33 protein-coding genes are annotated in these 40,843 nt (G+C 42.1%); 25 read left to right on the top strand and 8 right to left on the bottom strand.

The window, feature by feature from the left end; all coding sequences use genetic code 11:
- The first annotated feature begins 192 nt into the window (after positions 1-192).
- The 6 genes from AAHJ11_RS22255 to leuB all read left to right on the top strand — a co-directional run bounded on the left by AAHJ11_RS22255 (position 193) and on the right by leuB (position 7,197).
- Positions 193-426, top strand: coding sequence for a hypothetical protein (locus AAHJ11_RS22255; RefSeq protein WP_148364591.1), 234 nt, complete (start codon positions 193-195; stop codon positions 424-426).
- Between the two features lie 402 nt (positions 427-828).
- Positions 829-2,325: a 2-isopropylmalate synthase gene (locus AAHJ11_RS22250; protein ID WP_004301125.1), complete on the top strand. Its 1,497-nt coding sequence runs from the start codon at positions 829-831 to the stop codon at positions 2,323-2,325.
- An 81-nt stretch (positions 2,326-2,406) separates the two neighbouring features.
- The gene (gene leuC, locus AAHJ11_RS22245; RefSeq protein WP_413580103.1) at positions 2,407-3,801 is read left to right on the top strand and encodes a 3-isopropylmalate dehydratase large subunit; all 1,395 of its coding nucleotides are present in this window, start codon (positions 2,407-2,409) and stop codon (positions 3,799-3,801) included.
- A gap of 148 nt (positions 3,802-3,949) precedes the next feature.
- A complete protein-coding gene (gene leuD, locus AAHJ11_RS22240) occupies positions 3,950-4,546 on the top strand; it encodes a 3-isopropylmalate dehydratase small subunit (RefSeq protein ID WP_148364593.1) in 597 nt (198 codons plus the stop codon).
- Positions 4,528-6,075 carry an alpha-isopropylmalate synthase regulatory domain-containing protein gene (locus tag AAHJ11_RS22235; RefSeq protein WP_167511741.1) on the top strand — a complete coding sequence of 516 codons (1,548 nt, stop codon included), beginning with the start codon at positions 4,528-4,530 and terminating at the stop codon, positions 6,073-6,075. The genes leuD and AAHJ11_RS22235 overlap by 19 nt, the downstream gene beginning before the upstream one ends.
- 60 nt (positions 6,076-6,135) lie before the next feature.
- Complete coding sequence (leuB, locus tag AAHJ11_RS22230) at positions 6,136-7,197, top strand: 3-isopropylmalate dehydrogenase (protein ID WP_148364594.1); 1,062 nt, start codon at positions 6,136-6,138, stop codon at positions 7,195-7,197.
- A gap of 85 nt (positions 7,198-7,282) precedes the next feature.
- On the opposite strand, the gene AAHJ11_RS22225 is transcribed toward leuB, so the two are convergent.
- A complete protein-coding gene (locus AAHJ11_RS22225) occupies positions 7,283-7,972 on the bottom strand; it encodes a phosphatase PAP2 family protein (protein WP_148364595.1) in 690 nt (229 codons plus the stop codon).
- Between the two features lie 51 nt (positions 7,973-8,023).
- Positions 8,024-9,859 carry an LTA synthase family protein gene (locus AAHJ11_RS22220; RefSeq protein WP_195650255.1) on the bottom strand — a complete coding sequence of 612 codons (1,836 nt, stop codon included), beginning with the start codon at positions 9,857-9,859 and terminating at the stop codon, positions 8,024-8,026.
- A 131-nt stretch (positions 9,860-9,990) separates the two neighbouring features.
- Between AAHJ11_RS22220 and cysK the strand changes: the two genes are divergently transcribed.
- Positions 9,991-10,941: a cysteine synthase A gene (cysK, locus tag AAHJ11_RS22215; protein WP_413580102.1), complete on the top strand. Its 951-nt coding sequence runs from the start codon at positions 9,991-9,993 to the stop codon at positions 10,939-10,941.
- Positions 10,942-10,967: 26 nt separating this feature from the next.
- Positions 10,968-11,786: a tetratricopeptide repeat protein gene (locus AAHJ11_RS22210; RefSeq protein WP_413580101.1), complete on the top strand. Its 819-nt coding sequence runs from the start codon at positions 10,968-10,970 to the stop codon at positions 11,784-11,786.
- 184 nt (positions 11,787-11,970) lie between these two features.
- Here the strand turns inward: AAHJ11_RS22210 and recQ are convergent, their stop codons facing one another.
- On the bottom strand, positions 11,971-13,797 hold the full coding sequence (gene recQ, locus AAHJ11_RS22205) for a DNA helicase RecQ (protein ID WP_195650257.1): 1,827 nt from the start codon (positions 13,795-13,797) through the stop codon (positions 11,971-11,973).
- Between the two features lie 251 nt (positions 13,798-14,048).
- Between recQ and AAHJ11_RS22200 the strand changes: the two genes are divergently transcribed.
- The 8 genes from AAHJ11_RS22200 to hisS all read left to right on the top strand — a co-directional run bounded on the left by AAHJ11_RS22200 (position 14,049) and on the right by hisS (position 22,949).
- Positions 14,049-14,513 (top strand): helix-turn-helix domain-containing protein, encoded by a 465-nt coding sequence (locus tag AAHJ11_RS22200; protein WP_004301101.1) that lies wholly within the window; start codon positions 14,049-14,051, stop codon positions 14,511-14,513.
- Between the two features lie 95 nt (positions 14,514-14,608).
- Positions 14,609-16,657, top strand: coding sequence for a dipeptidyl-peptidase 3 family protein (locus AAHJ11_RS22195; protein ID WP_167511743.1), 2,049 nt, complete (start codon positions 14,609-14,611; stop codon positions 16,655-16,657).
- 6 nt (positions 16,658-16,663) lie between these two features.
- Entirely contained in the window at positions 16,664-17,326 is a 663-nt protein-coding gene (locus AAHJ11_RS22190; RefSeq protein WP_004307185.1) for a DNA alkylation repair protein, read from the top strand.
- A gap of 82 nt (positions 17,327-17,408) precedes the next feature.
- Positions 17,409-17,897 (top strand): Fur family transcriptional regulator, encoded by a 489-nt coding sequence (locus AAHJ11_RS22185; RefSeq protein WP_148364981.1) that lies wholly within the window; start codon positions 17,409-17,411, stop codon positions 17,895-17,897.
- Positions 17,894-19,165 carry an adenylosuccinate synthase gene (locus tag AAHJ11_RS22180; protein ID WP_195650258.1) on the top strand — a complete coding sequence of 424 codons (1,272 nt, stop codon included), beginning with the start codon at positions 17,894-17,896 and terminating at the stop codon, positions 19,163-19,165. The genes AAHJ11_RS22185 and AAHJ11_RS22180 overlap by 4 nt, the downstream gene beginning before the upstream one ends.
- Positions 19,166-19,314: 149 nt before the next feature.
- Positions 19,315-20,619 carry an alpha-L-fucosidase gene (locus AAHJ11_RS22175; protein ID WP_320974912.1) on the top strand — a complete coding sequence of 435 codons (1,305 nt, stop codon included), beginning with the start codon at positions 19,315-19,317 and terminating at the stop codon, positions 20,617-20,619.
- 119 nt (positions 20,620-20,738) lie between these two features.
- Positions 20,739-21,419: a zinc metallopeptidase gene (locus tag AAHJ11_RS22170; RefSeq protein WP_148364608.1), complete on the top strand. Its 681-nt coding sequence runs from the start codon at positions 20,739-20,741 to the stop codon at positions 21,417-21,419.
- Between the two features lie 165 nt (positions 21,420-21,584).
- Positions 21,585-22,949, top strand: a complete 1,365-nt coding sequence (gene hisS / locus AAHJ11_RS22165; protein WP_320974967.1) for a histidine--tRNA ligase — start codon at positions 21,585-21,587, stop codon at positions 22,947-22,949.
- A 67-nt stretch (positions 22,950-23,016) separates the two neighbouring features.
- Here the strand turns inward: hisS and hydF are convergent, their stop codons facing one another.
- From hydF to AAHJ11_RS22145, 4 genes are all read right to left on the bottom strand, one after another.
- Positions 23,017-24,207 (bottom strand): [FeFe] hydrogenase H-cluster maturation GTPase HydF, encoded by a 1,191-nt coding sequence (gene hydF, locus AAHJ11_RS22160; protein ID WP_217723103.1) that lies wholly within the window; start codon positions 24,205-24,207, stop codon positions 23,017-23,019.
- Between the two features lie 92 nt (positions 24,208-24,299).
- Positions 24,300-25,721, bottom strand: a complete 1,422-nt coding sequence (hydG, locus tag AAHJ11_RS22155) for a [FeFe] hydrogenase H-cluster radical SAM maturase HydG (RefSeq protein WP_320974913.1) — start codon at positions 25,719-25,721, stop codon at positions 24,300-24,302.
- 50 nt (positions 25,722-25,771) lie between these two features.
- Positions 25,772-26,848 (bottom strand): [FeFe] hydrogenase H-cluster radical SAM maturase HydE, encoded by a 1,077-nt coding sequence (gene hydE / locus AAHJ11_RS22150; RefSeq protein WP_320974914.1) that lies wholly within the window; start codon positions 26,846-26,848, stop codon positions 25,772-25,774.
- Positions 26,829-28,298: a 4Fe-4S dicluster domain-containing protein gene (locus AAHJ11_RS22145; protein ID WP_148364611.1), complete on the bottom strand. Its 1,470-nt coding sequence runs from the start codon at positions 28,296-28,298 to the stop codon at positions 26,829-26,831. Before AAHJ11_RS22145 ends, hydE begins: the two co-directional genes overlap by 20 nt.
- Before the next feature lie 140 nt (positions 28,299-28,438).
- Here AAHJ11_RS22145 and AAHJ11_RS22140 point away from each other — a divergent pair, with 140 nt between their 5' ends.
- The 3 genes from AAHJ11_RS22140 (at position 28,439) to AAHJ11_RS22130 (ending at position 29,999) form a co-directional block, all read left to right on the top strand.
- Complete coding sequence (locus AAHJ11_RS22140) at positions 28,439-28,612, top strand: hypothetical protein (RefSeq protein ID WP_004301069.1); 174 nt, start codon at positions 28,439-28,441, stop codon at positions 28,610-28,612.
- A 71-nt stretch (positions 28,613-28,683) separates the two neighbouring features.
- Complete coding sequence (locus AAHJ11_RS22135; protein ID WP_148364612.1) at positions 28,684-29,232, top strand: NUDIX hydrolase; 549 nt, start codon at positions 28,684-28,686, stop codon at positions 29,230-29,232.
- Positions 29,233-29,291: 59 nt separating this feature from the next.
- Positions 29,292-29,999 (top strand): DUF5039 family protein, encoded by a 708-nt coding sequence (locus AAHJ11_RS22130; protein ID WP_148364613.1) that lies wholly within the window; start codon positions 29,292-29,294, stop codon positions 29,997-29,999.
- Positions 30,000-30,399: 400 nt separating this feature from the next.
- On the opposite strand, the gene AAHJ11_RS22125 is transcribed toward AAHJ11_RS22130, so the two are convergent.
- Complete coding sequence (locus AAHJ11_RS22125) at positions 30,400-31,446, bottom strand: L,D-transpeptidase (protein WP_148364614.1); 1,047 nt, start codon at positions 31,444-31,446, stop codon at positions 30,400-30,402.
- A gap of 244 nt (positions 31,447-31,690) precedes the next feature.
- On the opposite strand from AAHJ11_RS22125, the gene AAHJ11_RS22120 reads away from it, so the two are divergent.
- The 6 genes from AAHJ11_RS22120 to AAHJ11_RS22095 form a co-directional block, all read left to right on the top strand.
- Positions 31,691-31,963 carry a co-chaperone GroES gene (locus tag AAHJ11_RS22120; RefSeq protein ID WP_004314007.1) on the top strand — a complete coding sequence of 91 codons (273 nt, stop codon included), beginning with the start codon at positions 31,691-31,693 and terminating at the stop codon, positions 31,961-31,963.
- A 40-nt stretch (positions 31,964-32,003) separates the two neighbouring features.
- Positions 32,004-33,641: a chaperonin GroEL gene (groL, locus tag AAHJ11_RS22115; protein WP_148364615.1), complete on the top strand. Its 1,638-nt coding sequence runs from the start codon at positions 32,004-32,006 to the stop codon at positions 33,639-33,641.
- A 162-nt stretch (positions 33,642-33,803) separates the two neighbouring features.
- Positions 33,804-34,742: a tyrosine-type recombinase/integrase gene (locus tag AAHJ11_RS22110; protein WP_148364616.1), complete on the top strand. Its 939-nt coding sequence runs from the start codon at positions 33,804-33,806 to the stop codon at positions 34,740-34,742.
- A 373-nt stretch (positions 34,743-35,115) separates the two neighbouring features.
- Positions 35,116-37,677 carry a collagen-like protein gene (locus AAHJ11_RS22105; RefSeq protein ID WP_320982710.1) on the top strand — a complete coding sequence of 854 codons (2,562 nt, stop codon included), beginning with the start codon at positions 35,116-35,118 and terminating at the stop codon, positions 37,675-37,677.
- A 397-nt stretch (positions 37,678-38,074) separates the two neighbouring features.
- Positions 38,075-39,013, top strand: a complete 939-nt coding sequence (locus AAHJ11_RS22100; RefSeq protein ID WP_217723089.1) for a tyrosine-type recombinase/integrase — start codon at positions 38,075-38,077, stop codon at positions 39,011-39,013.
- Between the two features lie 375 nt (positions 39,014-39,388).
- The coding region (locus tag AAHJ11_RS22095; RefSeq protein WP_413580100.1) for a PL29 family lyase N-terminal domain-containing protein at positions 39,389-40,843 on the top strand (1,455 nt) is incomplete at its 3' end.

Raw genomic sequence — 40,843 nt, 5'->3', positions numbered from 1 at the left:
GAACAGAGAAGTTAAGCCTCGTCACGCCGATGGTACTGCGTAACAGTGGGAGAGTAGGTAGCCGCCGTTTTTAAAGAAGCCCCTTGATTCATTTTGAGTCAAGGGGCTTTCTGTTTTGGTACTTTGCGAAAAAAGTGCTATATTTGCGACTGACAATTATTTTATTAAACGTTTAAAGCAAATTTAAAAGGTATGAAAACTAAATTATTTTTGGCTGCTGTAGCAGTAACATTTTCTTTTGCAATGATGTCTTGTACTGGTAACAAAACTACTAACGCTGCTTCTGAAGGTGAAGAAACAACTGTAGAAACAGTGGAAGCTGTTGTTGAATCTGATTCTTGCTGCCAGGCTAAGGACTCTTGTGCTACTGCTTGCGATAAAAAAGCTGATTGCGCAGAAAAGAAAGAATGTTGCGATAAGAAGTAATCTATTGATTTAGAACAATAAAGAAGGAGAGGGAGAGAATGGTTTAAACATTCTACTCCCTCTTTTCGTTTAATGAATATATCGCTTTATTCGTGATATATTTTTGCTAATAATCGGCTTTAACTTATGAAATGATATTTTTTTCGATAAAAAAGTAACGTATTATTTGGTGGTAAAGAAATAATCCATACCTTTGCACCGTCAAACTAATAAAAGAGACAAGAAATGAATCAGATGTTTATACATATTCTACTATGCGGTATTATTATTCTACTATCAAAGGTTAGTGGAAGTGAGTGCTGCGCGTAAATGTGTATAAATGAAAATATACGAAAGCCTTTCTCACTTCCAAGTGTGAAAGGCTTTTTTTAATGCTAATAATTATATAATATACATAAGAATATGGACAATAGGTTATTTATTTTTGATACCACTCTTAGAGATGGTGAACAGGTTCCGGGATGCCAGTTGAATACAGTAGAAAAGATTCAGGTAGCAAAGGCATTGGAAGCGTTGGGAGTAGACGTGATTGAAGCCGGATTCCCCATTTCGAGCCCGGGAGATTTTAATTCAGTAATTGAGATTTCAAAAGCGGTGACTTGGCCTACTATCTGTGCTTTGACTCGCGCAGTTCAAAAAGATATTGATGTAGCCGTAGATGCACTGAAATTTGCTAAACATAAACGTATTCACACTGGTATCGGTACTTCTGATTCGCACATTAAATATAAATTCAATTCGAATCGTGAAGAGATTATCGAACGTGCAGTAGCTGCTGTGAAATATGCCCGCCGTTTTGTAGACGATGTGGAATTTTATGCAGAAGACGCAGGCCGTACGGATAACGAATATCTGGCACGTGTGGTGGAAGCTGTCATCAAGGCTGGAGCTACCGTAGTGAATATCCCTGATACAACAGGTTACTGCTTGCCTTCAGAATATGGCGCCAAGATAAAATACCTGGTTGACCATGTAGACGGCATTGATAATGCCATACTTTCTACTCACTGTCACAATGACTTGGGTATGGCTACTGCCAATACGATAGCCGGTGTCTTGAACGGTGCGCGTCAGGTGGAAGTTACCATCAACGGTATTGGCGAACGTGCAGGAAATACTGCTCTCGAAGAAATCGCCATGATTATCAAGAGCCATCACGAAATTGATATCCAGACCAATATCAATACGCAGAAGATTTATCCGACCAGCCGTATGGTATCCAGCCTGATGAATATGCCGGTACAGCCTAATAAAGCAATCGTTGGACGTAACGCTTTCGCACACTCTTCAGGTATCCATCAGGATGGCGTGTTGAAAAATGTACAGACATATGAGATTATCGATCCGCATGATGTGGGTATTGATGACAACTCTATCGTATTGACTGCCCGCAGCGGACGTGCAGCATTGAAAAATCGTCTTTCTATATTGGGAGTGAATCTGGATCAGGAAAAACTGGATAAGGTATATGATGAGTTCCTGAAGTTGGCTGATAAGAAGAAAGATATTAATGATGATGATATTTTAGTATTGGCAGGTGCAGACCGTAGCCAGAACCATCGCATCAAACTGGATTACTTGCAGGTGACGAGTGGTGTAGGTGTGCGTTCGGTAGCCAGTTTGGGATTGAATATTGCCGGTGAGAAGTTTGAAGCTTGTGCCAGTGGTAATGGTCCGGTAGATGCTGCTATCAAAGCATTGAAAAAGATTGTAGAACGGCACATGACTCTGAAAGAGTTTACTATTCAGGCTATCAGTAAGGGAAGTGATGATGTAGGTAAAGTGCACATGCAGGTAGAATATGATAACCAGATTTATTATGGTTTTGGTGCCAACACAGATATTATTGCTGCTTCGGTAGAAGCCTACATCGACTGTATCAACAAATTCAAATCGTAAAAAAGAGATTGACAGTCGGTTTGGTATTACAGAGATTGATTGAAAGAGTAAATAGTAATTAGTAAAATAGTAAATAAACAGATGAATACATTATTTGATAAGATATGGGATGCCCACGTGGTGACTACTGTGGAAGATGGCCCTACACAGCTTTATATTGATCGGTTATATTGTCACGAAGTGACTAGTCCGCAGGCTTTTGCGGGATTGCGTGAACGTGGAATCGGAGTGTTGCGTCCGGAAAAGGTGTTTTGTATGCCTGACCATAATACACCGACACACGATCAGGATAAGGAGATTGAAGATCCGGTCTCTAAAACGCAGGTGGATACTCTGACAAAAAACGCGAAGGATTTCGGTCTGACGCACTACGGCATGATGCATCCGAAGAATGGTATTATCCATGTGGTAGGCCCCGAACGTGGTTTGACCTTGCCGGGAATGACGATTGTTTGCGGTGACTCTCACACTTCTACTCATGGTGCAATGGGAGCGATTGCTTTCGGTATCGGAACGAGCGAGGTGGAAATGGTGCTGGCTTCACAATGTATTCTCCAGTCGAGACCGAAAACAATGCGTATCACTGTAGACGGTGAACTGGGCAAAGGGGTGACTGCAAAGGATGTGGCTCTGTATATGATGTCTAAGATGACTACCAGTGGTGCTACAGGTTACTTCGTGGAATATGCAGGTTCGACTATCCGCAATCTGACAATGGAGGGACGTCTTACCCTTTGCAACCTTTCGATTGAAATGGGTGCACGTGGTGGGATGGTTGCTCCGGATGAAGTGACTTTTGAATATATCAAAGGACGTGAAAATGCTCCGCAAGGCGAAGCATGGGACAAGGCTTTGGCTTATTGGAAGACATTGAAGAGTGATGATGATGCCGTGTTTGATAAAGAAGTCCGTTTCGAAGCGGCTGATATTGAACCGATGATTACTTATGGAACGAATCCGGGTATGGGTATGGGAATCACACAACACATTCCTACCATGGAAGGAATGAGTGAAGCTGCACAGGTTTCGTTCAAGAAATCAATGGAGTATATGGGATTCCAACCGGGTGAATCTTTGTTGGGTAAGAAGATTGATTATGTATTCCTTGGGGCTTGTACAAACGGTCGTATTGAGGATTTCCGTGCATTTGCTTCCATCGTGAAAGGTCGTAAGAAAGCGGAGAATGTTATTGCATGGCTGGTTCCGGGTTCATGGATGGTAGACGCACAGATCCGTAAGGAAGGAATCGACAAGATATTGACGGAAGCCGGATTTGCTATCCGTCAGCCGGGATGTTCTGCTTGTCTGGCAATGAACGATGATAAGATTCCTGCCGGAAAGTATTCGGTATCTACCAGTAACCGTAATTTTGAAGGACGTCAGGGACCCGGTGCACGCACTTTGCTGGCTAGTCCGCTGGTAGCTGCTGCTGCGGCGGTGACTGGTGTGATTACCGATCCGAGAAAACTGATTTGATTTTACGATTAGACAATTTACGATTTACGATTGAAAAATGGTCGTGAATCAGATTGTCTGTCGTAAGAGAATGAGTCAATAGTAATTTCAATCGTTAAATAGTAAACGTTAATAGTAAATCGTAAATCGTTAAATCGTAAATAAAAAGATGGCTAAGACAAAATTTAATATAATAACAAGTACTTGTGTACCTCTTCCTTTAGAAAACGTAGATACCGACCAGATTATTCCGGCACGTTTCCTGAAAGCAACCACTCGTGAAGAAAAATTCTTCGGTGATAATCTTTTCCGTGACTGGCGTTATAATGCTGACGGTTCCCTGAACAAGGATTTTGTGTTGAACAATCCTACTTATAGCGGACAGGTATTGGTGGCAGGAAAAAACTTCGGTTCGGGTTCCAGCCGTGAACACGCTGCCTGGGCCATTGCAGGTTACGGTTTCCGCGTGGTGGTATCCAGTTTCTTTGCCGATATTCATAAGAATAATGAGTTGAACAACTTCGTGCTGCCGGTGGTTGTTACCGAGGAGTTTCTGCAGGAGCTGTTCGATTCGATAGAAGCAGACCCGAAGATGGAAGTGGAAGTGAATCTTCCCGAACAGACCATCACCAACAAGGCGACAGGTAAAAGTGAACATTTCGAAATCAATGCTTACAAGAAACTTTGTTTGATGAACGGATTGGACGATATCGATTTCTTGTTGAGCAATAAAGATAAAATAGAAGAATGGGAAAAGAAGGCGTGAAAATAGAAATCATGGACACAACGCTTCGTGATGGTGAACAAACCAGCGGAGTGTCTTTCGTGCCTCATGAGAAACTAATGATCGCCCGTTTACTGTTAGAAGATTTAAAGGTAGACCGGGTGGAAGTTGCTTCGGCGCGTGTGTCGGACGGTGAGTTTGAAGCCGTGAAGATGATTTGCGACTGGGCTGCCCGTCGTAATCTGCTCCATAAAGTGGAAGTGCTCGGCTTTGTCGACGGGCATACTTCTGTCGATTGGATTCAGCGTACCGGTTGCCGTGTGATTAATCTTCTTTGTAAAGGTTCATTGAAGCATTGTACGCAACAACTGAAAAAGACACCGGAAGAACATCTGGCGGATATCATAAGTGTGGTGCATTATGCCGACGAACAGGATATAACCGTCAATGTTTATCTGGAAGATTGGAGCAACGGTATCAAGGATTCTCCCGAATACGTGTTTCAGTTGATGGATGGATTGAAAGAAACGAGCGTCAAGCGTTTTATGTTGCCTGATACGTTGGGTATCTTGAATCCTTTGCAAGTGATAGAGTATATGCGGAAGATGAAGAAACGTTATCCGAATACTCATCTCGATTTCCATGCGCACAATGATTATGATTTGGCTGTGAGTAATGTCCTTGCCGCGGTATTAAGTGGTGTCAAAGGATTGCATACAACCATCAACGGACTGGGCGAACGGGCAGGAAATGCTCCTCTCGCAAGTGTGCAGGCTATCCTGAAAGACCATTTCAATGCGGTGACCAATATCGACGAAAGCCGTTTGAATGATGTCAGCCGGGTAGTGGAGTCTTATTCGGGAATTGTGATACCTGCCAATAAACCGATTGTAGGTGAGAATGTCTTTACGCAAGTGGCAGGGGTGCATGCCGACGGGGATAACAAGAATAATCTCTACTGTAATGATTTGCTTCCCGAACGTTTTGGCCGCAAGCGGGAATATGCATTGGGTAAGACAAGCGGTAAAGCGAATATTCGCAAGAACCTCGAAGATCTCGGACTGGAGCTGGACGAAGATGCTATGCGCAAGGTAACGGAACGCATCATCGAGTTGGGTGACAAGAAAGAGCTGGTCACACAGGAAGATTTGCCGTACATTGTTTCGGATGTGTTGAAACACGGAGCAGTGGGTGAGAAGGTTAAACTGAAGAGCTATTTTGTGAATCTGGCTCATGGGCTGAAACCGATGGCAACGTTGAAGATAGAAATCAACGGAAAAGAGTACGAAGAGAGTTCAGGCGGCGATGGTCAGTATGATGCTTTTGTTCGTGCGTTGCGTAAGATATATAAGGTGACATTAGGACGTAAATTCCCGATGTTGACCAATTATGCGGTAACCATCCCTCCCGGTGGACGTACGGATGCATTTGTGCAGACAGTTATCACGTGGAGTTATGATGAGCAGGTGTTCCGTACCCGCGGGCTCGATGCCGACCAGACAGAGGCTGCCATCAAGGCTACTATGAAGATGTTGAACCTCATCGAAGATGAATACGAGAAGAGCAAGTGAGAAACAACTTGCCCGAAGAATGTTTTTTATACGAATATATAAATAGAAGAATAAACGATTATGGATTTTAAAATTGCTGTATTAGCAGGCGACGGCATCGGACCGGAGATCTCTGTGCAAGGTGTAGATGTGATGAGTGCCGTTTGCGAGAAGTTTGGTCACAAAGTAAGTTACGAATATGCAATCTGTGGAGCTGATGCGATTGATAAAGTAGGCGATCCGTTTCCGGAAGCAACTTATCAGGTTTGTAAAGAGGCGGACGCTGTTTTGTTCTCTGCCGTAGGTGATCCGAAATTTGACAATGATCCTACTGCCAAGGTACGTCCGGAACAAGGTTTGCTGGCTATGCGTAAGAAACTGGGTCTTTTCGCTAATATCCGTCCGGTACAGACATTCAAATGTCTGATCCACAAATCTCCGTTGCGTGCGGAGTTGGTAGAAAATGCCGATTTTATCTGTATCCGTGAGCTGACTGGAGGTATGTATTTCGGTGAAAAGTATCAGGATAATGACAAGGCGTATGATACGAACTATTATACTCGTCCGGAAATCGAACGTATTTTGAAGGTGGCTTTCGAATATGCGATGAAGCGCAGAAAACATCTGACTGTGGTAGATAAGGCAAATGTGTTGGCTTCTTCCCGTCTGTGGCGTCAGATCGCACAGGAAATGGCTCCGAACTATCCGGAAGTGACAACTGATTATATGTTTGTGGATAATGCTGCAATGAAGATGATTCAGGAACCTGCTTTCTTCGATGTGATGGTAACGGAAAATACATTCGGTGACATCCTGACTGACGAAGGTTCTGTAATCAGTGGTTCTATGGGCTTGCTTCCTTCTGCTTCTACAGGTGAAAGTACTCCGGTATTTGAACCGATTCACGGTTCATGGCCGCAGGCTAAGGGATTGAATATTGCTAATCCATTAGCACAGATTCTTTCTGTAGCTATGTTGTTCGAGTATTTCGACCTTAAAGAAGAGGGTGCATTGATTCGTAAAGCCGTAGATGCTTCTTTGGATGAGAATGTACGCACACCGGAAATACAAGTGGCTGAAGGTGCTAAGTACGGAACAAAAGAAGTAGGACAGTGGATTGTTGATTATATCAAGAAAGCTTGATAAACCCGGATAAAAAAGTAAAAGCCTGGCATCGGATAACGGTGTCAGGCTTTTACTTTTTAGTTCGAAATAGTGTTGTTGTGTTCTACCAACTTTTAATAGTGGAATATAGAACGATACCGAGCACGGTCAGTAATCCTACATAAATAGTGACTGACCATTGTTTTATTTCTTTTCTCTTCGTGCGGGTGGAAGGTTCCAGATAGATGGCTGCTTTGTGGGCGATGGTGCAGAACAACCAACCGCCGAATCCTCCGATAATACCTCCTACGAGTAAATCACCGGGGTAATGTACACCCAGATATATACGTGTGTAGCAGTTGAGTATTGCCCAGGTCAGGATGAAAATGCTTAGCCAACGTTTACGGAACAGGAATATGACAAACATGGCAAGACCTAATGAATTGGCTGCATGGCACGATGGGAAACCGTAGCTTCCCCCGCGGTAACCATTTACGATATATACCAGATCTACAATCGGGTTCTCCGGATTGGCGGGACGCAGACGTGCTACTACCGGACGAATGATGCTGCTGCACATTTGGTCGGCAAAGGTGATAGTCAGTGCAATGGCAGCCACGTAACACAGTACTACTTTCCAGTGGAAGTTTTTTAATAAAATATACAATATAGTGGCATACATGGGAATCCAGATGAATTTACCCGTGAAAGAACTCATGAAATAATCCCAGAAAGGGGAATGTATACCATTGAAAGACAAGAAGATATTTGTATCTATCTCCGAAAGATATTGGACAATTCCGGTGTGTATCATCAGGCTTTATTGTTCTATATTACTTTATAAATATTCAATATAATTCATTTCCTAGCGTTTTGCCAGGTCATCGTAGAGCTTCTGCAGGAACGCTTTTCCCTTTTCCAGATTGGTTCCTTTGGCGGTACCTTCGTCTAGTTGCACAGTATTTGCGTCCAGATTGTACACTAATTGGTTATCGGCGGTAATCATTCCGAAATAGTTCGGTCGGGTGAAGTATGCGAAATGAGGAGAGGCCGGATTCATGATATTCTTGCTGAAAGTAAATTCATCATGCGGTAATCCTAATTGGGCAAGCAAGGTGGCGGCAATGTCAATTTGTGAAGCATAAGTATCTACCACAAGAGGTTGTTTGATTGCACCTCCGATTAAAATCAGCGGAATGGTTTGGCCGTCCAGCGGATTTTCTATGGGATATGGGTATGCACCCTGATGATCGGGAACGAGTACAAACAGTGTGTTTTTCCATAGCGGTGTCTCTTGATACTGTTTCACGAAATCTCCTACACAACTATCGGCATACGCAAAGGAGTTGAGGATTTTATCATCCAGCCTGTGGAACGGGACTTCGAACGGTTCGTGGCTGCTTGATGTCTGAACAAGTTTCAGGAACGGTTCTTTTTGTTTTTCTTCTTTCAGGTCTTTCATCAGGCGTTGGAATAAGACGTGATCCTGTGCTCCCCATTTTCCTGTACGTTCGGACAGAGGAAAATCTTTATCGGAAATAATCTTCTCGATGCCGGAAGATACCAGATAAGAGCGCATATTTGTGAAATCGGCATCTCCGCCATAGTAATATTCCAAGTTGTATCCGGCATTTTTCAGGCTGCGCGGTATAGAAGGAAGTTTGTCCGTCTTTTCGGGATATTTCATGATGCTGGTGCTTGGCTGGCCGGGATATCCGCTGATGATGGATGCCAGTCCGCGGTCTGTGCGGAAACTGCTGCCGTAGAAGTTGCTGAATAATACGCCTTCTTTAGCGAATTTATCCATATTGACAGCCACATTGGGTTGTCCTCCGAAAGTTTCCATCAAGTGTGTGGAGAAACTCTCAAGGATAATAAAAATAATGTTCGGACGTTGTGTATTCAATAATTGGGGGATGCTGTCTGTTGCTGAGACAGGTTTGTCTACCATCTCTGCAAATAATTCGTCGGCTATTTTCGGGTCCATGAAGCGATATTGCTTATCGAAATTATTCTGGTGGGTGGCGGAATACATGAAACTGAATGCCGGGTTGATGGCTGCATGATTCATGCGTTGGTCCTGGCTGAAATATACCTTGCTCAAATTCATGGTGGATACGCTGAATCCGCCCCGGATGGGGATGAAGAGTGCCGCTGTCAGCAAAAGGAGCGCAAGCGAGACATTCTGACGTCGATAAGGTATTTTCAGGGGCTTTTTCTCCCGGATAAGGACGTAATAGAAAATAAAGTATAAAATTGCTGCATAGATCAGCATAGATAAGATTCCCAATAATACAAACCAAAAGCTGACACTTGCCATAGCATCTTTGGGGGAAGAGAAGAAATAGAAAACGGGGGTGGCATCCAGACGGAATCCCCAAAAGCCGTATAATCCCAGGTCGATGATAAAAATGCAGGCCATGACAAAGGCGATTGCTCCGAAATAGCCTTGCCGGATGCGGCGGAGTATGGATGAACTCGTCCAGGCGGAGGCGATGAGCAGTAAGCCTGGGATGGCGGTCAGGTAACCTGCAAGAGATAAATCCAGAGGCAATCCGTGCCACATGATGCGGAAGTAGTCACCTAAAGATGCGTCGGTATATAAATCATGGTAGTAAACCATGAAGATTGGTTTCTGAAGAACGAATAAAAGAACAAATAAAAAATAGGTCGTGAGAAATTGTATGATTCTCTTTTTCATATCTGTAAACTTAAAAAGATTGAACGGATACAAAGTTACTATACTTTTCCTTATCTTTCTCATGAAGTGATATAAAACATATCTTTTTTTCCATATCTTTGTCGTGTCTGTGACAAAAATAAAGTAATAAGATGGCAAAGATTGCAAGGAAACTAACCGATTTAGTGGGGAATACCCCTTTGATGGAACTTTCCGGTTATAGTGGAAAGTACGGTCTGGAACAAAATATTATTGCCAAACTGGAGGCTTTTAATCCGGCGGGAAGTGTAAAAGACAGAGTGGCTCTTTCGATGATTGAAGATGCGGAAGCTCGTGGAGCACTGAAACCCGGTGCAACGATTATTGAGCCGACAAGTGGAAATACAGGTGTCGGGTTGGCAATGGTAGCCACTATTAAAGGGTATCACCTGATATTGACCATGCCCGAAACAATGAGCCTGGAACGGCGGAACCTGTTGAAAGCATTGGGTGCGCAGATTGTATTGACGGACGGGTTAGGAGGAATGGCAGCTTCTATTGCCAAGGCGCAGGAGTTGCGTGATAGTATTCCCGGTTCGGTGATCTTGCAACAATTTGAGAATCCGGCTAATGCGGCTGTTCATGAACGGACGACAGGTGAAGAGATCTGGCGCGATACCGATGGTGAAGTGGCTGTTTTTGTAGCCGGAGTGGGTACTGGAGGAACAGTGTGCGGTGTAGCCCGTGCTTTAAAGAAACATAATCCGGATATTTATATTGTGGCGGTGGAACCGTCGTCGTCTCCTGTATTGGCGGGAAGAGAGGCAGCTCCGCATCGTATTCAGGGTATCGGAGCGAATTTTATTCCCAAGCTTTATGACGCTCCTGTGGTAGATGAGGTGATGGGTGTGCCTGATGACGAAGCGATTCGTGCGGGACGTGAGTTAGCGGCAACAGAAGGTCTGCTGGCGGGAATTTCTTCGGGAGCAGCCGTGTATGCTGCCCGTCAACTGTCACTGCGTCCGGAATTTAAGAACAAAAAAATAGTAGCGTTGTTACCTGATACGGGAGAGCGTTATTTGTCGACCGAACTGTTTGCTTTTGACGCATATCCATTGGATTAATTTATTCACTAAAAAAGACCTGAACCATGGTAAGAATAATGATAGCTTTGTTTTTTTGTTTTCCGGCTGTTGCCTTTGCGCAAACTTATCAGCAATTGTCCGAAAGAGCCATTGAATGTATCGAGAAAGACAGCCTTCCCAAAGCAGAGGAACTTTTGCTTCAGGCTTTGAAGCTGGAACCTAAGAACGCCAAGAATGCGTTGCTTTTTTCTAACTTGGGATTGGTGCAGCGTCGTTTGGGTGAGTTTGACAAAGCGCTGGAGTCTTATTCTTTTGCACTGAATTTTGCTCCTTTGGCAGTTCCTATTTTACTCGACCGTGCCGCCATTTATATGGAAATGGGAAAAACAGACCGTGCTTATACCGATTATTGTCAGGTGCTTGATGAGGATAAGCAGAACAAGGAAGCTTTGTTGATGCGTGCCTATATTTATGTGCTCCGCCGGGATTATCCGGCTGCGAGAATCGATTATAATCGTTTGCTGGAACTGGATCCGCAGAGTTATAGCGGTCGTCTGGGATTGGCTACTCTGGAGCAGAAAGAAGGAAAATTCCGGGAATCTCTTGAAGTTCTGAATAAGATGATTACGGCCACTCCTGACGATGCGACGCTTTATATTGCCCGTGCCGACGTGGAACGCGAGATGAAGCATGAAGATCTGGCATTGGTTGATTTGGAGGAAGCGATCCGGTTGGATGCTGCCTCGGCTGATGCTTATCTGCTGCGTGGAAATATCTATCTGGCACAGAAAAAGAAAGGACTTGCCAAAGCTGACTTTGAGAAAGCCATTTCATTGGGAGTGCCTCCGGCTGATCTGCACGAACAATTGCGGCAATGCAAATGAAGTTATCAATAAGGCAACTATATCTTTCCGGTTTACATAAGTTAGAGCTTTTTGTTATAGGCATTAGTTCGTTCCACAACTGTTTTCCTTTAGTTCTACCTATGTGGAACGAAAGGGAAACAGTTGTGGAACGAATAATAATTAGTCAGATGGCTCGTTAATATATACTATTAAAGAATTTCTTTTATTCTACGAACTGTCTAATCAGATTTACGAAATCCTTTCCATATTTCTTTTTCTTGTATTCTCCGATACCGCTGATTTCACCAAATTCTTCAATAGTAGTAGGGCGGGAAATACTAAGCAGGTGTAATACTTTGTCTGACAAGACGATGTAGGCGGGTAGTGCCTCCTGATCGGCCAGTTGTTTCCTCAATCCGCGTAAGGCTTCGAATAAATCCTCGTTTTCTCCCCCTTCCAGGCCGAAAGGAAGTACCTTTGCAACCACCACTTTCTTCTTTTTTCCTTTTTGAGTGGCTATTTCTTCGTGCCGGATGACTGCTAATGTCGCCTTGGCTCTTCCGAAGAGAATATCACTTCCGCTTGCCGTAATTTTAAGATGATTGTTTTCATTATAGGCTATTTCAAAGTAGCCGAGTTGCAACATTTGAAGCAAATAGTCTTGCCAGTCACGAGGAGGAATGTCGCGTCCGGCACCAAACGTTTTAAGTTCCTGATAACCTTTTCCAGTTACTTCCGCAGAATAGCTTCCACGAAGAATATCGATCAACAAGCCTGTACTGATTTGTTGTTCTGTGCGGGCGATGGCACTTAATGCCTTTTGCACAATGACTGTACCGTCAAATCGTTGAGGAGGATTTTTACAAACATCACAGTTACCGCAATCCTCTGTGGTTGTTTCTCCGAAATAGCTTAACAGAATCCTTCTCCGGCAAATATCGGATTCAGCATATTGTTGCATCCGTTGTAGTTTTTCCAGATTGATGTTCTGCTGATTGCTTTCCGAAGCAAATTTAGTGAGTAATATGAGATCTCCGAGTGAATAAAACAGGACAGTACTGCTGGGGAGGCCGTCACGTCCGGCACGGCCTATTTCCTGATAAAAACTTTCTATACTTTTGGGAAGATTATAATGTATGACCCAGCGGACATTTGATTTATCGATCCCCATTCCGAATGCAATGGTGGCACATACCACCTGTATGCGGTCATTGATAAAGTCATCCTGTGTTTCGTCCCGGTGTTGGGCGGATAATCCGGCATGATAGACACCGCAGCGGATACCCTGCTTTTGCAACATCTGTGCAACGGTTTCTGTCTTACTCCGGCTCATACAGTAAATAATCCCACTTTCTTTCCCGTGACGGTGAATAAATTCTAAGATAGCCTTGTTCTTTTCCTTCGCTTGAAACCCACGTTTCACAGTCAGACTGATGTTGGGGCGGTCGAAGGATGAGATGAAGACACGTGGATGGTTGAGGTGTAATTGCCGTGCGATGTCTTCGCGCGTGATTTTATCCGCAGTGGCAGTTAGGGCGACAATCGGTATTTGCGGAAATTGTTGGTGGAGCACTCCCATTTGTGTGTATTCCGGACGGAAGTCATGTCCCCATTGTGAAATGCAATGCGCTTCATCAATAGCAAACAGAGAGATGTTCATATCCCGCAATAAATAATCCTTTTCTGCTAAAAGTTTTTCCGGTGAAATGTAAAGCAGCTTCAGTCGCCCCTCAATGCAGGCACGTCGCAGATGAACGTTTTCCGTTTCGTTATTACTGCTGTTCAGTGCCCCGGCTGCGATGCCGTTTGCCAGCAATGCTTCTACCTGATCTTTCATCAATGAGATGAGTGGAGAAACGACAACAGCGGTACCTTTGCAAAGCAGTGCAGGAAGTTGGTAGCAGATCGATTTCCCCCCGCCAGTAGGCATTAATACCAGTGCATCCTGCTTATTCAGGACATGGCGGATGATTTCTTCTTGCAGCGGACGGAAACTATCGTATCCGAAATATGTCTTTAGAGTTTCTCTTATTGATGCTAATTTATCCATGCCGCAAAGGTACATTTTTCTTCGGCAATTTTCATCATGTGTAGATTTCTGTTTCTGATATGAATTATAAATAAGTTAAAGTTTCTTATTATTCGAGGCTATTCCTTCTTTTTCAAGGTTTTTGATTGTTTATTTAGAAAAAAAATGCACAAAATAATTGTGTGTTTAAAAAAAAAGTAAGACATTTGTAACATGTTATGTTGCAAATGAGCAATTATTAACAAATGAACAAACCCTAACCAGTTAATTCAATGAGTGATTTAGAGAACAAAAAAACGGAAGAAACTCCGAAAAAACGTCCCTACAATTTGAGGGAAAAGAAAGAAAAGAAGGCTGCATACAGGTCTTTAATTAGACCGGAATTGGCAGACGAGTTGTATGACAAAATCTTGAATATCATCGTTGTACAGAAGAAGTACAAGGATCCTGATTATTCAGCTAAGGACTTGGCGAAAGAATTGAAGACGAATACTCGTTACCTTTCTGCAGTAGTGAACTCACGCTTTGGTATGAACTATTCTTGCCTGTTGAATGAATACAGAGTAAAAGATGCTTTGCATTTATTGACGGACAAACGTTATGCCGACAAAAATGTGGAAGAAATTAGTGCTATGGTTGGCTTTGCAAATCGTCAATCTTTTTACGCTGCATTTTACAAAAACGTAGGTGAAACTCCTAACGGATATCGCAAAAAACATTTGGAAAATAAGAAATAATTGCGCGTTCCGAAACTGATCAAAAGGAATTACCTCTGAAAGATAAATTTTGGGGATAATTCCTTTTCTCATTTTAATTAATCAATGCTAGCATTATGAGAAAACATCTGATTTTAATGACAGTGGCCGCCACGCTTTTAACGTCGTGCGGAGGAAGTAAAACAACAACTGCTGAAGCAGGAAAATTTGATTATACAGTGGAACAATTTGCTGATTTACAGATATTGCGTTATAAGGTTCCCGGATTTGAGGAACTGACGCTGAAACAGAAGGAACTGATTTATTACCTGACAGAGGCTGCTCTGGAAGGAAGGGATATTCTGTTTGACCAGAATGGAAAATATAATTTGAGAATCCGTAGGATGCTCGAAGCAGTATATACAAACTATCAGGGAGATAAAACGACGCCTGATTTTAAAAACATGGAGGTGTATCTGAAAAGGGTATGGTTCTCCAATGGTATTCATCACCACTATGGTATGGAGAAATTTGTGCCGAACTTCTCACAGGAATTTTTGAAACAGGCCGTGCTCGGTCTGGATGCCAAGTTGCTTCCATTGGAGAAAGGGCAGACTGCCGAACAGCTTTGTGCCGAACTGTTTCCGGTGATTTTCGATCCGACGGTTATGCCGAAACGGGTAAACCAAGCGGATGGCGAAGATCTTGTGTTGACCTCTGCTTGTAATTATTATGATGGAGTGACGCAGAAAGAGGCGGAAAGTTTCTATAGCGTGCTGAAAGATCCGAAAGATGAAACACCGGTTTCTTATGGACTGAATAGTCGTTTGGTAAAAGAAAACGGGAAGTTGACAGAGAAGGTTTGGAAAGTAGGCGGGCTTTATACACAGGCAATTGAGAAGATTGTTTATTGGCTGAAGAAAGCGGAAGGTGTGGCAGAGAATGAGGCACAAAAAGCTGTTATCACCAAGCTGATCCAATTTTATGAAACCGGTGATTTGAAAGATTTTGATGAATATGCGATTCTTTGGGTGAAAGACCTTGACTCACGGATCGATTTTGTGAACGGATTTACCGAAAGTTACGGCGATCCTTTGGGGATGAAAGCGAGCTGGGAATCTTTGGTGAACTTCAAAGATCTGGAATCGACACACCGTACGGAGATTATCAGCAGTAACGCGCAATGGTTTGAAGATCATTCTCCGGTTGATAAGTCTTTTAAGAAAGAAAAGGTGAAAGGCGTATCGGCTAAAGTAATCACTGCCGCTATTCTTGCGGGTGATCTTTATCCGGCAACTGCTATCGGTATCAATCTGCCGAATGCCAACTGGATTCGTGCCCATCATGGCTCCAAATCGGTGACTATCGGAAACATAACGGATGCTTATAATAAAGCTGCTCATGGAAACGGATTCAACGAAGAATTTGTTTATAGTGATGCGGAATTACAGCTGATCGATGCTTATTCTGACTTGACGGATGAGCTTCATACAGACTTGCATGAATGTCTGGGACACGGTTCCGGCAAGTTGCTTCCGGGGGTAGATCCTGATGCATTGAAGGCTTATGGTTCTACTATCGAAGAGGCACGGGCCGATTTATTCGGATTGTATTATGTAGCCGATCCGAAGCTGGTGGAATTGGGGCTGCTCTCTTCTCCCGATGCTTATAAGGCTCAATACTATACTTATCTGATGAATGGGTTGATGACACAACTGGTACGTATTGAACCGGGAAATAGTGTTGAAGAAGCTCACATGCGCAATCGCCAGCTGATAGCCCGTTGGGTATTTGAAAAGGGGGCTGCTGATAAAGCGGTGGAACTGGTGAAAAAAGACGGAAAGACTTATGTGGTTATCAATGACTATCAGAAGGTACGTCAACTTTTCGGTGAATTATTAGCTGAAATCCAGCGCATCAAGTCGACTGGTGATTTTGAAGGTGCCCGTACATTGGTAGAAAACTATGCGGTAAAAGTGGATCCGGCTCTGCATGCAGAAGTTTTGGAACGTTATAAGAAGCTGAATCTGGCTCCTTACAAAGGCTTTGTGAATCCGAAATACGAACTGGTGACAGATGAAAACGGAACTGTTACAGATGTCACAGTTTCCTATGATGAGGGTTATGTAGAACAAATGTTGCGTTACAGCACTGATTATTCTCCGTTGCCTTCAATAAACAACTGATTTGAAATGGATATTAAAGAACAATTGAAAGATATCAAGACACAGCTCCGTCTCTCTATGAACGGGGCTGTGTCCCAAAGTATGCGTGAGAAAGGGCTGGTTTATAAACTCAATTTCGGAGTAGAACTGCCCCGCATCAAGATGATTGCCGAAAGTTATGAGAAGAATCATGACCTGGCACAGGCTCTGTGGAAAGAGGACATTCGCGAATGTAAAATTCTGGCGGGAATGCTTCAGCCGATTGAAACATTTTATCCCGAGATAGCCGACATTTGGGTAGAAAATATCCGGAATATCGAGATAGCCGAACTGACTTGCATGAATCTCTTCCAGCATTTGCCGTATGCTCCGGCCAAATCTTTTCACTGGATTGCTGACGAGCAGGAGTATATACAGACTTGTGGTTTTCTGACGGCCGCCCGTCTTCTGATGAAGAAAGGCGATATGACTGAACGCGCTTCCGGTGAATTACTCGATCAGGCGATCTGTGCCGTACATTCCGACAGTTATCACGTTCGTAACGCTGCTTTACTGGTTATCCGCAAATATATGCAGCATAGTGAAGAACATGCCTTTCAAGTATGCCGTCTGGTGGAGGGAATGGCTGATTCTACCTTGGAAGGGGAGCAGATGCTCTACAACATGGTGAAAGAAGAGACTGAAGAATAATTAACCCATTACTTATTTCTAAGAATTTCTTTTGCTTTCCGCAAAAAAGGCTTAACTTTGTTCGCGCTAATTTTGGCTGATGATGGAAACTCAAAACGTGAAAGATACAGTAAGGCAGATATTCACGGAATATCTCACGGCGAACGGGCATCGTAAGACTCCTGAACGTTACGCCATACTCGATACTATTTATTCTATCGACGGTCACTTCGATATTGACATGCTTTATTTACGGATGATGGACCAGGAGAATTTCCGGGTGAGCCGTGCAACTCTCTACAACACTATTATCCTCCTTATTAATGCACGATTGGTCATTAAGCATCAGTTCGGCACTTCTTCCCAATACGAAAAATCATATAATCGCGAGACACATCATCATCAGATATGTACTCAATGTGGTAGAGTGACCGAGTTTCAGAACGAGGAATTACAGCATGCCATTGAAAATACGAAATTGAGCCGCTTCCAGCTTTCACATTACTCCTTATATATATATGGAGTATGTAGTAAGTGCGACAGAGCTAACAAACGGAAAAAAGTAAATAACAACAATAAAAAAGAAAAATGAAAGTAGATGTTCTATTAGGATTACAATGGGGCGACGAAGGTAAAGGAAAAGTAGTCGACGTTTTAACACCTAAGTATGATGTGGTTGCTCGTTTTCAGGGCGGCCCGAATGCCGGTCACACGCTTGAGTTCGAAGGACAGAAATATGTGCTCCGCTCTATTCCTTCCGGTATTTTTCAGGGAAACAAGGTAAACATCATCGGTAACGGTGTGGTACTTGATCCCGCATTGTTTAAGGCAGAGGCAGAAGCACTTGAGGCATCAGGTCATCCGCTGAAAGAACGTTTGCACATTTCAAAGAAAGCTCATCTGATTCTTCCGACACACCGTATTCTGGATGCTGCTTATGAAGCAGCCAAAGGAGATGCCAAAGTAGGAACTACCGGCAAAGGGATCGGTCCTACTTATACGGATAAAGTGAGCCGTAACGGTGTTCGTGTAGGTGACATTCTTCATAACTTCGATGAGAAGTATGCTGCTGCGAAGGCTCGTCACGAGCAAATCCTGAAGAGTCTGAATTATGAATATGACCTGACAGAATTGGAAAAAGCATGGTTGGAAGGTATCGAATACCTGAAACAATTCCATTTTGTAGATAGCGAACATGAAGTGAATAATCTGTTGAAAGATGGTAAGAGTGTTCTTTGTGAAGGAGCTCAGGGTACTATGCTTGATATTGATTTCGGTTCATATCCGTTTGTGACTTCTTCCAATACCGTATGTGCGGGAGCCTGCACCGGACTGGGAGTGGCGCCTAACCGTATAGGTGAAGTATATGGTATTTTCAAAGCATACTGTACTCGTGTAGGAGCAGGTCCGTTCCCATCAGAACTATTTGATGAAACAGGTGACAAGATGTGTACTTTGGGACATGAATTCGGTTCTGTTACCGGACGTAAACGTCGTTGCGGATGGATCGACCTGGTAGCGCTGAAGTATTCCGTTATGATAAACGGGGTTACCAAATTGATTATGATGAAGAGCGATGTACTCGATACTTTCGAAACAATCAAAGCTTGTGTTGCTTACAAAGTGAACGGTGAAGAAATCGATTATTTCCCGTATGACATCACAGAAGGGGTAGAACCAGTGTATGCGGAACTTCCCGGCTGGCAGACGGATATGACTAAGATGCAGAGCGAAGATGAATTCCCGGAAGAATTCAACGCTTATCTGACTTTCCTGGAAGAGCAGCTTGGTGTAGAAATCAAGATTGTTTCCGTAGGACCGGACAGAGCACAGACGATCGAACGTTATACTGAAGAATAACAATTGATTAGGCACGGATTACACGGATTTCACGGTTTCTTTTTAATTAATACCGTGAAATCCGTGTAATCCGTGCCTAAAATATTTCTTCTCTGCGATAGCGCATTTACCGATTTAACCTTTTTCAAGCCTATAATAATGTACGCCTTATGAAAACACGTTTTATAACTTTCCTTTTGTTGTTCGTCATGAACTTGGGAGTATTTGCACAATTTCCCTATCAACCTGCTGAAGAGAATCTGAAAGCACGACAGGAATTTCAAGACAATAAGTTTGGCATTTTTCTTCACTGGGGGCTATATGCTATGCTCGCTTCCGGTGAGTGGACTATGTCAAATAATAATCTGAATTATAAAGAGTATGCCAAACTGGCAGGTGGATTCTATCCTTCCAAGTTTGATGCGGATAAATGGGTGGCTGCTATTAAAGCTTCGGGAGCTAAATATATCTGTTTCACTACCCGTCATCACGAAGGTTTTTCTATGTTTGATACCAAGTATTCGGATTATAACGTAGTCAAAGCCACCCCTTTTAAAAGAGATATCGTGAAAGAACTGGCAGCAGCCTGTGCCAAGCAGGGTATCAAGCTTCATTTTTATTACTCACATCTTGACTGGGCGCGTGAGGACTATCCTTGGGGACGTACAGGGCAGGGGACAGGACGTGCGAACTCGAAAGGGGATTGGAAAAGTTATTATCAATTCATGAATAATCAGTTGACGGAGTTGCTGACGAATTATGGTCCCATAGGTGCTATCTGGTTTGACGGATGGTGGGATCAGGACCAGAATGAAAAATTCGATTGGGAATTACCGGAGCAATATAGGCTGATTCATAGACTCCAGCCGGGATGTCTTATCGGTAACAATCATCACCAGACACCTTTTGAAGGTGAAGATATTCAGATTTTTGAACGTGATCTGCCCGGTGAAAATTCTGCCGGACTTTCCGGGCAAGATGTAAGCCATCTGCCGTTGGAAACTTGTGAAACAATGAATGGCATGTGGGGATATAAGATTACCGACCAGGATTATAAATCTACGAAGACATTGATTCATTATCTGGTGAAAGCAGCCGGTAAGAATGCCAATCTTTTGATGAATATCGGTCCTCAACCCGATGGAGAACTTCCTGCGGTAGCTGTGCAACGCTTGGCAGAGATGGGAGAGTGGATGAAACAATATGGCGAAACGATCTATGGAACACGAAGTGGTGTAGTTGCTCCGCATGATTGGGGAGTGACAACACAAAAAGGAAATAAACTCTATGTGCATATCCTTGACCTGAAAGACAGGGCTTTATTCCTGCCGTTGACAGACAAGAAAATTAAGAAAGCAGTCTTGTTTAAAGATCAGTCTCCGGTTCGTTTCACAAAGACGAAAGCAGGTGTTTTGCTTGAGTTTGCAGAGGTTCCGAAAGATATTGACTATGTAGTAGAACTGACAATTGACTAATTTTTAGCTAATTCTTCATAAAAGCGAGGGGAAACTATTCTGACATTGGTAGTTTCCCCTTATTTTTGGCAAACAATTTGTTTCAGAGATATAGAGTAATAATTAAAATTGAAAAGTATATGATGTCTTATTGGGTATTATTTATAGGAATCGCTGTTGTCAGTTGGCTGGTGCAGATGAATTTGCAAAACAAATTCAAGAAGTACTCTAAGATTCCTACAGGAAACGGAATGACAGGACGCGATGTTGCTTTGAAGATGTTGCATGACAATGGAATTTATGATGTACAGGTTACACATACGCCGGGACGATTGACCGACCACTACAATCCTACTAACAAAACCGTGAATTTGAGTGAAGGAGTGTATGAAAGTAACAGCATTATGGCGGCTGCCGTAGCAGCCCATGAATGTGGACACGCTGTGCAGCATGCACGTATGTACGCTCCGTTGAAAATGCGTAGTGCATTGGTTCCGGTTGTGAACTTTGCTTCTTCCATTATGACGTGGGTATTGTTGGGTGGTATCTTGCTGGTAAACTCTTTTCCGCAGTTATTGCTGGCAGGTATTATCTTGTTCGCCATGACTACCCTGTTCAGCTTTATCACGCTGCCGGTGGAAATCAATGCAAGTAAACGTGCATTGGTATGGTTGAGCTCATCCGGCATTACTAATTCGTATAATCATGCACAGGCTGAAGATGCTCTTCGTTCTGCTGCTTATACGTATGTAGTTGCTGCATTAGGTTCACTGGCTACATTGGTTTACTACATCATGATCTTCATGGGTAGAAGAGACTAAGAAATGAAAGAGGGAAAAGGCAGGTTTGCCAGCTTCCTTCTATAAAATAAAAAGAGATCCTCCGCAGTCTTTCCGAAGACTATGGAGGATTTTTTTTAGTATATGTAAGCATTGCTCGGAAATTTGCAGTAAATTTGCACAATTAAAATTATAAACAGTAATATGATGGCAGCAAAACCAAGTATTCCTAAAGGAACTCGTGACTTTTCGCCGGTAGAAATGGCGAAGCGTAATTATATATTCAATACGATTCGTGACGTATATCATTTGTATGGATTTCAGCAGATAGAGACTCCTTCGATGGAGATGCTTTCTACACTGATGGGAAAGTACGGCGATGAAGGGGATAAACTACTCTTTAAGATTCAGAATTCAGGAGATTATTTTTCCGGGATTACTGACGAAGAATTGTTAAGCCGTAATGCTGCCAAACTGGCAAGCAAATTCTGTGAGAAAGGTTTGCGTTATGATTTGACAGTACCTTTTGCCCGCTACGTGGTGATGCATCGTGATGAAATCACTTTCCCGTTCAAACGTTATCAGATTCAACCGGTATGGCGTGCCGACCGTCCGCAGAAGGGACGCTATCGTGAATTTTATCAATGCGATGCTGATGTTGTAGGAAGTGATTCATTACTGAATGAAGTGGAATTGATGCAGATTGTCGATGCTGTTTTCAGTCGTTTCAATATTCGTGTATGTATTAAGATTAACAACCGTAAGATTCTTTCCGGTATCGCTGAAATTATAGGTGAATCAGATAAGATTGTCGATATTACCGTAGCGATTGATAAACTGGATAAAATCGGTTTGGATAATGTAAATGCCGAACTGAAAGAGAAGGGGATCAGTGATGAGGCTATTGCCAAGTTGCAGCCGATTATTCTTCTTAGCGGTACGAATGCGGAAAAGTTGGCAACATTGAAAAATGTATTATCAGCCAGTGAAGTAGGATTGAAGGGAGTGGAAGAAAGCGAATTTATCCTGAATACATTGGAAGCAATGGGCTTGAAGAATGAAATCGAACTTGACCTGACACTAGCTCGCGGACTGAACTATTATACAGGTGCTATCTTTGAAGTGAAAGCATTGGATGTGCAGATTGGCAGTATCACAGGAGGTGGCCGTTATGATAATCTGACCGGAGTATTCGGTATGGCAGGAGTGTCGGGAGTAGGTATCTCTTTTGGTGCAGACCGTATCTTCGACGTATTGAACCAACTCGATCTTTATCCGAAAGAAGCTGTAAATGGAACAGAAATTCTGTTTATCAACTTCGGTGAAAAGGAGGCAGCTTTCTCTATGGCAATTCTGGCTAAAGTGCGTGCTGCAGGTATTCGTGCAGAGATTTTCCCGGATGCATCCAAGATGAAGAAACAGATGAGTTATGCCAATGCAAAGAATATTCCGTTTGTAGCTATTGTCGGTGAGAATGAAATGAACGAAGGCAAAGCAATGCTGAAGAATATGGAGACAGGAGAACAGAATCTTGTTTCAGCAGAGGAGCTGATTGCTGTTGTGAAGAAATAAGCAGTTAATAATTTACTATATATTGTGAGAGTTCGGTATTACACCGGACTCTTTTTTTGACTGGGATTTAATACTTTATTTGATCTAGTATGCCATTGAGGAAAGCAATTGCCACTCCATAATTCGTCATAGGAATATGTTGCTCCCGTGCGCGTTCAATACGACTAAGTACGTATTTACGATTGAACATACATGCTCCGCAATGGATAACGAGAGAGTAAGGAGTCAGGTCCTGTGGAAAGTCGGTTCCGGCTACCATATCAATTTGCAGATTCTCTCCAATTCGTTTCCGTAACAAACGGGGAAGTTTCACTCTTCCTATATCTTCTGAAAGGGGAGCGTGTGTACAAGCTTCCGCTATCAGTACACGTGACGATTCCGTTAGTCCTTCAATGGCAGTTGCACTTTCTACATAATAATGAATATCACCTTTATATCCAGCGAAAAGCACAGAGAAAGAGGTTAGTTCACTTTCCTTTGGCTTCTGTTCATAAATAGTCTTGAAGACCTGTGAATCGGTGACGATTAATTTCGGGGGACGGGCAAGAGCTTGCAGGGTTGCCGAAAATTTGTCAGTGGTACAAGTCACTACGAGACATTTCTTATCCAACAATTCGCGGATAGTCTGCACTTGGGGCAGAATCAGTCTGCCTTTGGGAGCCTGAATATCCTGCGGCATGACCAGAAGTACAAGGTCGTTTTCTGTAACAAGCTCTCCGGTGATACTCTGTTGACCGAAATCTGAAGGTAGTTTTTCGAGAATGGCTTGCCGGATCTGTTCAATTCCTGTCTTTTCTTTGACACTGATAAGTAATGGGCGTATTTTACATTCGTTCTCAATATACGTAGCTAAGCTATCGCTATTTTCTCGTATATCTATTTTGTTCAATATCGGAATGACAGGGATATTTTTCTCTTTCAATAATGTCAGCATCTCCTTTTCATGAGAAAAAGTAGTGTCTCCGCATAGTAGCAATGCAATATCCGTTTTCTCGATAGCCTTTAAAGTCCGGCTGATACGCAGCTCCCCCAGTTCTCCCTCATCATCGAACCCCGGAGTATCTATAAACAAACACGGACCAATACCTTGAATTTCCATAGCTTTGGATACAAGGTCGGTAGTCGTTCCCGGAGTATTTGAAACGAGGGCGGTGTCCTGTCCTGTCAATGCATTGATAAGAGAAGATTTACCACAGTTTCGTCTACCGAAAAGGGCTATATGAAGTCTGTTTGCATTTGGAGTATCTGTTAAGTTCATAATTAATAATTTTTTAATGTGCAAATGTGCCAATTGGCTGCGCATGAATGAACTAATTGACATATTAGCACATTGACACATTGGCGTATTATTTAAAATCTAAAATCTCTTTGCCCTGCGGCTATGGCTTTGAGGTTTCGGATAGCTATTTCCCTGATTTTGGGGTTGGGGATCCGGTCTGTTTCTTTTAGAATCAATTCTAATCCTTTCTGGCGGGTATCTTCGGAAGCATAATCTTCCAGATACTCTTTCAGGGTCATCAGTGCATTGGGGCCGCAACAGTTGGCTATCTGGCCGGATTTTACTAATGACATGAAACGGTCGCCTGTCCGTCCTTCCCGGTAACAGGCAGTACAGAAACTGGGGATATATCCGAGTTCGAGCAACCAGTTGACCACTTCGTCCAATGTCCGGGTATCGCTTACGTCAAATTGCGCGGAATTATGGTCGGGTAATTCTGTTTCAGCATATCCGCCTACACTGGTGCGTGAACCGCCGCTGATTTGTGAGATACCCAATTCGAGCACCTTTTTACGTGATTCTTGTGATTCACGTGTGGAAATAATCATTCCCGTATAAGGAACGGCCATACGGATAACAGCTACAATCTTACTGAATATCTCATCGGAGATTGCATTCGGAAAATCTCCCGCATCAATGTCGTCCGCCGAACAGATACGCGGCACGCTGATTGTATGAGGACCTACACCAAATTTGGCTTCCAGATGTTCGGCATGCATTAACAATCCGATAAAATCATACCGATAAGTATTCAAACCGAAAAGCACACCAATACCTACATCATCGATTCCCCCTTCCATGGCACGGTCCATCGCTTCGGTGTGATAGGCGTAATTACTCTTGGGGCCGGTGGGATGAAGCGCTTCGTAGTTGTCCTTGTGATAAGTCTCCTGGAATAAGATATACGTACCGATACCTGCCTCTTTTAATCGGCGATAATTTTCTACTGTAGTGGCTGCGATATTTACGTTTACGCGGCGGATAGCTCCGTTTTTATGTTTGATACTGTAAATCGTTTGAATAGATTCCAGAATATATTCTATCGGATTTAGTGACGGATGTTCACCCGCTTCAAGAGCGAGCCGCTTATGTCCCATATCCTGCAAGGCAATCACTTCCCGGCGAATTTCCTCCTGCGTCAGCTTCTTGCGTGCAATCGTTTTGTTTTTAGCATGATACGGACAATATACGCAACCATTTACGCAATAGTTTGATAAATAAAGTGGTGCGAACATGACAATGCGGTTGCCGTAAAACTTCTGTTTGATTTCTTTGGCGAGATGAAAGATACGTTCTATCAGGTCAGGTTGGTTACATTCCAGCAGAACGGCTGCTTCCCGGTGCGTCAGTCCTTTGCACAGAGCAGCTTTTTCAATCAGTTGTTCAATCAGGACACGGTTATCCTTATTCTTCTGCGTATATTCCAGCGTATCCAGAATCTCTTCATGATGGATAAACTCTTCTGCTTTTGATGAATCTTTTTGGTATATCATATATTTTCTGTTTTTTCACCATGAGTTGCCCGAATATCACAGATTAAGATTTAATCCGAAATAAATCTTTGTGAATCTGTGCAGTCCGTGGTGCACTTAAAGTCGCCTCTTTCGGTAGAAATCTCGTAACCGATGGCATTCAACTGCTTTTGTAAGGCAGCCAGCCCTTCGGCAGATTCCGCTCCGAGTGAAGCTTTGTCATTGTATAATTCGTATTTTCTTCGCTCCTCCCGGGGAGACAGGTTGGGCATAACCACATTGGCACCTGCTAAAATACCCCGTTCCCTGCCATCAGGAATGAGAGTGGCAAGAGCTGTTGTTGCCGGAATCAATGCGGACGGATGCATCAGGCGGAAGATGGATAATAGAAGAATCGTCTGTTCCACCGTTCCGCTGGGATGTTCTGCAAAAGGCGTGTCATGATGCGGCAGGAAAGGTCCGATGCCAATCATTTCCGGGCGGAGCTTTTCTATAAACAATAGATCCTCAATGATATGCTCTACTGTTTGTCCCGGACTGCCGACCATAATTCCGGTTCCTGTCTGATAACCGATCTCTTTCAAATCCGCTAAACATTGCAGACGTTGTTTGCCGGACATTTCCGCCGGATGCAGTTGCCGGTAATGCAACTCATTATAAGTTTCGTGACGTAACAGATAACGGTTGGCTCCGGCACGGAAGAAACGTTCGTATGCCTCACGTGATTTTTCACCGAGCGACAGCGTAATGGCACAATCCGGATACTCCTGTCTGATACGGGCGACGGTCATTTCTATCTGATCGTCTGTCAGTGCAGGATCCTCTCCTCCTTGTAATACAAAGGTGCGGAATCCCAGTTCATAGCCCTGTTTGCAACAGTCCAGTATACTCTTCCGGCTTAACCGGTAACGTTCGATATTCGGATTTCCTTTTCGAATACCACAGTAATAACAGTTATTCCGGCAGCAGTTGCTGATTTCAATCAGTCCGCGGATATAAATTTTGTTTCCGAAGTGGAGGAGTGTGACTTCCTGCGCCTGTTTATTGATGTAACGCAGATTTTCTGCGTCACATCCGGTCAACAGTTGCCGGAATTCTTCCGGTGTCAGTGTTCTTTCCTGTCGTAGTTTATCGATCCATTGTTTCATAGCTCTCTTTCCGTTTGAGCAGCTCTTGTGCCAGTTGGCGACGTCCCGAAACAATGTCATTATGCGTACTCGGTCCGGTGATACATCCTCCTTCGCATGCCATCACTTCAATAAACTGTCCGGCAGCCTTTCCCGTCTTGGCACAGGCACGCAGCAGAGCGATATTCTTTTTATTGATGTCCGACACTTGTATCGCATTGATTTTCTCCGCTTCTTCTTTCAGATAAGCTTTGACAGCTCCCATCACACCACCTGCCTGTGCAAATCCGTGTGCTTCGCGAACGGAAGTATGTAATACGGAGAACTCCTGCATTTGTTCCAGCTGAATGTCCAGCCCGTCGAGAATCGAACCGATTTCTTCGAACGTCAGGATATAATCCACAGCTTCATCGCGGCGTACTTCTTTTCGTTTTGCTACGCAAGGACCGACAAATACAATCTTAGCATCCGGATGCTTTTCTTTGGCAATCCGTGCGGTGTAGTACATCGGTGATCCGGTGGTAGAAACATAAGGTTTCATATCCGGAATATGTTTCTCTACCAGTTCGATATAAGAAGGACAACAGGAAGTTGTCATAAACTTCTGACCCTCTTCCAACTTCTCCAACAACTCGTGAGCTTCATTGCTAGTGGTTGACATGGCGCCTTCGGCCACTTCGATCACATCGGTAAATCCTATTTCTTTGAAAGCACCGTATACTTGTCCGATGGAAGTCTTGAACTGTCCCAAAATAGATGGAGCAATGATGGCAACCATCTTTTCTCCTTTCCGGATCCGTTGCAATACATCGAACGTTTGCGAGATTTCGAAGATAGCACCGAACGGACAAGCATTCATGCATTTTCCGCAATAGATACATTTGCTTTCATCAATATACTCTATACCATGTTCATCTTTACTGATAGCCTTTACCGGACAAGATTCTTCACAAGGTACGGGAATATATACAATAGCGTGATAAGGACAACTTTTGTGACAAATACCGCAACTGACACACGTGTCATGGTCAATCATTGCCTGACCGTTTTTCTTGAAACGTATCGCATCCTTGGGGCAGTTCATATAACAGCTACGTGCCACACATCCGCGGCAAAGGTTGGTTATTTCATAATTGATTTGTATGCAGGAAGAACAGGCCTCATCGATGACGCACATGATATTCTCCTTTTCCGGTTCGGGGCGGCTCAATGCCAGTCGTGCATATTCGGAAAGCGGGGTAACTTCGTCGTGTTCGTCTGTCATATCCAGACCCATCAAGGGAAAAGTCTTGTATCTCCACACCGCACGTTCTTTGTGTATACAACAACGTCCTACAGGTTTTGATTTTCGTGGACTCAACTCAATCGGGAGCCGGTCTATCTTTTCCACTAATTCATCGTTTTTCCAGAGTCTGACAAGGTCCGCCAGCAATTTATGCCGGACAATCATAATATTATTCGTAAATGCCATATTGTAATAAAAGGTTGTTAGTTGGTGCAAAGATACGAACACTATTTCAATATTTAAGTTTTTTGAAACATTCTTGTAACTTTTTTGTAGCCTTCGCGTGCTATCTTTGTGGTGGACAAAAAATAAGAGGAGGCAGAGTTATGAATAGCAGTATTTTTGAACAGCGCAGTCGTTTTGCCATGATTGGTGCATTGATGGTTATTATCAGCCTGATGTTTTTATTCTACATGGGAAGTTCTTTGGTAAGCTCTACCAAAAAATATCTGGAGCAGATACATGAGATAGAGATCACTTGTATCGACACGGACGAATAAAAACAAGCAACCGGAAGGATAGGATAATCCGGAGGAAATTTGTATTTTTGCCGGAAGAAAAAACAGACCTTATGGAAGAAAAGAATAAAGCTTGGAAAACGGTGAGTAGCAAATATTTATTTCGCCGTCCATGGCTGACTGTGCGTTGCGAAGATATGCTACTTCCCAATGGTAACCATATCCCCGAATATTATATCCTTGAGTATCCCGACTGGGTAAATACCATTGCCATTACCAAAGACGGTAAATTCGTTTTTGTCCGCCAGTACCGTCCGGGAATCGAACGAACTTGTTATGAACTGTGTGCCGGTGTCTGCGAGAAGGAAGATGCTTCGCCATTGGTGTCCGCCCAGCGTGAATTGTGGGAAGAAACGGGCTATGGAAAAGGAAACTGGCAAGAGTATATGGTGATTTCCGCTAATCCGAGCACTCATACCAATCTGACCTACTGCTTTCTTGCCACAGACGTAGAACTGATAGATCATCAACATCTTGAAGATACTGAAGATATCACTGTACATCTGCTCACATTGGAAGAAGTGAGAAGCCTGCTAGATAAGAACGAAATTATGCAAGCACTGAATGCTGCTCCATTATGGAAATATATCGCAAATCTGTAATTGTGTTTGGAATTCTGTAGAGAAATAATAACTTTGGAGAAAAATTAAATCATTTTATTATGAAAACAGTTTTATGGAGTATTTTTTGTTTGTTTCTCTCCGGATGGGGAAGTATGCAAACGGCATCAGCGCAGGACTTGAAAGAGATGGAAAAGAACTTGTCTGCCATCAACGAGGAATTGAGTCAAAAGACAAAAGAATATAGTTGGCAGCTTGCAGCGGCTTACGCGGATTACTGTGAAGCAAACAATAAATATATAAGTTGGAACGATTTGCCTTATCTGCAACAGGTTGTCGAATATGAGCGTCCTGCTTCTTTGGAAACTTTCCGGTTGGAGCATAAGGCTGCAAAAGACGAGTTGGATAAGTTTTTAAATACATATAAGGAATATAGGGATCTCAAGAAGAAACAGACTGAAGCAGTGACCAAGGAGCAGAAAGATGCTGTATCTGCAGCCTTTGCTGCTTTTTGGAAAAAGTTGAGAAGCGAAGAAAATTCTTATAAAGATTTATATTACGCCGAACGAAAAGCGATCTGCAAATATAGATCGGAGGCCTTGCGGCATGTAATTGCCCATTATAAGGAAGAAAAACAGGAAGTTCCTACTTCTTTTATAAAATATTCAGAACGGTCTTATTTATTGCAGAAAGGTTCTGCTTTGGAGTTGATGCAGAAAGAAATAAGTGCATTGGAAAGTGTGCAGAGAGAACTTGTACGGAATATAACGAGAGCAAAGTATGGCTTGAATGAGACTGAAGAGAAATAAAAGAGAATTTTACACACGCTTGATAAGATAATACGGGATAATCCCTTTTTATGCTGGAGGTCTGGACTGAAAAGTTCAGGCCTCTTTATCTTTCCCCTCAAGTATATATAGAAAAGTTTCTTTTCTCCCTATGCAAACTTCCTTTGCATGGGAAGTAAACTTATTAAGGTTATAGGGTAATCTATAAACGCAACTTTTGTTTATAAAATTGCAACTTGCATTTATATAAATGAAACTTCCGTTTTTATAAACGCAACTTGCGTTTATAGATTGAAGTAAAGGGGAAGTAACTTTGCCCGGTAGGGAAAGCAAGTTCTCTCCTTATCGAAAAGAAGTTTTCTAATAATACTTTGAACGATAGATAGTGAGGATTCGGACAGGGATGTATGTTTGTTCAGCGCTATTCCAATACAAAAATAATAGTCTCATTTACAGGTGCCCAGTCATAGATAAACTTGGCGTGGGAAGTCGCGTTTCGTACACACATATGCGAACGCGGTGTCGTTCCCAACGACGGACTATATTCAATCTGCGTCTTGCGGGGAGCATTGACCGGTACTCCATGGATATAGGCCCCATCTGTGAAACGGCTGGCATAAGGCGCATAACCTCCCGTTTCTTTCGAACCGTCTTTTAAAAATACCATCTTTACTTTCTTTTCCTGTAAAACAAACATACCTAACGGAGTTTCCTGTGCATATGGCGGCAGATGACGTCCCGTAGTGGAAGGATTCATACTGCGAACCACCCATTGACCTTTTCCGCTACGTTCGAGAGAAGTGATGTTCTGATTGTGGCGGTCTATGAAAATAGCTTTGTTAAAAACAACCGTATCTCCGATTACTTTGACATACTTTTTAGGAATCATCCATTCATCTCCGGTAAACACCGGTTCTGCTTTAATGAATTTTTCTCCATTTTCGATGAAACGGGTCAGTTCTCCATCCTGCCCGTAACGTTCGGGTACCAATGTGTCAGTCAGCAAATAAAGTGGAACGGATTGATAACGTTCTATACCGAGTGTATCTGCCACTCGTCCGTAAGCATTTCTTTTGAAACTTCTCACCAGTGGCGCTTCTCCATTCCTGTTTTTGTAATTCTGGAGAATTGCCCACGTGGAAGGCTGCAACTGTATATTTTCGAGTAAGGCCAGCTGTTCTTTGATTTTATCCCATTGAAACTGCCGGGTAGTGTCTTTATAAGGATAGATATCATCCAATGTATATTGGTCGTACAACAAATCTTTAGTGATTTGTATCTGCTCTGCTGTGAGTTTTTTATCAACTGGTTTAACTTCGGGTTGAACTATTGTATCTTGCAACAGCGAGTCTGTTTGTTGTCCGTGTACAGGAGGAATCTCTCCTGAACGCGAAGTGCAGGAGTAGAAAACGCAAGAGGCGATGATGAGGCCGGATGCTATTCTATTCATATTATTTATACAGTGCATTTGATGGTTCGTTTACGAATATACGTCATTATAAGGAATAATCCTTTTGTTTTGTTTAAAAAGTGGGAGACAAATATACTTTTTTGCCATACAATGCAAGTTGTCAGTCATTTTGTCAGTCAAATTCTGACAAAGAATCATTTATTTACTTTGGCACGCTTTTCGCAATAACTTTAGCGTTCCGCCTGAAAAATGGCGGATAACATCTACTATTAAATGTATAACTAAAATATAACAAGTAACTATGAACATTAAACCATTAGCAGACAGAGTGCTTATCCTCCCTGCACCTGCAGAAGAAAAAACAATTGGTGGTATCATTATCCCTGATACAGCAAAAGAAAAACCTTTGAAGGGTGAAGTTGTGGCAGTAGGTCACGGTACGAAAGACGAAGAAATGGTATTGAAAGTAGGCGATACAGTTCTTTATGGTAAATATGCCGGAACAGAACTTGACGTTGAAGGTACTAAATATCTGATCATGCGTCAGAGCGATGTTCTCGCTGTTTTGGGTTAATTAATAATAGTAAATAAATCTTTAAATAGTAAATAAAGAAATGGCAAAAGAAATATTATTCAATATCGATGCCCGTGACCAATTGAAAAAAGGTGTCGATGCTTTGGCAAATGCAGTAAAAGTAACTCTGGGCCCGAAAGGACGTAACGTTATCATCGAGAAGAAATTCGGTGCTCCGCACATCACAAAAGATGGTGTGACAGTAGCAAAGGAAATCGAATTGTCAGATGCTTACCAGAATACTGGTGCACAGTTAGTAAAAGAAGTTGCTTCTAAAACAGGTGACGATGCCGGTGACGGTACAACTACTGCAACCGTTCTTGCACAGGCTATCGTAGCTGAAGGTTTGAAAAACGTAACTGCCGGTGCTAGCCCGATGGATATCAAACGTGGTATCGACAAAGCCGTTGCCAAAGTGGTAGAATCAATCAAGGATCAGGCTGAAACTGTAGGTGACAACTATGACAAGATCGAACAGGTTGCCACTGTATCTGCAAATAACGACCCGGTAATCGGTAAATTGATTGCTGACGCTATGCGTAAGGTTTCTAAAGACGGTGTGATCACTATCGAAGAAGCAAAAGGAACAGATACTACTATCGGTGTAGTAGAAGGTATGCAGTTCGACCGTGGCTATTTGTCAGCTTACTTCGTGACAAATACGGAAAAGATGGAATGTGAGATGGAGAAACCTTACATCCTGATCTATGACAAGAAGATTTCTAACCTGAAAGATTTCTTGCCTATCCTCGAACCGGCTGTACAGACAGGTCGTCCGCTGTTGGTCATTGCAGAAGATGTAGATAGCGAAGCGTTGACTACATTGGTAGTAAACCGTCTGCGTTCTCAATTGAAGATTTGTGCTGTGAAAGCTCCGGGTTTCGGTGACCGTCGTAAAGAAATGCTGGAAGATATCGCTATCCTGACAGGTGGTGTTGTTATCAGCGAAGAAAAAGGTTTGAAACTGGAACAGGCTACCATCGAAATGTTGGGTACTGCTGACAAAGTTACAGTTACTAAAGACTATACAACTGTTGTAAACGGTGCAGGTAACAAAGACAGCATCAAGGAACGTTGCGAACAGATCAAAGCACAGATTGTAGCAACTAAGTCTGACTATGACCGTGAGAAATTGCAGGAACGTCTGGCTAAATTGTCAGGTGGTGTGGCTGTTCTCTATGTAGGTGCTGCTTCTGAAGTAGAAATGAAAGAAAAGAAAGACCGCGTGGACGATGCTTTGCGTGCAACTCGTGCTGCTATCGAAGAAGGTATCATCCCGGGTGGTGGCGTAGCTTATATTCGTGCAATCGACACTATCGAAAATATGAAGGGTGACAATGCTGACGAAACAACCGGTGTTGAAATCATCAAGCGTGCTATCGAAGAGCCACTTCGTCAGATCGTTGCTAACGCTGGTAAAGAAGGTGCGGTAGTTGTTCAGAAAGTACGTGAAGGCAAAGGTGACTTTGGTTACAATGCTCGTTTGGATATTTACGAAAACTTGCACGCTGCCGGTGTAGTGGACCCTGCTAAGGTTGCTCGTGTAGCTTTGGAAAATGCAGCTTCTATCGCTGGTATGTTCCTGACTACTGAATGTGTAATCGTAGAAAAGAAGGAAGATAAGCCAGAAATGCCGATGGGTGCTCCCGGAATGGGAGGCATGGGCGGAATGATGTAATTCCGGCTTTCGCTTAGAAATATATAATTAAGGATAAGAACCACTTTCCCTGATAGGGGAGGTGGTTCTTTTTTTGGTATTCCTGCAACATCTCTGCCTTCAATTTGTTCGATTGTTGAAATACTCCTATATTTATTGTCTAATTTATTAATAAATCGTGAGATGTTGAAAGTAGTAACATTTATGAAGCAAGTAGCCCGTGGGCTACAGATGGGGGGAAACTTTGGTACTGCTCATGTATACCGTAGCAGTCTCAATGCCATCATTGCTTATTGTGGGAAAGAGGATTTCACCTTTGATGAGGTGAATCCGGAGTGGTTAAAAGGGTTTGAAGTACATCTTCGTAGTCGTGGTTGTAGCTGGAATACCGTCTCCACTTATTTGCGCACGTTTCGTGCAGTTTATAACCGTGCCGTTGATCTTCGTAAGGCACCTTATATTCCTCACCTGTTCCGTTCTGTTTATACAGGCACTCGTGCCGATCATAAACGTGCGTTGGGTGATGAGGATATAAAGAGGGTATTTGTCAAGTTGTCACAGACTTTACCTTGTTCGCAGTCGCTGCGTAAGGCACAGGAATTCTTTATCCTAATGTTTTTATTGCGTGGTTTGCCATTTGTCGATCTCGCCTATTTGCGTAAAAGTGATTTACGTGATAATGTGATTACGTATCGCAGGCGTAAGACAGGACGCACCTTGTCTGTGACACTGACCGCGGAAGCGATGGTTTTGGTAAAGAGGTATATGAATCGTGACAGTTCTTCTCCTTATCTGTTTTCTTTGTTGAAAAGCCGTGAAGGTACTCGGGAAGCTTATCGTGAATACCAGTTGGCATTGCGCACATTCAATCGTCAGTTGATGTTGTTGGGCGAATTGTTGGGACTGGGTGATAGGTTGAGTTCCTATACTGCACGCCACACCTGGGCTACGACAGCTTATTATTGTGAGATTCATCCGGGTATTATTTCCGAAGCGATGGGGCACTCTTCTATCACTGTGACTGAAACGTATTTGAAGCCTTTCAGGAATAAGAAAATTGATGAAGCTAATAAGCAGGTAGTTGATTTTGTTAAGCGGTCTATTTGTGGATTAACCGCTTGATAAATAGTCTGTTACTTTATAGGTAACGGGAGTAATACCGATGCAAATATGAGCATATTTCTTAAAACAACCAAACGAAATCGCACATTTTTTCTAATAAAGCACTCAAAAGGAGAACACAAGCATATAAAACACGTGGATTCTTTGTATTAGGGCTTGTTAACCTCTAAATTTTGCACAAGATTTCCCTCCCCTCTACCGTTTCCTTGAGGTAGGGGTTAAAAAGTTTCATTGCATATTATATCCTTTTCTAGTATTGACTACTCTCAAAGAGCAGGCACAGAGGTTCTTCCGTTACCTATAAAGTAACGGGCATGCTATTATTGAAACTTAGTGTTTAATAATATATTATTAATGTAATTTTTAAGTAGTTATGAAAAGAAAATTTGTAAAAGTGATGTTCTTCGGGGCGTTGGCACTTTCTACTGTCACCTATGTAGGCTGTAAAGACTATGATGATGACATCGACAATCTGCAGACACAGATTGACGCAAACAAAGCTAGCATTGCCGAGTTACAGAATTTTGTGAAAGAAGGTAAATGGGTAACCGCTGTAGAACCAATTACTGATGGATTTAAAATAACTTTTAATGATGGTAAGAGTTATTCTATCGTAAGTGGTGCTGCAGGGGCAAGTGGTACAAAGATTGAGATTGATCCTACTACAAAGAATTGGATTATTGATGGGGAGGACACTGGTATTTGTTCTGAAGGACAGAAAGGTGATAAAGGAGATCAGGGCGACAAAGGTGACCAAGGAGATAAGGGTGACCAAGGTGACAAAGGAGAACAAGGAGATAAAGGGGAAGATGGAAAATCGCCACGTATATCTGCTGATGGCTTTTGGGAAGTTTGGGATGCAGAATCTGGAGAATATAAAAAGACAGAATATGAAGCAGCTTCTCATATCTATGTGACAGCTGATCCTGAAAATCCATTGGTTTGGATATTGAATGTTCTCAATAACGAAACTAAAGAATGGGAAAAGGTTTCTATGCCGAAAGCTGCTCGTATCACTAGTATACGTGCACTTGGCGAAAAAGATGGAAAGGTAGATTTGGGTTCTACTCAAGCTATAGCTACTTTACTCTATGGAGTCGTTGAAGAAGAAAAAGGAGTTACTTTTAATGAAATAACATATCCGAAGGGTACATTCCTTTCTGCCAGAGGTAGTGTAATTTATGCTATGATTAATCCGGTAAATCTGGAACTTAAAGATATACAATCTTATGAAATCGGCTTGACTGATTCTAAAGGTAATACAAATTTTGTTGTATCGGCTATTGATGCGAATATGAGTGAGACTGCTCTGACTCGTGCTGAAAGTACAGCAAATAAAGGCCTTTATAATTTGACAATAAAGTTTGCAGAAGGAGTGGATCCGGATAATTTGAAAGATGATATTGCTTATGCACTAACAACAAAAGATGCATGGGGCAATGAAATCATTTCTCAATATGATGTGAAAGTTACGACAGACGAAACGGAGAAAAAGATTGATAATAAAGAACTGACGAAGCCTTTCAAAACTGTTTATTATTTAGATGAATTGGTTGGTGAACAATTAAATGACGTAGTCGATTATAACTATAGCATCAAAGATGAAGATCTTAAAAAACTCGATGCTACATTCGATAAAGATAATAAAACAATTATCGCTAATAAGGAGGGATCATTGACTGTTATTATCAATTATCTTACTACTGCAGGAAAGAAATACGAGGAAGCTAATGGTGCTAGGTTGGATTTAACATTTGAATATAAGTCAGAAGAAGCTCAAATTGCAGATATGACTTGGGTTGTAAATGGTGATAACCTTACAGCAACTTCAGAGATTGTAGGTCCTTCAGTAGATATCATAAAGGAAAAGATCGCTCGTATTGACTGGAAAATTGCTTATACTGACGGTAAAGTCGAAATCAATGGACAGAAAAACTTGGAATATGTAGACGACGATGAAAGTATTACTTTAGCTTTGGAAGGCTTGGATAAAGATGGAAATAAAACAGAAGAGGCTGATAAGATCGTTAAATATGTGATTAAAGCTACATTTAAGCCTACTAAGATTGCTGCAGTTTCTCATACCGCGACTGTTAAATTCATTAATAATGCCCCTGATGAAGGTTTGAATAACGATGTTTTGTATGAGACATCTTTCACTATTATGATAGATCAGCAAGATAGCAAATTGTTCAAATTTGAACGTGCAGAATCTTACTTTAGCAATGATAATGCAACGGCTTATGGTAAAGCTGAAGATGGGGAAATTTCTTATGATCTTTATACTTTGTATAAGAATACAACAGCTCTTGCAAATGGTAAGCTGTATATAACATTTACTGAGGAAAGACCTTCCAAAGTCGAGAACAATCAAGAAAAGTATGCTCCTGCATGGTTGGATAAAGTTGATGAACCGACAGCAAATTCTGTTATTGCAGTTGAAACTTTTGGCAATTGGGGTGGTGCTTATGATAGTCGTTATATTACTGCATCTTATGCTCCGTTCGGTAACCCTCTATTGAATGCTATTAAGGATAGATTCAACTTAACAGTGAAATCTGAAATATTTGAAGGAATTTTCGAGTATATAGGAGAAGAGGGCACTAAGGATAAACCATTTGAAGTAGATGGAGGACATTCACAGGATTTGTTAGCGGAAAATTTCAAGAAAGAAGATGCTTACGGAAAGGAATATCTGTTTGACGATTCTAGAATTAAATCTGTAACACTTAAACTTGCAAATCAGAATGCAAAAGATTACTTGAAGTTAAGTACTACGGACTTTATTTCAGCTGAAGAGGGAATAGTTGTAATCTCTAAGAAAGATTCTGCAACTCCGATTGTTAATCCTCCTGTATGTGAAATTAATGTTGAGATTACTGACGAATGGGGTAAGACAACGATTGAGACGATCTTTGTGAAAGTAATTAAGTAAGACTATAAATAATACTTATATGTAAGGTCTTAACCTTTCAAAAAGATATATTATATACAAAAAGGTAGATAGAAAGTTGTGTTTGTGAAAGTACAACTTTCTAATAAACCTACATTACCAAAAGGGATACCTCCCTTATTTCCCACAGGTATCCCTTTTTTTGTCTCATTACATCTTCTTATTTGCACTAGAACCAATTTGCTAGTCCCTTATTTCCCTATAGATTAAGGAGATGTTTTGAGAGTATAGAAAGCCCGGGCTTGCGAAAGTCCGGGCTTTTTGTACTCTTTTGTCTTTGAAACATCTTAGCCGTTTCCTTTGTTTGTTCATGCGAGGTATTTCCATTGATGGGATAATACTCGTATATTTATCGTCTAAATTATTAATAAATTATGAGATGTTGAAAGTACTAGCATTTATGAAGCAGGTAGCCACTGGGTTACAGATGGAGGGAAACTTTGGGACTGCACATGTTTATCGTAGTAGTCTGAATGCCATCATTGCTTATCGTGGGAAAAAAGATTTTGTTTTTAGTGAAGTGACTTCGGAGTGGTTGAAAGGGTTCGAAGTATATCTTCGCAGTCGTGGATGTAGTTGGAACACTGTTTCCACCTATTTACGGACCTTTCGTGCGGTTTACAATCGTGCGGTCGATCTTCAGAAGGCTCCTTATGTTCCTCATTTGTTTCGTTCGGTTTATACCGGGACGCGAGCTGACCATAAACGTGCGTTGGGTGATGAGGACATGAAGAAGGTATTTACTAAATTATCTCGTACATCGGGTGTACCATTAGCGGTATATCAGGCGCAGGAGCTATTCATCCTGATGTTTTCGCTTCGTGGTATGCCGTTTGTCGATCTTGCTTATTTGCGTAAGAGTGATTTGCGCGATAATGTAATAACGTATCGCAGGCGTAAAACAGGGCGGCCATTGTCGGTGACATTGACTCCGGAAGCAATGGCTTTGGTAAAGAAATACATGAATCGTGATTCTTCTTCTCCTTATTTATTTCCGTTGTTGAGAAGTCGTGAAGGGACCAAAGAGGCTTATCGCGAATATCAGCTTGCATTACGTAGCTTTAACCAGCAGCTGATGTTATTGGGTGAATTGCTCGGATTGGGAGATAAACTTAGTTCGTACACCGCCCGTCATACCTGGGCTACGACGGCTTATTATTGTGAAATTCATCCGGGTATTATTTCTGAAGCGATGGGACATTCGTCTATCACCGTCACTGAAACCTATCTGAAACCTTTCAGGAATAAGAAAATTGATGAAGCAAATAAGCAAGTTCTTGATTTTGTGAAGCGTTCAGTGACAGGTGTAAGTGCTTGAAAATTATTCCGTTACTCTGTAGGTAACGGGAATGAATATCGGTGCAAATATGAGCATATTTCTTAAAACAACCAAACGAAATCACACATTTTTTCTAATAAAGCATTCAAAAGTAGAACTAGAACAAATAAAACACACGGATTCTTTGTATTAGGGCTTTGTTAACTTCTAAATTTTGCAAAAGATTTCCTTCCCCTCTACTGCCTTTCAGAAGCAGGGGTAAAAAAGTTTCATCGCATTTAGTATCATTTTTCAGTATTGACTACTCCAGAAGAGCAGGCACAAAGGTTTCTCTGTTACCTACAGAGTAACGGGCATGCTATTATTGAAACTTAGTGTTTAATAATATATTATTAATGTAATTTTTAAGTAGTTATGAAAAGAAAATTTGTAAAAGTGATGTTCTTCGGGGCGCTGGCACTTTCTACTGTCACCTATGTAGGCTGTAAAGACTACGATGATGACATTGACAATCTGCAAACACAGATTGATGCTAATAAGGCTAGCATTGCTGATCTGCAGAAATTTGTAGATGCTGGTAATTGGGTGAAGAGTGTAGAACCTGTTACTGGTGGATTCAAGGTAACATTTAACGATGGAAAATCTTATAGCATCGTAAATGGTGCTAAAGGTGATAAGGGTGACAAAGGTGATACTGGTGCTCCGGGAGTGGCTGGTGGTCAGGGAACTCCAGGATCAAAAGTGACTATTGATCCGGAGACCGGAGAATGGTTGATTGATAAAAAAGGTACTGGATGGTATGCAAAAGCTACAGACGGACATTCACCTTACATTGCGGATGGAACTAATGGTGATAAAGGCTATTGGTATTTTTGGGATGATAAGGCTAATGATGGAAAAGGCGGTTTCGTAAAAGGAGATAAAGCACAAGGCGACCGGGGCGAAGTCACGGAAGGAACAAATGGCAAATCTCCATATATTGAAGATGGATATTGGTATTATTATGATGATGCCGCTAGCAAATTTGTACAAGGTCCTCAGGCTACAGGTGCAGATGGAGTATCTCCTTTCATTGATGAGGATGGTTATTGGTGTTATTGGGATATCAATGCTAAAAATGAAGACGGAACTAAAGGTAAGTTAGTACGTGGAGATTATGCCCAAACAAGTGTATATGTTGTTGAAGCAGCAGACAGACCAGCATGGGAACTTCATGTCGGTGCACTTAAAGAAGATGGATCTTATACTGATAAAACTATTATATTGCCAACAGCAGATAAATTGTCAAGTATGACTGTTGTGTCAATTGCTGATGGAAAAATTAGTGAAGGTATGAGTGAGGTAACAATGTATTATGGTATATTGGCTAAAGGTACTACTGTTAAGTTCCATAATGTAACTTATGGTTCTACAGAAAAAGCTACTACTTTAGTTGGTGCAAATAGCTCTGTAATGCATGCATTAATCAATCCGGTTAGTGTTGACTTCTCTGAATATCCTGTTGAATTGATTAATTCTCATGGGGAGGTCTGTTATACAGTTCTATCAAAAGAAAAGAATCTTTCTGAAAATCCTTTAACCCGTGCGGACGGCGAAAAGAAATGGAATCAGGGAATTTATGATCTTACAGTTTCTTTGATTGCAGATAAAGCAGCCGATAATAACTTGAATAATAAAGCAATAGCTTATGCTTTACGTGCTAAAGATGCTTGGGGAAATAATATCATATCAAATTATGATGTGAAGGTTATTGCTAAAAATGAGGCTTTGGATATTACTAATAAAGAAGTAGATGTGGTTTATACATCATCTGCAAAACTTGATGAATTGTTTGCTGGCGAATTGTCCAAAGTTGCGGCTCATTATTAT

Source organism: Bacteroides sp. 90-K9/2 (assembly GCF_047310725.1).
In the GTDB taxonomy this organism is placed as follows: domain Bacteria; phylum Bacteroidota; class Bacteroidia; order Bacteroidales; family Bacteroidaceae; genus Bacteroides; species Bacteroides vicugnae.
The sequence above is the reverse complement of the archived record's forward strand: the minus strand, read 5'-3'. Positions and strand labels throughout refer to the sequence as shown.

Excerpts from the sequence above, each read along its gene's own strand:
- AAHJ11_RS22255 (WP_148364591.1), top strand. The coding sequence starts at position 193 with ATGAAAACTAAATTATTTTTGGCTGCTGTAGCAGTAACATTTTCTTTT.
- AAHJ11_RS22250 (WP_004301125.1), top strand. The coding sequence starts at position 829 with ATGGACAATAGGTTATTTATTTTTGATACCACTCTTAGAGATGGTGAA.
- leuC (WP_413580103.1), top strand. The coding sequence starts at position 2,407 with ATGAATACATTATTTGATAAGATATGGGATGCCCACGTGGTGACTACT.
- leuD (WP_148364593.1), top strand. The coding sequence starts at position 3,950 with ATGGCTAAGACAAAATTTAATATAATAACAAGTACTTGTGTACCTCTT.
- AAHJ11_RS22235 (WP_167511741.1), top strand. The coding sequence starts at position 4,528 with ATGGGAAAAGAAGGCGTGAAAATAGAAATCATGGACACAACGCTTCGT.
- leuB (WP_148364594.1), top strand. The coding sequence starts at position 6,136 with ATGGATTTTAAAATTGCTGTATTAGCAGGCGACGGCATCGGACCGGAG.
- AAHJ11_RS22225 (WP_148364595.1), bottom strand. The coding sequence starts at position 7,972 with ATGATACACACCGGAATTGTCCAATATCTTTCGGAGATAGATACAAAT.
- AAHJ11_RS22220 (WP_195650255.1), bottom strand. The coding sequence starts at position 9,859 with ATGAAAAAGAGAATCATACAATTTCTCACGACCTATTTTTTATTTGTT.
- cysK (WP_413580102.1), top strand. The coding sequence starts at position 9,991 with ATGGCAAAGATTGCAAGGAAACTAACCGATTTAGTGGGGAATACCCCT.
- AAHJ11_RS22210 (WP_413580101.1), top strand. The coding sequence starts at position 10,968 with ATGGTAAGAATAATGATAGCTTTGTTTTTTTGTTTTCCGGCTGTTGCC.
- recQ (WP_195650257.1), bottom strand. The coding sequence starts at position 13,797 with ATGGATAAATTAGCATCAATAAGAGAAACTCTAAAGACATATTTCGGA.
- AAHJ11_RS22200 (WP_004301101.1), top strand. The coding sequence starts at position 14,049 with ATGAGTGATTTAGAGAACAAAAAAACGGAAGAAACTCCGAAAAAACGT.
- AAHJ11_RS22195 (WP_167511743.1), top strand. The coding sequence starts at position 14,609 with ATGAGAAAACATCTGATTTTAATGACAGTGGCCGCCACGCTTTTAACG.
- AAHJ11_RS22190 (WP_004307185.1), top strand. The coding sequence starts at position 16,664 with ATGGATATTAAAGAACAATTGAAAGATATCAAGACACAGCTCCGTCTC.
- AAHJ11_RS22185 (WP_148364981.1), top strand. The coding sequence starts at position 17,409 with ATGGAAACTCAAAACGTGAAAGATACAGTAAGGCAGATATTCACGGAA.
- AAHJ11_RS22180 (WP_195650258.1), top strand. The coding sequence starts at position 17,894 with ATGAAAGTAGATGTTCTATTAGGATTACAATGGGGCGACGAAGGTAAA.
- AAHJ11_RS22175 (WP_320974912.1), top strand. The coding sequence starts at position 19,315 with ATGAAAACACGTTTTATAACTTTCCTTTTGTTGTTCGTCATGAACTTG.
- AAHJ11_RS22170 (WP_148364608.1), top strand. The coding sequence starts at position 20,739 with ATGATGTCTTATTGGGTATTATTTATAGGAATCGCTGTTGTCAGTTGG.
- hisS (WP_320974967.1), top strand. The coding sequence starts at position 21,585 with ATGGCAGCAAAACCAAGTATTCCTAAAGGAACTCGTGACTTTTCGCCG.
- hydF (WP_217723103.1), bottom strand. The coding sequence starts at position 24,207 with ATGAACTTAACAGATACTCCAAATGCAAACAGACTTCATATAGCCCTT.
- hydG (WP_320974913.1), bottom strand. The coding sequence starts at position 25,721 with ATGATATACCAAAAAGATTCATCAAAAGCAGAAGAGTTTATCCATCAT.
- hydE (WP_320974914.1), bottom strand. The coding sequence starts at position 26,848 with ATGAAACAATGGATCGATAAACTACGACAGGAAAGAACACTGACACCG.
- AAHJ11_RS22145 (WP_148364611.1), bottom strand. The coding sequence starts at position 28,298 with ATGGCATTTACGAATAATATTATGATTGTCCGGCATAAATTGCTGGCG.
- AAHJ11_RS22140 (WP_004301069.1), top strand. The coding sequence starts at position 28,439 with ATGAATAGCAGTATTTTTGAACAGCGCAGTCGTTTTGCCATGATTGGT.
- AAHJ11_RS22135 (WP_148364612.1), top strand. The coding sequence starts at position 28,684 with ATGGAAGAAAAGAATAAAGCTTGGAAAACGGTGAGTAGCAAATATTTA.
- AAHJ11_RS22130 (WP_148364613.1), top strand. The coding sequence starts at position 29,292 with ATGAAAACAGTTTTATGGAGTATTTTTTGTTTGTTTCTCTCCGGATGG.
- AAHJ11_RS22125 (WP_148364614.1), bottom strand. The coding sequence starts at position 31,446 with ATGCACTGTATAAATAATATGAATAGAATAGCATCCGGCCTCATCATC.
- AAHJ11_RS22120 (WP_004314007.1), top strand. The coding sequence starts at position 31,691 with ATGAACATTAAACCATTAGCAGACAGAGTGCTTATCCTCCCTGCACCT.
- groL (WP_148364615.1), top strand. The coding sequence starts at position 32,004 with ATGGCAAAAGAAATATTATTCAATATCGATGCCCGTGACCAATTGAAA.
- AAHJ11_RS22110 (WP_148364616.1), top strand. The coding sequence starts at position 33,804 with ATGTTGAAAGTAGTAACATTTATGAAGCAAGTAGCCCGTGGGCTACAG.
- AAHJ11_RS22105 (WP_320982710.1), top strand. The coding sequence starts at position 35,116 with ATGAAAAGAAAATTTGTAAAAGTGATGTTCTTCGGGGCGTTGGCACTT.
- AAHJ11_RS22100 (WP_217723089.1), top strand. The coding sequence starts at position 38,075 with ATGTTGAAAGTACTAGCATTTATGAAGCAGGTAGCCACTGGGTTACAG.